This window comes from Allobosea sp. 10L417 (genome assembly GCF_056395485.1).
In genome coordinates this window covers 115,008-172,196 of the sequence record NZ_JBFTJP010000003.1, presented here as the reverse complement: position 1 = coordinate 172,196, position 57,189 = coordinate 115,008, and the positions used below count along the sequence as shown (strand labels likewise).

The following is a 57,189-nucleotide window of genomic DNA, read 5'->3' as shown; positions in this document are numbered from 1 at the left end:
GACGACAAGCGTCGCCGCGGCGAGGCCGAGATACAGGCCCGACAGCTCGGCAGTGTAGAAGATCGCGATGATGATCACCGCGCCGAGGTCGTCGAGGATGGCGAGTGCCGTCAGGAAGACCTTGAGAGAGGCCGGCACGCGCGGCCCGAGCAGCGAGAGCACGCCGAGCGCGAAGGCGATGTCGGTCGCCGTCGGGATCGCCCAGCCCCGCAGGCTTTCCGGTGAGCCGAGGTTGAAGGCGAGGTAGAACAGCGCCGGCGCGATCATGCCGCCGAGCGCGGCGAAGCCGGGCAGCACCCGCCGCCCCCAGCTGGAAAGCTGGCCGTCCAGCATCTCGCGCTTGATTTCGAGGCCGACGAGCAAGAAGAACACCGCCATCAGCGCGTCGTTGATCCAGTGCAGGACGGAGAGGCCGAGCATATAGCTCTTCAGCGCGCCGAAATAGAGCGGCGCCGCTGGCGAGTTGGCGATGACGAGCGCAAGCGCCGCTACCGCCATCAGGATGATGCCGCCGGCGGCCTCGCTGCGCAGGAAGTCCCGCAATGCGGAAAGGGGTCTCGTCCGGGGGGCGGGGCCGGCCATCGGGCTCTCCTCTGTCGATCAGGCAGAAGGAGATACGACAGGCCGGCGCCGAAGGCCAAATTCGCTGTCGTCGCAGCGCGGTTCAGAGCTTCCGGCCGTCCTTGTCGAATTGCTTGAGGAAGACGATCAGATCCTTGATCTCCTTCTCGCTCTTGATGCCCGCGAAGATCATCTTGGTGCCGGGGATCTTGGCCCTGGGATCCTTGATGTAGTCGGTGAAGGTGGCCTCGTCCCAGGTCAGGCCGGAAGTCTTGTTGGCGGTCGAATAGCTGTAGGCTTCGACCGCGCCCGAATGCCGGCCGATGAGGCCGTTGAGCTCGGGGCCGACGAGGTTGCGCGCGCCTTCGCCGATCTGGTGGCAGGCGCGGCATTTGTTGAAGGATCGCTCGCCGGCAGCGGCGTCCTGCGCTGCGGCAGGCTGCGCGAAAAAGGGCAGGATGAGGAGGAGGCTCGGGAGAATCACGCGCATGGGCAGGTCTTTCGACTTGGAGGCGTTCTCATTTAGCCCGAAGCCGCGCGGCGCCGCATGGGCCATTTCGCCGCGCCGTTGCTCCAGGTTCGGCCTCAGAGTTCGCCGATCCACTCCGCCACGGTCGCCGTGAAGGCGTCCGGCCGCGACACCGGGAACAAATGCCCGCCGGTCTCCATGATCGCCCGGCGGCAGCCGGGCAGAGCGGCAGCGAGCGCTTCCTGATGGTAGACGGGGACGACGATGTCGTCGCGCGTGCCGAGGATCAGGATCGGCATCGGCAGCGAGCCGATATCGGCCGAGCCGTCGAAGGCGAGGAGGGCGTTGAGCCGCTCGCGGGTCACGATCTTCGCGTGCTCGCTGACCGGGGCCGCTTCCAGCGCATCGTCATAGACGTGCCAATTCTGCTCGATCCAGCGTGGCTGATAGCCGCTGAGCACCGAAATGGCGGCATAGGCGTAGGGGTCCGCCTCGAGGATTGCGAGGCGCGCCCCGAACAGCGCGCTCAGGAAACGGCTGGGGGCAAGCCAGCTTGCGCTGAGGATGAGTCCGTCCACGCGCTCCGGCGCGAGTTTGGCGATCATCTGGGCGATGCAGCCGCCGGTGGAATGGCCGAGCACCACGGCGCGCCCCACGCCGGCTGCGTCGAGCACGGCAAGGCTGTCGCGGGCCAGGAGTTCCATGTCGCAGGGAGCATCGCCGCGCGTGCTGGCGCCGATGCCGCGCTGATCGAAGCGGATGACCTGAAAGGAGCGCGACAGCGTCGTCGCGATGTCTTTCCAGAACGCGGCTGTGCCGCTGAGGCCGCTGACCAGAAGAAGCGGCTGCCCATGTCCTTCCTTGAAGGCGTGCAGCGTCGCGCCGTCGGGCGTTTCGACCTTGAAATCGGTGATCTCGGTGGTGGCTGTCATGCGTCACCTCGCGAAAGGCGGCATGCGTTGTTGCGCCTGGCGCGCAGGATCCCGGACATGGCCCCATCCTCCCTGAAAGCTTAGGTCGCCCACCCGCCGGTCGTTCGGCCTTGATCTGGCCGATAGGACCGGTTCGTGCGAGGATGGCGCATCAGGGCCGCACCTGCCATGGCTTGAGCGCAGGGGGCGGGATGTTCCTGGCGCAGGTCGAATAGACCAAAGACTAATTGGCCTGCGTCTAGTGCATGGCTTTGTGCCTTATCGCCGCAAGCCATTCTGCCGAGCAGGGAAGAGGCTTGGCGTACAGGTGTCAGCGACGCCGGTTCGCCGCTGCCGGATCCTCGCGCCAGGTCGTCACGGACATGGTCGGCAGGTCGAAATAGTCGCGCGTGGTCGCGTAGCCATGTCCGCCCATGCGGCCGACGGCATCGAGCGCGGCCGGGTCGACATAGAGCTTCTGCGGATCGACCGCGTCGGCGCGGAAATGGGCGTAGACGACCTCGCCGAGAATGATTTCGCGCGAATTGCCGATGCCGAGCGTCGTGTGGTGCCGGCATTCGAAGGCTGCCGGCGCCTGTCCGATCCACGGGCAGGGCACCTTGACGCCGGGCATCGCGGTCAATCCGGCTTCGGCCAGTTCGTCGGCGCCGGGCTCGAAGGGCACCGCGCAGACATTCATGCCTTCCAGGAGCGCGTCCGAGACGATGTTGACGGTGAAGGCCAGGGTCTGCCTGACATTGCGGCCGGTGTCCTTCTGCGCCCCGGTCGGTCGGTATTCGACCCCGAGCGCGAGGATGGCCGGGTCGGCGGACAGGCAGTTGAAGAAGGAGAAGGGGGCAGCATTGACCGTGCCGTGCTCGTCGACCGTGGTCACCAGCGCGATCGGGCGCGGCACGACGGCGCCGATCAGCAGCTTGTAGCGCTCGCGCGGGGTCAGCGCTGCGAAGTCGAAGGTGACGATGCCGGGGGCAGTTTCGGCGCGCGGCTGTCCGGTCGGGTGGGCGGTCACGATGGGGTCAATCCTTCGCTGCGGGCGTAGGGGGCGAGCACGTCGCGGATGTCCCGCTCGACGCGTGGCGTCAGCAAGGCGCGGGTCACGACGGCGCGCAGATGGTGGTCCATGAGATCGGCGGCGCGGGCGGCATCGCCGGAGCGCAGGGCCTCGATCAACTGGCGGTGCTCGGAGACCGCGCATTCGCTGGAGTGCGGGCGGCCGTAGATGGCCAGGATCAGCGAGCAGCGCGACGATGCTTCCTGGACATAGCGCAGCAGCAGCGCATTGCCGGTCATCGTTGCGAGCTTGATGTGGAACTCGCCGGAGAGGCGGATCGATTCCGGCCCGTCCTGTTCATGCGCCTTCTCTTCCTGCTCGACATGGGCTTCGAGCTCGGCCGCCTGGGACGCCGTCAGGCGCCCGGCCAAGTTCTCCGCGACCAGCCGCTCCAGCCCGCGCCGGACCTCGAAGACGTCGCGCGCTTCTTCCAGAGTCGGATAGGCGACGGAGGCGCCGCGATTGGGCTTGAGTTCCACCAGCCCTTCGACGGCGAGGCGCCCGAAGGCCTCGCGCACCAGCGTGCGGCTGACCCCGAGCTGCTCCCCGATCGAATCCTCCGGCAGCTTCACGCCGGGCTTCAATGCCTGCTCGATGATCGCGCGCCGGAGCGCCCTGTATACGGATTCCGCCCGCAGAACCGGCGTACGACGCTCGCCCATCTCCGCTTTCCCTCGTCCTGATCTGACCATTTGCGGGGGCGTCAATGTCACGATCGCGGGCTCCGATCCAGTTTCTGCTTGTGTTCAATAATTGCATACAATACGATATTTTCATCGTATGCAAGTTTGTTCAATAATCGCACACGAGATGGCGATCAAAACGCCACGGTGCCCAAACAGGCGGCAACGACGATCCGGGCCCGCTACGGCGGGGTCGAACACAAAAGGGGAGAGTTGGATGAAGAAGGCCTGGTTACTGGCGGCCGTTGCCGCTTTCGCCCTGACGGGAGCCGCCGAGGCGAGGACGCTGAAATGGGGGTCGGCGCGCGAAATCGCCTCGCTCGATCCCTACTCCTTCGGTGAGACCTTCACCCTGTCGGTGCTGAACCATGTTTATGAGGGGTTGGTGCGCTACACCGGCGACCTCAAGATCGAGCCGGCGCTGGCGGAGTCGTGGGAGACGGTGTCGCCGACGATCTGGCGCTTCAAGCTGCGCCAGGGCGTCAAGTTCCACAACGGCAATCCCTTCACGGCCGATGACGTCATCGCCTCGCTGGCGCGCGTCACCCATCCCGACTCCCCGCTCAAGGGCAATTTGCCGGCCTATAAATCCTCGAAGAAGATCGACGACTACACCGTCGAGATCGAGGTCAACGGCCCCTATCCGCTGCTCCTCAACGACCTCACCAACATCTTCATCTTCGACAAGGAGTGGATGGAGGCCAACAACTCGCTGCTCCCCACCGATTCCGGCAAGGGCGTGAAGGGCTATGCCACCGACAACGCCAACGGCACCGGCCCGTTCTTCGTCGAAAGCCGCCGCGCCGACTCCAAGACCGTCTTCGCAAAGAACCCGAACTGGTGGGACAAGCCGAAGCACAACATCGATAAGATCGAGTTCACGCCGATCACCTCGTCCTCGACGCGGGTCGCGGCCCTGCTGTCCGGCGAGATCGACTTCACCAACGTCGCCCCGCTGCAGGACCTGCCGCGCCTGTCCGCCTCCCCGGATGTCAAGGTGCTGCAGACCAACGAGCTGCGCTCGGTCTTCTTCGCCTTCAACCTGACCGACAAGCTCTTCGAGAGCGACGTGAAGGACAAGAACCCCTTCAAGGACATCAAGGTGCGCGAGGCGCTCTACCGCGCCATCGACATCGATGCCGTCCAGAAGCGGGCGATGCGCGGTCTCTCGCGCAACACCGGCGCGCTCGTCGCCCCCGCAATCCCCGGCTACGAGCCCTCGCAGGACGAACGCCTGCCCTTCGACCTGAACGGCGCCAAGAAACTCCTGGCGGATGCCGGCTATCCCAACGGCTTCTCCTTCCAGCTGAACTGCCAGAGCGACTCCCTCGTCAACGAGGAGGAGTTCTGTCAGGCGGTCGCCTCGATGTGGGCGCGCGCGGGCCTGAAACCCAATCTCAGCATGGCCCCGCGCAGCCAGCAGGCGCCGAAGCGCGTCAAGGGCGATTTCGACGTCATTTCCTTCGGCTGGGCCAACGAGCCGATGATCGACGCCTATTCGCTGCTGGTGCAGGTGATGCGCTCGAAGAGCGGCACGGGCGGCGTCTTCAACTGGGGCAATTGGGGCGATCCGCGCATCGACGCGCTGATCGACAAGGCCGGTGTCGAACTCGACACGCCCAAGCGCATCGAGCTGATGAAGGAAGCGCTCAAGATCGCCAAGGCCGAGCACCTCTTCATCCCGCTGCACCAGCAACCGATGGCCTGGGCGATGCGTTCGACCGTGGCCTCGACCGTGCAGGCCTCGGACAACAAGCCGCGCCTCTGGCTGACCATGATGAAGTGAGGCAGGCGCGACGTCATGGCCGGGCTTGACCCGGCCATCTCGGAAACCAGCGCCCTCTCGTCCTGAGATTCCCGGGGTCTTCGCTCTGCGAAGCCCGGGAATGACGCCGGAACGCAGGAGCTTTCCATGCCGGCCTTTCTCTTCAAGCGACTGCTCAACGCCGCCGGCGTCATGCTGGCGGTGGCCTTCCTCGCCTTCCTGATCTTCCGCTTCGTCGGCGATCCCGTCGAGCTGATGCTGAACGAGCAGGCGAGCCAGCAGCAGCGCGACGAGCTGCGCGTCCGGCTCGGCCTCGACAAGGGCTTCGCGATGCAGTTCGCGACCTTTGTCGGCAATGCCGCGCGCGGCGATTTCGGCATCTCCTACCGCAACCAGCAGGACGTCTTCACGCTGATATCGGAGCGCTTCCCGGCGACCTTCGAGCTCGTCCTCGTCGCGACCTTCCTGTCGCTCGCCATCGGCATCCCGCTCGGCGTCTATACCGCCATCCGGCGAAACAGCATTCTCGCCAGGGCGCTGGAGTTCGTCTCGGTGCTCGGCGTTTCGCTGCCGAGCTTCGCGCTCGGCATCCTCTTCATCCTGGTCTTCTCGGTCTCGCTGCAATGGCTGCCGGCCTTCGGCCGCGGCGAGGTCGTTCAGCTCGGCTGGTGGAGCACCGGCTTCCTCACCGCTTCCGGCCGCAAGGCGCTGATCCTGCCCGGCATCACGCTCTCGCTCTTCCAGATCACGCTGGTGATGCGTCTCGTCCGCGCCGAGATGCTCGAGACCATGCGCACCGATTTCATCCGCTTCGCCCGGGCCCGCGGCCTGCCGTCGCGCGCCATCCATTTCGGCCACGCGCTGCGCAACTGCCTGATGCCGGTGATCACCGTCACCGGCCTGCAGATCGGCAATCTCATCGCCTTCGCGCTGGTGACGGAGACGGTGTTCCAGTGGCCGGGCATGGGCATGCTCTTCGTCCAGGCCGTCACCTTCGTCGATATCCCGGTGATGGCGGCCTATCTGATCGTCGTCTCCCTCATCTTCGTCACGCTCAACACGCTGGTCGACCTCACCTATGCCTGGGTCGATCCGCGCCTGCGCGAAGACGCCCTCACGGGAGGCGCCAATGCTCGTTGAGAAGACCCGGCCCGCTGACACCGCCAGGAAACCCGGCCGCCTGCGCCGCTTCCTCGACAGCGACATCGGTTGGAGCTTCTGCCACACCCCGGTCGCCTGGCTCTCGGCACTGGTGCTGGCGCTGCTCGTGCTCAGCGCGCTCTTCGCGCCGCTGATCGCGCCGCAGAACCCCTACGACCTCACCCAGATCTTCATCGACAAGGCGGAGATTCCGCCGATCTGGCAGGAGGGCGGCGAGTGGCCCTTCCTGCTCGGCACCGATCCGCAGGGCCGCGACGTGCTCTCCGCCATCCTCTACGGCTCGCGCATCTCGCTGATCATCGGTTTCTCCGCCGTCGTCGTCTCGATGCTGATCGGCGTCTCGATCGGGCTTTGCGCCGGCTTCTATGGCGGGCGCGTCGACAACCTGCTGATGCGCCTCGGCGATACCGTACTGTCGATCCCGACGCTGCTGATGGCGATCCTGGTCTCGGCGATCTTCCGCGAGATGCTGCCGCCGGCTTTGCGCGAACCCTTCGCCGCCGTGGTGCTGGTGCTCTCGATCGCGCTGACGAGCTGGGTGCAATACGCCCGCACCGTGCGTGCGCTGACCATGGTCGAGCGTCGCAAGGAATATGTGCTGGCAGCCCGGATCATCCGCGTGCCGGCGGCGCGGATCATGGGCCGCCATATCCTGCCCAACACCATGACCCCGGTGCTCGTCTCGGCCACACTCAATCTCGGCCTCGCCATCCTCTCGGAGGCGACTTTGTCCTTCCTGGGGGTCGGCATGCCGATCACCCAGCCTTCGCTGGGTACGCTGATCCGCATCGGCAACCAGTACCTGTTCTCCGGTTCCTGGTGGCTCGTCGTTTTCCCCTCGCTGCAGCTCGGCCTGATCGTGCTCTCGGTCAACCTGCTCGGCGACTGGCTGCGCGATGCGCTCAACCCGAAACTCCGCTGACAAGAAACCACGAGGATACGCCCGCGATGACTGCCTCCCTCCTGATCCGCAATCTCCGCCCGAACGCCGGAGCGGCGGTCGACATCCTGGTCGAGAACGGCCGCATCAGCCGCCTGGCGAAGGATATCGCCGCGCCCGCAGGTGTGCCGGTCGAGGATGGTCGCGGCGAGATCGTCATTCCCGGCCTCGTCGAGGCGCACACCCATCTCGACAAGAGCCTCTGGGGCCAGTCCTGGTACGTCAACGAAGTCGGCCCCAAGCTCCTCGACAAGATCGACAATGAGCGGGAGAGCAAGAAGCGCCTCGACATCGATCCCGCGCGCCAGTCGGCCCGGCAGGCGATCCAGTCCTCGCTGATGGGCACGACCCATATCCGCAGCCATGTCGACATCGACACCGAGCACGGGCAGTGGGGCGTCGAGGGCGTGATGAAGACCCGCGACGGCTATCGCGACATCGTCGACATCGAGCTCGTCGCCTTCCCGCAATCGGGCCTGCTGCGCCGCCCCGGCACGCTGGAGCTGATGGACCAGGCGATGAAGGCCGGTTGCGAGATCGTCGGCGGACTCGATCCCTGTGGCATCGACCGCGACCCGAAGGGGCATCTCGATGCGGTCTTCGGCCTCTGCCAGACCTATGGCAAGCCGCTCGACATCCACCTGCACGAGCCCGGCGAGATGGGCGCCTTCTCGATGGACCTGATCATCGAGCGCACCCGCGCGCTCGGCATGAAGGGCAAGGTCACGGTCAGCCACGCCTTCTGCCTCGGCTCGCCCGACATGGCCCTGGTCGATCCGCTGATCGAGCAGCTTGCCGAGCTGGACATCGCGATCATGACGACGGCTCCATCCCGCAGCGCCGCGCCGCCGGTCAGGAAGCTGCTCGAGGCCGGCGTGCGCGTCTGCTCCGGCTCGGATGGCATCCGCGACACCTGGGGCCCCTATGGCAATGCAGACATGGTCGAGCGCGCGATGTTCGTCGGCCTGCGCAACAACTTCCGCCGTGACGACGAGCTGAAGCTCGCCTTCGACGTCTGCACGACCGAAGGCGCCAAGGTCATGGAGATCGCCGATTACGGTCTCGCCGAGGGCAAGGCCGCCGATTTCGTCATCATGCCCGGCGAGACGCTGGCGGAGCTGATCGTCACCCGTTCGCCGAAGCGCCGCGTCGTCAAGCGCGGCCGCGTCGTCGCCCGCGACGGCGTATCGGTGAGGGCCGCCCCGTGAGCCTGCAGGCAGCCAAACGGCCGCAGGGCCGCGTCCTGATGACCGCGCGCTGGGTCGTCGGCCACAAGGACGGGCGCCATCGTCTCTACGAGAACGGCGAGGTCGTGTTCGAGAACGGCGCAATCGTCTTCGTCGGCCACGGCTTCCCCGGAGAGATCGGCAGGCGCATCGACTATGGCAATGCCCTGATCGGGCCGGGCTTCGTCGATTGCGACGCACTCTCGGACCTCGATACGACGATCATCGCCTATGACAATCAGCCGGCCTGGAAGAAGGGCCGGGTCTGGCCGCGCAGCTATCTCGAGGCCGGCCCCTACGAGATGTATACCCGCGAGGAGCTGGCCTTCCAAAAGCGCTATGCCTTCGCCTCGCTGATCCGCAACGGCATCACGACCGCCCTGCCGATCGCCTCGCTGTTCTACCGCGCCTGGGGCGAGACGGTGCAGGAGTTCGAGGATGCCGCGCAGGCTGCCGCCGATCTCGGCCTGCGCGCCTATCTCGGCCCGGCCTATCGCACCGGCAACCAGATCGTCGAGACCGATGGGCGCGTCGTCACCCACTATGACGAGGCGCGCGGCCTCGCCGAGCTCGACGCCGCCATCGACTTCGCCAAGCGCCATGAAGGCGCGGCCGGAGGCCTCATCCGCGCCATGTTCGCGCCCGACCGGGTCGAGACCTCGACCGCCGAGCTGCTGCGCCGCACCGCTGCCGCCTCGCGCGAGCTCGACGTGCCCTTGCGGCTGCATTGCTGCCAGTCGAAGATCGAATACGACCTCGTCCTCGCCCAGCACGGCATGAGCCCGCCGGAATGGCTGGAGAGCCTCGGCTTCCTCAGCGAGCGCTGCCTCCTGCCGCACGGCACGGTCGTCTCCGGCAGCAGGCTGATCGATCGGCCCGGCCGCGATCTTGAGATCATCCGGGATTCCGGCGCGAGCATCGTCCACTGCCCCCTGGTCTCTGGCCGGCACGGCAATGCCATCGACCATTTCGGCCGCTACCGCGCCATGGGGCTGAACATCGCCATGGGCACGGATACCAGCCCGCCGGACATGGTGATGAACCTTCAGACCGGCATGATCCTCGCCCGCACCATGGCGGGAAATGTCGCCGCCGTGCGCTCGGAGGACTATTACGACGCAGCGACCATCGGCGGCGCGGATGCGCTGCAGCGCCCCGATCTCGGGCGGCTCAAGCCGGGTGCGCGGGCCGACATCACCGTCTTCGAGCTCGACCGGCCCCATAGCGGCCAGGTCATCGACCCCATCCAGACGATGATGCTCACCGGCCATGGCCGCGATTTCGCGACGGTGGTGATCGACGGGCGCTTCGTCATGGAAAACCGGGCAATCGCTGGCCAGGACGAGGCTGCGGACAACGCCCGCGCCCAGAAGCAGTTCGAGGGCGTCATGGCGCGTTATCCCGAGCGCACGCTCGGCCACCCGCCGATGAGCGAGATCTTCTCGTCGAGCTACGCGATCGAACGCAGCGAGGCCATCGCATGACCGCTTCCGCCGCCGCGCCTCTCCTGTCCGTGCGCGACCTGCGCATCGTCTTCGACGGCCGCCACGGCCCGTTGACGGCGCTGGACGGCATCAGCTTCGACATCGCGCCCGGGGAGATCCTCGGCATGGTCGGCGAGTCCGGTGCGGGCAAGTCGCTGACGGGCACCGCGGTGATCGGTCTGCTCGATCCGCCCGGGCGCGTCGCCGGCGGCGAGATCCATCTCTCGGGCCAGCGCATCGACAACCTGCCGGCAGAAGCGATGCGCAAGCTGCGCGGGCGGCGCATCGGCGCGATCTTCCAGGACCCGCTGACCTCGTTGCATCCGCTGCTCAGGGTCGGCGACCAGATCGTCGAGACGATCATGACCCATCTGCCGGTGAGCCGGGCGCAGGCCCGCAAGCGGGCGCTCGATCTGCTCAAGGAGGTCGGTATCCCCGCCGCCGAGTCGCGTATCGACGCCTACCCACACCAATTCTCGGGCGGCATGCGCCAGCGCGTCGTCATTGCGCTCGCGCTTTGCGCCGAGCCCTCGCTGATCATCGCCGACGAGCCGACGACCGCGCTCGATGTCTCCATTCAGGCGCAGATCACCACGCTGCTGAAGCGGCTCTGCCGCGAGCACGGCACGTCGATCATGCTGGTCACCCACGACATGGGCGTGATCGCCGAGACGGCCGACCGGGTCGCCGTGATGTATGCCGGCCGCATCGTCGAGATGGGGCCGGTCGAGGAGGTCGTGCGCCGCCCGCGCCACCCGTACACCGCCGGGCTGATGGCCTCGATCCCCAGCGTCCACGCCCGCCACGAGCATCTCAACCAGATCKACGGCGCGATGCCGCGCCTCAACGCCATCCCGCCCGGCTGCGCGTTCAATCCGCGCTGCGGCCGGGCCGAGGCCTTCTGCCGGGACCACAAGCCGGGCCTGCCGGTGATGGGCCATGCCGCAGCCTGCCATTTCCCGCTGAAGGAGGCGGCGCATGCGTGAGCATATGGAAGCCCCTATCGCGAGCCCTCATCCTGAGGAGCCGCGCGGCGGCGTCTCGAAGGATGTTCCGGTGCGCTCTGAGGCATCCTTCGAGACGCAAGCTGCGCGTGCGCCTCAGGACGAGGGCTCAGTTGGCCGATCGTCTGGGGGAGGCAGCGATATCATTCTCGACGTCGCCGCGGCGTCCTGCCGCTTCAATGTCTCGGCGCCGGCCCTGTCCCGGCTGTTCTCGAAGGAGCCGCGCCGCATCCTGCGCGCGGTCGAGAACATCTCCTTCACGGTGAGGCGTGGCACCACCTTCAGCATCGTCGGCGAGTCCGGCTGCGGAAAGTCGACGCTGGCGCGCATGGTCGTGGGGCTGCAGCGTCCGACCGAGGGCAAGCTCAGCTTCCGCGACATCCGCCGCGGCGATGGCTCGTTCGGCCCGCCGCGCGTGCAGATGATCTTCCAGGACCCTTATGCCTCGCTCAACCCGCGCTGGCGGGTCGGGGACATCATCGCCGAGCCGATCCGGGAGCTGAAGCTCAGGCCCGACGAGACGGCGGTCCAGCAGCGTGTCGGCGATCTACTGGAGGTCGTTGGCCTCTCCCGCACCGATGCGAGCCGCTACCCGCATGCCTTCTCCGGAGGCCAGCGCCAGCGCATCTCAATCGCACGCGCGCTCGCCACCGAGGCGGATTTCCTCGTCTGCGACGAGCCGACCTCGGCGCTCGACGTTTCCGTGCAGGCGCAGATCCTCAATTTGATGGTCCGGCTGCAGAAGCAGTTCGGGCTGACCTATCTCTTCATCAGCCACAATCTCTCGGTCGTCCGGCACATGTCGGACGATCTCGCCATCATGTATCTCGGCCGCTTCGTCGAGGCGGGGCCGGCTGAGGACGTTTTCACCAACCCGCGCCACCCCTATACGCGGCTGCTGCTCGACACGATTCCCGATGTCGAGCGGCCGAACCGGGAGCGCCGGCCGATGTCCGGCGAGGTGCCGAGCCCAATCGCCCCGCCGCCGGGCTGCAGCTTCAACCCGCGCTGCTCGCGTGTAGCCGAGCGCTGCCGGGCCGAGCGGCCGGAGTTGCGGATGCTGGGCGACGTCCGCGTCGCCTGCCATTATGCCTGACCGGCCAGGCGTTGTTCCCGGGCACCGCGGAACCCATGAACGCAACACCCGTCATGGTCGGGCTTGTCCCGACCATCCACGTCTTCGCTGGTCGAGGGCAGTGTTCAAGACGTGGATGCTCGCCACAAGGGCGAGCATGACAGCACGGCTCGTGAAACTCAGCCGACCAGCGTCGCTTCCAGCGTGATCGGCGCCTTGAACAGCTTCGAGACCGGGCAGCCGGCCTTGGCCTTGCCGGCCAGCGACTCGAACGTCGCCTGGTCGGCACCCGGCACCTTACCCTTGAGCGTCAGGTGGATCGCGGTGATCGCATAGCCGTCGTCGAGCTTGTCCAGCGTCACGCGCGCGCTCGTGTCGAGCGCATCGGCCTTGAGATTGGCTTCGCCCAGAATGAGCGAGAGCGCCATCGTGAAGCAGGCCGCATGCGCTGCGCCGATGATCTCCTCTGGGTTGCTGCCGGGCTTGCCTTCGAAGCGGCTGGAGAAACCGTAAGGGTAGGCGCTGAGCGCGCCGCTCTCGGTCGAGATCGTGCCCTTGCCGTCCTTGATGCCACCTTCCCAATGGGCCGAGCCGGTCCTGTTGATCGCCATGACGCTATCTCCTGTTCTGGTTGGGGTGGATATGCTGCGGCTGGAAAGCTACCCTTCGATAACGGTTTCGGGGCGCCTCGGGTTCACTTGCTGGTGACCGGCACTCGAAGGCGGCGAAAAATGTGTTCGAATGGGATGATCATAGCGGGAAAGGCAGGATAGGTAAGTCGGCTTCCAGCCCATCCCGGACATCGGCCTGGGTCAAATCCGCAAATGCGGCTTCGCAGCGAAACGATTGAACATAGTTCGCAACGGGAGACAGGAAGATGAGAACGATTCAACGGGCATGCCTGTTTATCGCCATCGGGATGTTGCTGTCGGGCTGCGCGGTGACAGAATATCGGAGCCCGGAGCTTGCTTCCGTCTGTGCCGTTCCGGTCAATCGAACCATCCAATCCGCATACTGGCTTGACTGCCAGTCGTTCTATTCGTCCTCAGACCCTTATCTTAGCCACTATTAGGCGCCGATCGGGCGCTGGAACCGGCGCGCGCGTGGATCGTGTCTCCGCGGATGAGCCGCCTGTCATCCAATAGGGAAGCCCGCACCGATCGCTCGATGCGGGCCAGGTGTTTGCGGTGCGCTCAGCGGAACAGAGCCAGCGATTTCGACAGCGTGATCCAGACGCCCCAGGCGATCGGCAGGCCGACCACTGCCCAGGCGAGCAGGGCCGTGCCGTCGAAGCCGCCCTTGCCGATGCCGTAGGAGCCGTAATGCGTGGTCGCGGTGGCATTGGCGGTCTTCGCCTGCAAGGAGGCGACCTCGGCATCCTTCATGAACCACTTCGCCGCGACGGGGCGGATCAGCAGGTTGCATATGAAGCCGAGCACCAGCATGCCGGCGAGGATGTACATGGTGCGGTCATAGACCTGCGCGCGCGGCACGCCGGCATTGATCTGCGCCTCGCGGATATAGTTCACGACGACCGGGCCGATGATGCCGGCGGTCGACCACGCCGTCAGCAGGCGGCCATGGATCGCGCCGACGAACTGCGTGCCGAACATGTCGGCGAGATAGGCCGGCACCGTCGCGAAGCCGCCGCCATACATCGACAGGATGATGCAGAAGAAGCCGACGAAGAGCGCCAGCGACCCGGCATGCGCCGCCCAGGGCGAAAGCGCGTAGAGCAGGATGCCGAGCCCGAAGAAGGTGGCATAGGTCAGCTTGCGGCCGAGCTTGTCCGACAGCGAGGCCCAGAAGAAGCGCCCGACGATGTTGAACAGCGAGAGCAGCCCGACGAAGGCCGCCGCGATTGTGGCGATCTGCGTCTTCTGCCCGGCGTCGAGGGCGGCGAAGCCGATCTCCGGCTTCCCGATGAGTTTGCCCGCGAAGATCTCCTGCAGCATCGGCGAAGCCATGCCGAGCACGCCGATGCCGGCGGAGACGTTGAGGCAGAGCACGGCCCAGATCAGCCAGAACTGCGGCGTCTTATGCGCGTTCTTCAGATGGACATGGCCCGAGGTGATCATGGCGTTCTGGGTCGCGGGCGGCGTCCAGCCTTCCGGGCGCCAGTTCGACGGCGGCACACGGTAGCCGAAGGTGCCGGCCATCATGAAGACGAAGTAGATCGCTGCCATCGCGACGAAGGTCTGCCAGACGCCGACCGAGGCGGGCGTCTTGAAATAATTCATCAGCATGTCCGCCAGCGGCGAGCCGATCATCGCGCCGCCGCCGAAGCCCATGATCGCCATGCCGGTCGCCATGCCGCGCCGGTCCGGGAACCACTTCACCAGCGTCGAGACCGGCGAGATGTAGCCGAGGCCCAGGCCGATGCCGCCGATGACGCCCGAGCCGAGCCACATCATCCAGAGCTGGTGCCAGTAGACGCCGAGCGCCGAGATCATGAGGCCGCCGCACCAGCACAGGGTCGAGACGAAGGCCGCCTTGCGCGGGCCGACGCGCTCGAGCCACCCGCCCCAGATCGCGGCGGAGGAGCCGAGGAAGACGAAGAACAGCGTGTACATCCAGCCGAGATCGGCGACCTTCCAATCGCAGGCCGTGGTGAACAGCGAGGCGACGAGGCCGACATCGGCGGCGCAGGCCACCGGCTTGGTGATGCCGATCGCCTGGCTGAGCGGCAGCCAGAACACCGAGAAGCCATAGGCCATGCCGATGCAAAGATGGATGCACAGGGCGGCCGGCGGCACGAGCCAGCGGTTGAAGCCCGGTTTGGCGATGGTTCGTTCGCGGTCGAGCAGGCCGATGCCGCCCCCGATCTGTCCGATATCCTGTGCGACGCTCATTCCCCGTTTCCTTTCCCCATGGCTTCGCCGTTCGGGCCGGGTAGGTTCCCGGCTCGTTGAATTGCTCCGCGCACCGCTCTGGCGGCGCCTTGCTTGCTAACCGCCGCGCCCCGGCCTGATCCGCGGCAGGGCGCGCCGCAGCAGGGGCGGGAGGTCCTCCGGACAAGTGGCGAAGGCGGCGAGGAAGTCCCCGCGCATGCGCCCGGTCCAGAACTGGTTGATGTGATCGGCGACGGAGGCGGCCGCCTCCTCTTCCGGATAGGCCTTGAAGAAATCCGCGATCTGCCCGGCCATGCGCCGGAGCTTCGCGATGTTCTCGTCGTGATGGTCGCCTGGGGCGTGCCCGGTCGTCAGCGCAGCCTCCATCATTGGGCGATGGTCTCGGGCTCGGGCGCGAGCGCCCCGGTGAAGACGATGCAGCCGTCGCGCCGTGCGACAGCGGCGAGCGTCAGGCCGAGATGCCGGGCACGCTCGATCGCGAGCGAGGTCGGCGCGGAGATCGCGACCAGCGTTGCCGCGCCGAAGATCGCGGCCTTCTCGACCATTTCGAAGGAGGCGCGGCTGGTGACGAGCAGGAAGCCGTCGCTGGCATCCGCCCCGGCGCGCAGCCGCGCGCCGATCAGCTTGTCGAGCGCGTTGTGGCGGCCGACATCCTCGCGAACAGCGAGGATCGCGCCGTGGAGATCGCACCAGGCTGCGGCATGGACGGCGTGGGTGAGCTGGTTCAGCGGCTGACGGCGGTCGAGCGCGGCCAGCGCAGCTTCGACCGCCGAGGCGGGTACGGCGCGCGAGGCTCGCGTCGCGGCATCGGCCATCGGAATCTCCTCGATGGTCTCGACGCCGCAGAGTCCGCAGGAGGTGCGGCCCGAGAGATTGCGCCGCCGCGCCAGATGCTCGCGGAAGCGCCCGGGCGCGAGCTCGACCGTGACGACGACGCCCTCGTCTTTCGCCTCGACGGCGATGCCGCGGATCTCGGAGGCCTCCCGGACGACGCCCTCGGTCAGGCTGAAGCCGGTGACGAAATCCTCGAGATCGGACGGGCTCGCCATCATCACCGCATAGGGCATGTTGCCGTAGACGATGTTGATGGGAGTCTCGACCGCGACCTCGATCTCGCGCCCACACTCCGGCGCCGCGCCGAAGCGCAGCGGCTGCGCCTTCACGGCAGCCGAGGCCGGCGGCTGGGCGGGCGGGTTATCGGGCGGGTTATTCTGCGGCATCGGGCAGGCGCTCCGCGATCCGGCGCAGGGTCACGTCCTCCTCGAAGTTCTTCTCCTGCCAGGCCGACCAGGCGTTGGTGCGGCGCACCTCGACGGCGGTGACCTTGTATTCCGGGCAGTTCGTCGCCCAGTCCGAGAAGTCGGTGGTGATGACGTTGGCGCCGGTCTTGGCGTGGTGGAAGGTGGTATAGACCACGCCCGGCTGCATGCGCTCGGAGATTTCGGCTCTCAGCGCGATGTCGCCCGAGCGGCTGGCGAGCGCGACGAGATCGCCGTCGCGGATGCCGCGGCTCTCGGCGTCGAAGGGGTGGATTTCCAGCACGTCCTCGTCATGCCAGGCGCCGTTCTCGGTGCGCCGCGTCTGCGCGCCGACATTGTATTGCGAGAGGATGCGCCCGGTGGTGAGCAACAGGGGGAAGCGCGGGCCGGTCCGTTCCTCGGTCGGGACATATTCCGTGATCATGAACTTGCCCTTGCCGCGCACGAAGCGGTCGACATGCATCAAGGGCGTGCCGGTCGGCGCCTTGTCGTTACAGGGCCACTGCACCGAGCCGAGTTTCTCCAGCTTGTCATAGGAGACGCCGGCGAAGCTTGGCGTCAGCCGCGCGATCTCGTCCATGATCTCGCTCGGATGGCTGTAGCCCATCTCGTAGCCGAGTGCCCGCGCAAGATCGATCGTGACTTGCCACTCGTCCTTGCCGGAAAGCGGCGCCATCACCTGCCGCACGCGGTTGATGCGCCGCTCGGCATTGGTGAAGGTGCCGTCCTTCTCCAGGAAGGAGGCGCCGGGCAGGAAGACATGGGCGTATTTCGCCGTCTCGTTCAGGAAGATGTCCTGGATGACGACGCACTCCATCGCGGCGAGCCCCGCCGTGACATGCTTGGTGTTGGGGTCGGACTGGGCGATGTCCTCGCCCTGCACATAGAGGCCCTTGAACGTGCCGCCGACCGCCTCGTCCAGCATGTTGGTGATGCGCAGGCCCTGCTCGGGATCGAGCGGCACGCCCCAGAGCATCTCGAAGACCTGGCGGGTCGAATCGTCGGAGACGTGGCGATAGCCCGAGAATTCGTGCGGGAACGAGCCCATGTCGCAGGAACCCTGGACGTTGTTCTGCCCGCGCAGCGGATTGATGCCGACGCCGTCGCGCCCGATATTGCCGGTCGCCATGGCCAAATTCGCCATCGCCATCACCGTGGTCGAGCCCTGGCTGTGCTCGGTGACGCCGAGCCCGTAATAGATCGCGCCATTGCCGCCGGTGGCGTAGAGACGCGCCGCGGCGCGGACATCGGCCGCGGGCACGCCGGTATATTGCTCGCTCGCCTCGGGCGAGTTCTCCTCGCGGGCGACGAAGCGGGCCCAGTGCTCGAAATCGCCGAGGTCGCAGCGCTCGCGCACATAGGCCTCGTCGATCAGCCCCTCGGTGACGACGACATGGCTGAGCGCGTTGAGCAGCGCGACATTGGTGCCGGGGCGCAGGGGCAGGTGATAATCCGCCTTGATGTGGGGCGACTGCACCATGTCGATCCGGCGGGGATCGGCGACGATCAGGCGGGCGCCCTCCCGAATGCGCTTCTTCATCCGCGAGGCGAAGACCGGGTGGCCGTCGGTCGGGTTGGCGCCGATGACGAGGATGACGTCGGATTTGGCGACCGACTTGAAATCCTGCGTGCCGGCCGAGGTGCCGAGCGTCGTCCGCAGACCGTAGCCGGTCGGCGAATGGCAGACGCGGGCGCAGGTATCGACATTATTGTTGCGGAAGGCGGCGCGCACCAGCTTCTGGACGAGGAAGACCTCCTCATTGGTGCAGCGCGACGAGGTGATGGCGCCGACCGATTCACGGCCATACTTCGCCTGGATGCGCTTGAATTCCGAGGCCGCGTAGTTGATCGCCTCTTCCCATGACACTTCGCGCCATGGGTCGGTGATCTCTGCCCGGATCATCGGCTTGGTCATGCGGTCGGTATGGGTCGCATAGCCCCAGGCGAAGCGGCCCTTCACGCAGGAATGGCCCTCGTTAGCCTTGCCGTCCTTGTAGGGCACCATGCGGATGACACGGTCGCCTTGCATCTCCGCCTTGAACGAGCAGCCGACGCCGCAATAGGCGCAGGTCGTGACCACGGAGTGCTCCGGCTGGCCGTGCTCGATGACCTTGTTCTCGATCAGCGTCGCCGTCGGGCAGGCCTGCACGCAGGCGCCGCAAGAAACGCATTCCGAGCCGAGGAAATCAGTCGGTCCCGCCGCGACGCGAGACTCGAAGCCCCGGCCCGTGATCGTCAGCGCGAAGGTGCCCTGCACCTCCTCGCAGGCGCGCACGCAGCGATTGCAGACGATGCATTTCGAGGGGTCGTAGGTGAAATACGGGTTAGAGATGTCCTTCGCGAGCCAGTTCTCGTTGACTGCGCCGTCCTTGCCTTTGGCGAAGATGTGGTTCTCGCCCTCGTAGCCGTAGCGCACCTCGCGCAGGCCGACCGCGCCGGCCATGTCCTGCAATTCGCAATCGCCATTGGCCGAGCAGGTCAGGCAGTCCAGCGGATGGTCGGAGATGTAGAGCTCCATCACGCCTTTGCGCAGGCCGGAGAGGTTCTCCGATTGGGTACGCACGACCATGCCCTCTTCGGCCGGCGTGGTGCAGGAAGCCGGCGTGCCGCGCCGCCCCTCGATCTCGACGAGGCAGAGCCGACAGGAGCCGAAGGGTTCGAGCGAGTCGGTGGCGCAGAGCTTGGGGATCTTGGTGCCGAGGCTCATCGCCGCCGCCATCACCGAGGTGCCGGCCGGCACCGTGACGCTCTGGCCGTCGATGCTCAGCGTCACCGTCTTCTCGGAGAGCCGGATCGGCGTGCCGTAGTCGATTTCCTTGATCAGGCTCATCTCAGCCTCCTCACTCGGCCGCCAAAGGCAGCGGAGGACGGTCGAAATCCTCGGGGAAATGGTTGAGCGCGCTGAGCACCGGCATGGGCGTCAGCCCGCCCATGGCGCAGAGCGAGGCGTCGGTCATCAGCTTCGAGAGATCGCGCAGCACGGCGATGTTCTTCGGCACTTCTGTGCCGGAGATAATGCGGTCCATCGTCTCGACGCCGCGCGTCGCGCCGATGCGGCAGGGCGTGCACTTGCCGCAGGATTCCTTGGCGCAGAATTCGAAGGCGAAGCGCGCCTGCCTGGCCATGTCGACGCTGTCGTCGAAGACGACGATGCCGCCATGGCCGAGCATGGCGCGCATGGAGGCGAGCGCCTCGTAATCCATCTGCACGTCGAGCTGTTCGGCCGTGAGATAGGCGCCGAGCGGCCCGCCGACCTGCACCGCGCGGATCGGCCTGCCCGACAGCGTGCCGCCGCCCATATCCTCGATGATCTCGCGCAGGCTGATGCCGAAGGCGAGCTCGATCAGCCCGCCGCGCTTGACGTTGCCGCCAAGCTGGATCGGCAGCGTGCCGCGCGAGCGGCCCATGCCGTAATCCGCATAGGCCTGCGCGCCATGGTTCATGATCCACGGCACGGCCGCGAAGGACAGCACATTGTTGACGACGGTCGGTTTGCCGAACAGACCCTGTAAGGCCGGCAGTGGGGGCTTGGCGCGGACGATGGCGCGCTTGCCTTCCAGGCTTTCGAGCAGCGAGGTCTCCTCGCCGCAGATATAGGCGCCTGCGCCGAGCCGTACCTCGAGATGGAAGGCGTGCTCCGAACCAAGCACCGAGGCGCCGATCAACCCCGCCGCTTCCGCCTTGAGGATCGCGCGCTGGAGCATGCGATGGGCGTGCGGATATTCCGAGCGCAGATAGATGTAGCCGCGTGTCGCACCGACCGCGATGGCCGCGATCGCCATCCCCTCGATCGTGAGATAGGGGTCGCCTTCGAACAGCATGCGGTCTGCGAAAGTGCCGCTGTCGCCCTCGTCGGCATTGCAGACGATATATTTCTCCTCGGCCTTGGCGTCGTGCACCGTCTTCCACTTGATGCCGGTCGGGAACCCCGCCCCGCCGCGTCCGCGCAGTCCAGAGGCTTTCACGGCCTCGACGATCTCGCCGCCGGTCATGGCGAGCGCCTTCTTCAGCCCGATGAGGCCGCCATGGGCGCGATAATCCGCAATCGACAGCGGGTCGATGACACCGACGCGCTCGAAAGTCAGCCGCTGCTGGCGCTTCATCCAGTCGAGCTCTTCGGTCTTGCCGAGGCGCAGTGCATGCGCCCCGCCGGCGATCAAGCCGGCATCGAAGAGCGAAGGCACATCCTTGGCCGCGACCGGCCCGTAAGCGATACGCCCTTCCGGCGTCTCGACCTCGACCAGCGGCTCCAGCCAGAGCATGCCGCGCGAGCCGTTGCGGATGATCTCGACGGAAAGCCCGCGCGCGGCCGCTTCGCTGGCAGCCGCCTGCGCGACGGCTTCTGCGCCGACCGAAAGGGCGGCGGCGTCGACGGGGATGAAGATGCGAACCGGGGCGGCGCTCATCATTGCGCCTTTCCGTGCTGGCAGAGCCCGGCGATGCGGGCAGCGTCGATGCGCCCGATCAGTTCGCCATCGACCAGGGCCGAAGGCCCGAGCGCGCAATTGCCGAGACAATAGACCGTTTCGACCACGGCGTCGCCGGTGTGGTGGTCGTCGACCGTGATGCCGTGCTCGGCGGCGAGCTCGGCGACGATCTTTTCGCAGCCGAGCGACTGGCAGGCTTCGGCCCGGCAGAGCTTGATCACGCGGGCAGGCTGCAGCGCGGTCTTGAAGTCGTGATAGAAGGAGATCGCGCCATGGACCTCGGCGCGCGACAGGTTCAGCGCCTCGGCGATCAGCGGCACGGCCTGCGGGTCGACATAGCCGAACTCGTCCTGCAGGGCATGCAGCATCGGCAGCGTGGCGCCTTCCAGATGCGCCAGGCCGGCAATGAGCGTGCGCGCGTTGTCCTGATCCCAGGCCGGATAACCCGCCATCTTTCCTCCATCGGCCCGGTTCGCCGGGCGCTCCTTGTCGGAAAAGGTGGGGTATCCTGGAATGATTTCAAATCGTTTGTTTCAACTGCATGATAGTTTTTAGCTATCAAACCTGCGCGATTGCTGGGCCTCGCGGCCAAGCGAGCCGACGCGGCGGTCCAAAAATTTCGCAATCAAGCAATTTTGCGCCGCACAATGCTGCGGTGCTTCTAAGACGATAGGCTAGGTCTATCGCACGATGGGCCGCCGCGGCAGCCGCGCATCGGTCACCGGCTTCGTCATCATCAGCAGGTTGCGGGCGAGTGGCGCGACGGGCTGACGGTCCGCCACGATCAGCCCGATCGTGCGCTGCGCCTCGGGCTCGACCAGCGACAGCGCCCTGGTGCCGAGCGGCACGCCGAAGAATTCCAGCAACTGCAGCGAGACGATGCTGGCGACGCCCTGAATGCCGGCATGGGAGCACAGGTTGAAGATCGAATTGGTCTCGATGACCGGGCGCGGCGCCGTGCCGACCGAGCGGAAGATGCCGTCGATGATGCGCCGGTTCTGCATGTCGCCGGTGAGCAGGCAGAGCTTATGCTCGGCCGCCTCGGCCCAGGTGATGGTGTCGCGCGCGCCCAGCGGCCCGTCCTCGCGCGTCAGCAGCACATATGATTCCTGATAGATCGGCTTGGAGATCACCCGGTCGAGCGGTTCGTTGTCGAGATAGGTCAGCCCGACATCGAGCTCGAAATCGTCGATGCCCTGTTGAATTTCCTGCGAAGTCAGGGAGAGCACCGTGAGCGATACCGCCGGGTAGCGATCCGAGAAGGGCGCGGTGATATGCGCGATCATCGGCAGCGCGGTCGGGATCGCGCCCAGCCGGATGCGGCCGGAGACGCCCTCGCGCAGTTCGGCGATCGAATCCTTCATCACCTCGGCTTCGGCCAGGATGCGCCTGGCATGGGCGAGCACGACCTCGCCTTCCTTGGTGAAGCCCTGGAAGCGCCGGCCGCGCTCGACGATCATCACGCCGAGTTCTTCCTCCAGCTGCACGATCGCGGCCGAAAGCGTCGGCTGCGAGACATGGCAGGCCTCGGCCGCGCGGCGGAAATGCTTCTCGCGGGCGAGCGCATCGAGATAGACTAACTGGCGAATGATCATGGTGTCGTTTCGGAAGCGGCGGAGAGCGCCGCGCGCCCGAGCATCGGCAGCTTGCGCGGGCGATGCAAGCGCGGCGGTTGCATCCGTGCAAACAGCCTGTTGCTGCCGGGGCAACGCCTGGAGAATTGCGCTGCGGCAATCTCGATCCTAACTCCCTCAGGCCGGGATGGCCGGCAGGCAAAGGGTCGCGTCGCGGCCTCGGGATGATCATGGCACAGGACCTGGAATTCGGACTCGACACCTTCGGCGACGTCACCAACGGGGCGGACGGCAAGCCGCTGCCGCATGCGCAGGTGATCCGCAATCTCGTCGAGGAAGCCGTCCTGGCTGACAAGATCGGCATCGATTTCATCGGCGTTGGCGAGCATCATCGCGCCGATTTCGCGGTGTCCTCGCCCGAGACGGTGCTGGCCGGCATGGCCACGCGCACCAGCCGCATCAAGCTCGGTTCCGCCGTCACCGTGCTGAGCTCGGACGATCCGATCCGCGTCTTCCAGCGTTTCTCGACGGTCGATGCGCTCTCGAACGGGCGCGCCGAGGTCATCCTCGGGCGCGGCTCCTTCACCGAGTCTTTTCCGCTCTTCGGTCTCGACCTGCGCGATTACGAGAAGCTCTTCGAGGAGAAGCTCGATCTCTTTGCCGGCCTGCTGCCGCAGGAACCGCTGACCTGGCAGGGCTCGATCCGCCCACCGCTCAAGGATCAGCTCGTCTACCCGCCGGTGGAGCATGGCCCGCTCAAGACCTGGATCGGCGTCGGCGGCAGCCCGGAATCGGTCGCGCGTGCGGCGCGCTACGACCTGCCGATGATGCTCGCCATCATCGGCGGCGATCCGCTGCGCTTCAAACCCTATGTCGATCTCTACCATCGGGCTTATGGCCAGATCGGCAAGCCCGCGAAGCCGGTCGGCGTGCATTCGCCGGGCTATGTCGCAGCGACCGACGAGCAGGCCAGGGAGGAGTTCTTCCCGGCCTTCAAGGCAAACCGCGACCGCATCGGCGCCGAGCGCGGCTGGCCGCCGATGAGCCGGGAGGATTTCGAGCAGGAGGTCGCGCGTGGCTCGCTCTATCTCGGCTCGCCCGAGACGGTGGCGCGCAAGATCGCAGCGACCGCCAAGGGGCTCGGCATCGCCCGATTCCAGCTCAAATACAGCGCCGGGCCGCTGCAACACGAGCGGGCGATGGAGTGCATCCGGCTCTACGGCGAGAAGGTCGTGCCGTTGGTGCGGGAGATGTTGGCGTAAGAGGCCTGTCGGGCTCTGGTACCGCGGCGCTGTTTCCTTCTCCCGGATGGGAGAAGGTGGCCCGGAGGGCCGGATGAGGGCCCGCGCTCACCGCCGAGGGCGAAACGGCACCGCTCCGTTTTAACAAGCAGCGGCAGGCCCTCACCCCTGCCCCTCTCCCATCCGGGAGAGGGGTTCCCCGCGCCTGTCATCGACGACACCGCTCACCCCACAACCTTCAACGGATCGACCGACAGCGTCCGCTTCAGCGCCCTGAGACCGAAGGTCGTCCGTGTCTGGCGCACGCCGGGGATGCGGTAGATCGTTCCGCGCAGGAAGCGCTCGTAATGGTCGGTGCCGCTGACCACGACCTTGGCGAGATAATCGTACTCGCCGGTCACGAGATGCGCCTCGACCACCTCCGGCGCGCGGCTCAGCGCTTCGCCACACTGGTCGAGCACCTTGTCGTCATGCTTGTCGAGCGTGATCTCGACGAAGACGATATTGTTGTAGCCGAGCGCCTTGTGGTCGAGCAGCGCGACATATTTCTCGATCGCGCCGGACTCCTCCAGCCGCTTCACCCGCGTCCAGCAGGGCGAGGGCGAGAGCCCGACCTTCTCGGCCAGTGCCTGCGTCGTCAGCCGTCCGTCATCCCGCAACGCAGCGAGAATCTTGCGATCGATCAGATCCAGAGCAGGACCGTTCTGGCTCTTTTTAATCATCGGCGGATCATTCTGCGTTGGGTAATTCTTACAGAAATATCTTCTGCCGGATTTTGTCGAAGCCGGCAAATTCGGAAGGAACCTCCGGGGCGGCACCGCTAGCGTTGGTTGCAAGGGGAACGATCGCAGCGCCGGCTGCGTTCGCCGCTGCATCACGGCCGGGCGCGAGAGGCGCTTGCGGGATGCGCGCGAAGGCGGAATGCTGGCGGCGACAGGGATGGAGGCGCTCATGAGCAGCGACAAGGCAGGCCAGGCGCCGGCGGCAACCCAGCCACTGCAGTTCCATGTCCCCAAACCGGCGAGCCGTCCCGGCGAGAAGCCGGACTTCTCCCATGTCGTGATCCCGAAGGCGGGCTCCGTCGCCCGCCCGCCTGTTGATGTCGATCCCAAGGACATCCGCGACCTCGCCTATTCGATCATCCGCGTGCTCGACCGCGAAGGCGAGGCGGTTGGCCCCTGGGTGCCCGATCTCTCGCATGAGGACCTGATCCGGGGCCTGCGCCACATGATGACGCTGCGCACCTTCGACGGGCGCATGCAGATGGCGCAGCGCCAGGGCAAGACCTCGTTCTACATGCAGCACACCGGCGAGGAGGCGGTGAGCTGCGCCTTCCGCATCGCGCTCCAGCCCGGCGACATGAATTTTCCGACCTATCGCCAGGCGGGCCTGCTGATCGCGAACGACTACCCGCTCGTCTACATGATGAACCAGATCTACTCGAATGAGCGCGACCCGCTGCGCGGCCGGCAATTGCCGATCATGTATTCCTCGAAGGAGCACGGCTTCTTCTCGATCTCGGGCAATCTTGCCACCCAGTTCGTCCAGGCCGTCGGCTGGGCGATGGCCTCGGCAATCAAGCAGGACACCCGCATCGCCACCGCCTGGATCGGCGACGGCTCGACCGCGGAATCGGATTTCCACGCCGCGCTCGTCTTCGCCTCGACCTACAAGGCGCCCGTGGTGCTCAACGTCGTCAACAACCAGTGGGCGATCTCGACCTTCCAGGGTATCGCCCGCGGCGGCTCCGGCACCTTCGCGGCCCGCGGCCTCGGCTTCGGCATTCCGGCGCTGCGCGTCGACGGTAACGACTACCTTGCGGTCTATGCGGTCGCGCAATGGGCGATCGAGCGCGCCCGCCGCAATCTCGGCCCGACGCTGGTCGAATACGTCACCTACCGCGCCGGCGCCCATTCGACCTCGGACGATCCTTCCGCCTACCGCCCCAAGCATGAATCCGACGATTGGCCGCTGGGCGATCCGCTGATCCGGCTGAAGCAGCACCTGATCGCGGTCGGCGCCTGGACGGAGGAGCGCCACAAGCAGGCGGAGGCCGAGATCCTCGCCACCGTCATCGCCGCGCAGAAGGAGGCCGAGAGCTTCGGCACGCTGCATTCCGGCGGCAAGCCTTCGGCGCGCGACATCTTCGAGGACGTCTATGCCGAGCTGCCGCCGCATCTGCGCCGCCAGCGCCAGCAGATCGGGGTGTGACGATGGTTTGCGACGAATTCCACCGCGTCATTCTCGGGCGAAGCGAAGCGCAGACCCGAGAATCTCAGGACGCGAAGGCTCTGGCTTCCGAGATGCTCGGTTCAAGCCCGAGCATGACGCCCTGCAACGCCCGCAACGTCGTCATCGGAGCCCGCTGAGCATGGCCAGGATGACGATGATCGAGGCGATCCGCTCCGCCATGGACGTCTCCATGGGCCGCGACGACGATGTCGTGGTCTTCGGCGAGGATGTCGGCTTTTTCGGCGGTGTCTTCCGCTGCACGCATGGGCTTCAGCAGAAATACGGGGTGTCGCGCTGCTTCGACGCGCCGATCAGCGAGGCCGGCATCGTCGGTACCGCGATCGGCATGGCGGCCTATGGCCTCAAGCCCTGCGTGGAGATCCAGTTCGCCGACTACATGTACCCGGCCTACGACCAGATCGTCTCGGAAGCCGCTCGCCTCCGTTACCGCTCGGCCGGCGATTTCACCTGCCCGATGGTGATCCGCATGCCGACCGGTGGCGGCATCTTCGGCGGCCAGACCCATAGCCAGAGCCCGGAAGCGCTGTTCACCCATGTCTCCGGCCTGAAGACCATCGTCCCGTCCAATCCCTACGACGCCAAGGGCCTGCTGATCGCCGCGATCGAGGACCCTGATCCGGTGATCTTCCTGGAGCCGAAGCGGCTCTATAACGGCCCCTTCGACGGCCATCATGACCGCCCGATCACGGCCTGGTCGAAGCATGAACTCGCGGAGGTGCCGGAAGGCCACTACATCGTGCCGCTCGGCAAGGCGGTGACGCGGCGCGAGGGCAATGCCGTCACCATCCTCGCCTATGGCACCATGGTCCATGTCGCGCTGGCGGCGGCTGAGGACACCGGTATCGACGCCGAGGTGATCGACCTGCGCACCCTCGTTCCCCTCGATCTCGAAGCGATCGTCGCCTCGGTCGAGAAGACCGGGCGCTGCATCGTGCTGCACGAGGCGACGCTGACCTCAGGCTTCGGCGGCGAACTCGTCGCACTGGTGCAGGAGCACTGCTTCTACCATCTGGAGGCGCCGGTGATGCGCGTCACCGGTTGGGATACGCCCTATCCGCATGCGCAGGAATGGGACTATTTCCCCGGCCCCGCCCGCCTCGGACAGGCGCTGCTAGATATCATGGAGGCACGCTGATGGGCGAGCGCATCATCAAGCTGCCGGATGTCGGCGAAGGCATCGCCGAGGCGGAGCTGGTCGAGTGGCACGTCAAGGTTGGCGACATCGTCCGCGAGGACGATCTGCTCGCTGCCGTGATGACCGACAAGGCGACGGTGGAGATTCCCTCGCCGGTCGAGGGCGAGGTGACCTGGGTCGGAGCCGAGGTCGGCGACACCGTCGCGATCGGCTCGGCCATCGTGAAGCTGAGGGTCGCGGGCGCGGGTGCCGCGGCAGAGGAACCCGCGGAAGAAGCGCCCGCCGAGAAGCCGGCTCCGGCTCCTGTCGCTGCTCCGCCCAAGGCCGAAAAGCCAGCCGCGTCGGCTGTTCCAGCCAAGCCGGCTGCTCCGCCTCCGCCGGCTCCCAAGCCCATGCGCGCCGACGCAGCCCCCGCCCAGCGCCGCGCTCCGGGCGAGAAGCCGCTGGCGTCGCCGGCCGTGCGTCTGAAGGCGCGTGAGGCCGGCGTCGACCTGCGCCAGGTGCCGGGCACCGGCCCAGCCGGCCGCATCACCCATGAGGATATCGACGCCTTCCTGCTGCGCGGGCCGGAGCCGGTCCGGGGCGGCGGGCTCGTCGAGCAGAGCGCCGTCACCGAGGTCAAAATCGTCGGCCTGCGCCGCCRCATCGCCGAGAAGATGGCGCTGTCGAAGGCGCGCATCCCGCACATCACCATTGTCGAGGAGATCAACGTCTCGCCGCTGGAGGATTTGCGCGCGACGCTGAACAAGAAGCCGACGCCCGAGCGGCCGAAGTTGACGCTGCTGCCCTTCCTGATGCGCGCCATGGTCAAGGCGCTCTCCGAGCAGCCGGCGCTGAACGCGCTCTATGACGACGATGCCGGCATCGTGCGCCAGCATGCCGCGATCAATATCGGCATCGCCACGCAGACGCCGACCGGCCTGATCGTGCCGGTGGTGAAGCATGCCGAGGCGCGAGACCTCTGGGGCTGCGGCATCGAGCTCGCCCGCCTCGCCGAGCGCGGCCGGCAGGGCAACGCGACGCGCGACGAACTGACCGGCTCGACCATCACCATCACCTCGCTCGGCGCGCTCGGCGGCATCGCGACGACGCCGGTGATCAACTACCCGGAGGTCGCCATCGTCGGCGTCAACAAGATGGTCGTGCGCCCGGTCTGGGACGGCACTACCTTCGTGCCCCGCAAGATGATGAACCTCTCCTCCAGCTTCGACCATCGCGTGATCGATGGTTGGGACGCCGCCGTCTTCGTGCAGCGGCTGAAGGAGCTGCTGGAGAACCCGGCCACGCTCTTCGTGGACATCTGAGGGGCGTGCCATGACAGAAATCACCTGCAAGCTCCTCGTCATCGGTGCCGGCCCCGGCGGCTATGTCTGCGCCATCCGCGCCGGCCAGCTCGGCGTCGACACCGTCATCGTCGAGAGCACCAAGCTCGGCGGCAGCTGCCTCAATGTCGGCTGCATCCCCTCCAAGGCGATGATCCATGTCGCCGAGGAATTCGAGAAGGCGGCTGACGCCGCCGCCGGCAAGACGCCTTTCGGCCTGACCGCGGCCGAGCCGAAGCTCGACCTGAAACAGGCCGTGGCCTGGAAGGACGGCATCGTCCAGCGCCTCAACAACGGCGTCGCCGCCCTGCTGCGCAAGGCCAAGGTCAAGATCGTCCATGGCAAGGCGCGTTTCCGCGACGGCAAGACCGTCGTGGTCGAGACCGAGACCGGCCCGAAGACGATCCAGGCCGAGGCCATCGTCATCGCGACCGGTTCCGTCCCAGTCGAGCTGCCCTTCCTGCCTTTCGGCGGCAATGTCATCTCTTCGACCGGCGCACTCGCGTTGACCGAAATGCCGAAGCGCTTCGTCGTGGTCGGCGGCGGCTATATCGGGCTGGAGCTGGGAACGGCCTTCGCCAGAATGGGCAGCAAGGTCACGGTGGTCGAGGCGCAGGACAAGATCCTGCCGCTCTACGATGCCGAGTTGACCGGCCCGGTCGCGAAGCGTCTGACCGGGCTCGGCGTCGAGGTGCTCACCGGCGCCAAGGCGCTCGGGCCAACCGCGAAGGGCGATGGCCTGCGCATCGAGACTGCCGATGGCACCGAACGCAGCCTGCCGGCCGACAAGATTCTTGTCACGGTCGGCCGCAAGCCGGTCACCGGCGATCTCGGCCTCGAAAACCTCGTCCTCGACATGGACGGCCGCTTCATCCGCATCGGCGAGCGCTGTGAGACGGCGATGCGTGGCATCTATGCGATCGGCGACGTCACCGGCGAGCCTATGCTGGCCCATCGCGCCATGGCGCAGGGCGAGATGGTGGCGGAGATCATCGCCGGCCTGCCGCGTGCCTGGGACAAGCGCGGCATCGCGGCGATCTGCTTCACCGATCCCGAGATCGTCTCGGTCGGCCTCTCGCCGGAGGAGGCCAAGCGTGCCGGCCATGAGCTCAAGATCGGCCAGTTCCCCTTCGCCGCCAATGGCCGGGCCATGACCCGCCATGGCGAGGCTGGCTTCGTGCGGGTCGTGGCGCAGGGCGGCAGCGAACTGGTGCTCGGTATCCAGGCGGTCGGGCAGGGCGTTTCGGAGCTCTCGGCCGCTTTCGGGCTCGCGATCGAGATGGGGGCGACCCTGCAGGACATCGCCGGCACGATCCACGCCCACCCGACGCTGGGCGAGGCCTTTCCGGAGGCCGCGATGAAGGCGCTGGGACACGCGCTGCATATTTGAGGGGACCGGCGCTCCTCTCCCTAAAAGGGCGCGGGTCATCCCGGCCGGAGCGCAGCCCAGAGCCGGGATCCATTCCGGAGCGCCCCGCCGTCATGCTCGGGCTTGACCCGAGCATCTCCTGCCGGAGGAGGCTTTTGTGCCTCACCTGCCAGAGATTCTCGGGTCAAGCCCGAGAATGACGCTCTGCATTGGTCTCGGCCTTCGGGGCTCTTCGCTAAGGCGAGCGCCGCAATCACTGGTTCTTGGTTCTCACAGACCACGCCATCCCGCGACCGATCCGCGCAGGCAGTCAGCTAAGATGCATACAATCTTGACATTGTCTTCATCGAAGAAGATCTGAAAGGCGACGCCGATCGAACGGCGCCGTCCCGAGGAGACATCCCATGTCCGGCGAGCATTGGCCGCCACTTTCTCCGCTCCAGACCGGCCTGCGCGGCCGCTGCCCGCGCTGCGGACAGGGCAAGATGTTCGAGGGCTTCCTGAAGCTGAAGCCGAAATGCGAGGTCTGCGGCCTGGATTATTCCTTCGCCGACCCGGCCGACGGACCGGCCTTCTTCGTGATGATGTTCGTCTGCATTCCGGCCGCGGCTTTTCCGCTCTGGCTGGAACTGACCTACAACCCGCCGACCTGGGTGCATCTCGTCACGACGCTGCCGCTGATCCTGCTGACCTGCATTCCACCGCTCCAGCCGCTCAAGGGCTGGCTTGTCGCCTCGCAGTTCTTCCACAAGGCCGAGGAAGGCCGGCTCGCCCGCCCGGCTCCGCAGGACAAGCCGGTCGCCTCCAACTGAGCTGATCGGGCGCTCAGCGCCCGGCTTGCCCACCGTCGCGGATCAGGCCGGCGAGAAGGCTCAGTGCCTCCGCCAGCCTCGCCCGCTCCGGTATCGCACCGAGCGCGATCCGGATCGCGTCCGGCGCCGCGCCGTCCGTGCTGAACGCATCGGCGGCCATCACGCCGAGCCCGGCGACGCGGGCGCGCCCAATCAGGCTGTTGCGCTCCCAATGGGCAGGCAAGGTCTGCCAGACATGCAGCGCATGCGGATGGCCCTGCATCGTCTCCGGCAGGATTTCCCGCGCCAGTAATTGTCGCTCGGCTGCCTCGCGCCGGACGCCCTCCAGCAGATCCTTGGCCGCGCCAATCCTGATCCAGTGCGCGGCGAGCGCCGTCATCAGAGGCGGGGGCATCAGCGCCGTCGCGCGCAGGGCGGCGAGGAACGGAGCGCCGTCGGCTCGCTCCGGCATGACGACGAAGGCCGTGCGCAGGCCGGGCGTCAGCACCTTCGACAAGGTTGCGACATGCCATGTCCGCTCGGGTGCCAGCGCGGCCAGCGGCGCGGGCGCATCGCCGGCGAGCAGGCTGTAGGGATCGTCCTCGATCAGGATGAGGTCACGCCGTCGGGCTACCGCGACGAGGTCCCGCCGCCGCCGTTCGGACAGCGTGATGCAGGTCGGATTCTGCAGCGTCGGCGTCAGCGCGAACAGTCGCGCGCCAAGACGGGCGGCAGCTTCGTCCAGTGCGTCCGGCAGCGGTCCATCCGCGTCGCTGGTCACGGGCACCATGGAGAGAGCACGCTGCCGCGCCGCGCCGATCAGGCCGGGATAGGCGAGGGGTTCCATCAGGATCGTTTCGCCGGGCCGGGCCAGCAGCGAGAGCAGCGCGTTGAGCCCGGGCTGGGCGCCCGGCACCACGGCGATCCGCAGCGGCGCGATTGAGCCCATGAGCGGCGCGAGCCAGGCCGCTCCGGCCGCGCGCTCGGCCAGCGATCCCGCGCCGCCATGATAGTTCATCAGTTGGTCGGCATCGCTGCGCGCCAGGATTTCGGCAATGCCGCGTTGCATCAGCTCGCCCAGCCGCAGGCCCTTGGGGGCGGGCGGGATCGTCATGCTGAGGTCGAGCGGCGGCCCTTTCTGCTCCTGCCGCGCGGAGATGAAGGAGCCGCGCCCCGTCACAGCGTCGGTCAGGCCGCGCTCGCGAGCCTCGCCGAAGGCGCGCGTGACCGTGGTGAGATCGACCGCGAGATGTTCGGCCAGCCGGCGCTGCGGTGGCAGACGGTCGCCCGGCCTGAGCAGCCCGTCTGCAACCGCCCGCTCGAGCTGTGCGACGATCTGGAGGTAGCGCGGTCCTGCCGCCGGGTCGAGCCGGCCGACCCAGTGGAGCGCTTCGTCGCTAGCGGCCTTCGCCCGAACCAATTCCATACATTCCCGCGATTGTAGGTATCGCATAGCGCGGACGGCCCATCCGCGCCAGTGGCATGTCGTTGCTGCCGTCTGGCACCGCCGCGATGCAGATGGTAGCCAGCAGCCGCTCCTGTAAGAGAGCCAAGTCAGCCGGGACCGGAGACAGGGAATGGCACGCCTGCGCCTCGATGCGCTCGACCGCAAGATCATCGCGGAACTGCAGATCAATTCGCGCCTTTCGGTGCAGGACCTCGCCCAGCGGATCGGCCTCTCGGCTTCGCCCTGCGCGCGCCGCATCCGCATGCTGGAGGAAGCCGGCGTCATCCAGGGCTACGCGGCGATCATCGACCAGACCAAGGTCGGGCTGCCGATCAGCGTCTTCGTCTCGATCAAGCTGGAGCGCCAGCGCGAGGACGAGCTCGACCGCTTCTCGCAAGCCGTGGCGCGCTGGCCCGAGGTGGTCGACTGCTATCTGATGACCGGCCAGCGTGACTATCTCCTGCGCATCGTGGTGCGCGATCTGCCAGCCTATGAGCGCTTCCTCAAGGACAAGCTTACTCGCCTCGATGGCGTCGCCTCGATCGAATCGAGCTTCGCGCTGGGGCAGGTGAAGCGCTCTAGCGCCCTGCCGATCGCGGCGGTGGCGGAGGAGGATTGAGCCGTGCCGTCATTCTCGGGCGCCGCGCAGCGGCGACCCGAGAATCTCGGGACGCACTGGTCGAAGAGATGCTCGGGTCAAGCCCGAGCATGACGGGCAGCGTCACCGTTCCGCCGAAGCTGCCCAGATATTGACGCCGCCCTCGACGGCGTGCCTGTCGATCGCCGCCAGCTCTTCGGCGGAAAATTCCGGGTTCTTCAGCGCCGCGACGCAGTCCGTCACCTGCTCCGGCCGGCTCGCGCCGATCAGCGCCGAGGTGACGCGCCCGCCGCGTAGCACCCAGGTGATCGCCATCTGGGCGAGGCTCTGGCCGCGCGCCCTCGCGATCTCGTTCAGCGCCGCGATGCTCTTGAGATTGGCCTCGCTGAGGAAGCCCTCGCGGAAGGAGGGCGCCTTCTTGTCGGCGCGGCTGCCGGCTGGCACGCCCTTGAGGTACTTGTCGGTCAGCATGCCCTGCGCCAGCGGCGAGAACACGATCGAGCCGATCCCTTCCGCGTCGAGCGTGTCGAGCAAACCGTCCTGCTCGATCCAGCGATTGAGCATTGAATAGCTCGGCTGATGGATCAGGCAGGGCGTGCCGAGGCGGCGCAGGATCGCGACCGCCTCCTGCGTGCGCTTGGAGTTGTAGGAAGAAAGCCCGACATAGAGCGCCTTGCCCTGGCGCACGATGGCATCGAGCGCGCCCATCGTCTCTTCCAGCGGCGTGTTCGGGTCGAAGCGGTGCGAATAGAAGATATCGACATAGTCGAGCTTCATCCGCTTCAGGCTCTGGTCGAGGCTGGAGATCAGGTATTTGCGGCTGCCCCATTCGCCATAGGGGCCCGGCCACATCCGGTAGCCGGCCTTGGTCGAGATCACCAGCTCGTCGCGAAGCCCGTCGAAATCCTGCTTCAGGATCTCGCCGAAGGCGGTCTCGGCCGAACCGGGCGGCGGCCCGTAATTGTTGGCGAGGTCGAAATGGGTGATGCCGAGATCGAAGGCCGTGCGGCAGATCTCGCGCATATTGGCGTGGGCACCGGTCTCGCCGAAATTCTGCCAGAGGCCGAGCGACAGCGCCGGCAATTGCAGCCCGCTGCGGCCGCAGCGATTGTAGCGCATCGCGTCATAGCGGTTGGAATTGACCATGGCCTCTGCCTCTCAATCGATTGAATCGGTCATAAAATGAAGGCCCGGTGGCGTTTCGTCCACCGGGCGCATCAATGGGAACCACGCCGTCATGCTCGCCCTCGTGGCGAGCATCCACGTCTTGAAAGAGGCTTTCGACCAGCGAAGACGTGGATGGTCGGGACAAGCCCGACCATGACGGGAGCCGCGTGTTCACGGGCTCCGGGCTCGGGCCTGACGGCCCGCCCCGGAAAGACACGCGGTGAACCGATCAGGCCGCGGCGTAACCGACCGTGCCCTTGATCTCGAGGAACTCCTCGAGGCCGAAATCGGCGTATTCGCGGCCGTTGCCGGACTGCTTGTAGCCGCCGAACGGCGCGCCCGCGTCCCAGGCCGGGTAGTTGATGTAGACATTGCCCGCGCGCATCTGCGACGCGACCTTGCGGGCGCGATCCTGCGAGCCGGACTGGACATAGGCCGCAAGGCCGTAGGGCGTGTCGTTGGCGCGCTCCACCACCTCGTCGTCGCTCTTGTAGGGCAGGATCGAGAGCACGGGCCCGAAGATTTCCTCGCGCGCGATGGTCATCTCGTCGGTGACGGCGCCGAACACTGTCGGGCGGACATAATAGCCGCGGTTCAGTCCTTCCGGACGGCCCGGGCCGCCGGTGACGAGCGTCGCGCCTTCCTTGATGCCGGCCTCGATCAGGCGCTGGATCTTCTCGTACTGGACCTCGCTGACGACCGGGCCGAGGAAGACGCCGTCCGCGGAGGGAGCCCCGACCTTGAGCGGCTCGGCGACCTGCTTGGCGATGGCGAGGGCTTCCTCATGCAGCTTCTCCGGCACGAACATCCGGGTCGGCGCGTTGCAGGACTGGCCGGAGTTGCGCATCACGCTCTCGACGCCGAGCTTCACCGATTTCTTCAAATCGGCATCATCCAGGATGATGTTGGCCGACTTGCCGCCGAGCTCCTGATGCACGCGCTTGACCGTATCCGCCGCCGCCTTGGCGACGAGGATGCCGGCGCGGGTCGAGCCGGTGAAGGAAACCATGTCGACGCCGGGATGCCGGGAGATGGCTTCGCCGACCGTCGGGCCGTCGCCGTTGACGAGGTTGAACACGCCCTTCGGCACGCCGGCCTCCTCCATCGCCTCGGCGAAGATCAGCGCGTTGAGCGGCGCGATCTCGGAGGGCTTCAGCACCATCGTGCAGCCGGCGGCCAGCGCCGGCGCGACCTTGCACATGATCTGGTTGAGCGGCCAGTTCCACGGCGTGATCATGCCGACGACGCCGATCGGCTCCTTGGCGATCAGGGTGGTACCGCGCAGCTCCTCGAACTCGAAGTTTTCGAGGGTCTCGATCATCTTGGCGAGATGGGCCGTGCCCATCGCGGCCTGCGCCCGGTGCGCCAGCTCCTTCGGCGCGCCCATCTCGCGCGAAAGGACATTGGCGATGTCGTCGTAGCGCTTCTTGTAGGCCTCGGCGAGGCGGCGCATCAGGGCGAGGCGCTCGGCCTTGGAGGTCTTCGCGAAGGCCGGGAAGGCGGCGCGGGCGGCGGCGACGGCCTTGTCGACATCGGCCTGCTCGCCCAGCGCGATCGTGGCGAAGGCTTCTTCGTTCGAGGGGTCGATCACGCCGAGCGTGCGATTGCCCGACGGCTTCACCCACTGGCCATCGATATAGAATTCGAGTTCATGCGCCATGGTCTGATCTCCCTGAACATGTCTTGGCTCAAAGCGCGAGGAGCCGGCCGGGAAGCGACCGGCGGTCCATGCCCCAAGCAAGGAACTGTCGATGTCGGACGTGAACGGGCGGCCTTGCGCGATCATGCATCGCCGGCCGCCATCGACGCTTTCGTCTGACGGGACGCACGTTAGGGGGGCGGCGCGTGCCTGTCACGGGGCAGCGTGTCGCATTTGCGGATGGCGGCCATGCAGCGGCGCTTCTTGTGGGGCGACCGGTGTCGTTCGGCATCCGCCAAACCCTCCGCGTCATCCCGGACAAGCCGCGCCAGCGGCGCCGATCCGGGATCCATCGTAGAGTGCGGGGGCCCTACGATGGATCCCGGGTCTACGCTTTGCTCCGCCCGGGATGACGGCGTGGTTCGCGCAGATTGACTTCTACAGCCGCGCCTTGACGCTGCGCGGCGTCGCCAGCAGCAGGCTGGTCTCGCTGTTGGTGACGCCGGGGATCAGGCGGATGCGCCGGAGCACTTGGTCGAAGGCGATCAGGTCGGAGGTGCCGAGCTCGACCACGAGGTCCCAGTTGCCGTTGGTGGTGTGAATGCTGGAGACCTCGGTGAAGCCGGAGAGCGCGTCGATCACCGAATCCGCGGCCTGGCCGGCGATCTCGATCATGGTGATGCCGCGCACCGGCAGATCGATCGCGTCCGAGCGCAGGATCACGGTGAAGCCGATGATCTCGCCGGACTGCTCCAGCTTTTCCAGCCGTGCGCGCACGGTCGCCCGCGTCAGGCCGAGATCGGCCGCGAGGTCCGAGATGCTGCGGCGCCCGTCATGACGCAGCAGGGTGATGAGCTTGCGGTCTAGATCGTCCATCGCCCGAAATGGATAATTCTGTTTGCCGTTTCGATCAATATCGGCGCCGATAGGATCATTCTGGCTTCTTTCGGCTGCCGCCGAAAACGAGGACAATGGCCCCTTCAACGAGAACAGCGCGGGGACCCATGATTCAGCAGCTCAACGTCGTGCCTTTCGTCAGCGTCGACCACATGATGAAGCTGGTCCATGCGATCGGCATCGAGCGGATGCTGGCCGACATCGCCGCCTATATCGAGGACGATTTCCGGCGCTGGGAGATCTTCGACAAGACGCCGCGCATCGCCTCCCACAGCCTCGAAGGCGTGATCGAGCTGATGCCGACCAGCGACGGCAAGCTCTACGGCTTCAAATACGTCAACGGCCACCCCAAGAACATGAAGGCTGGTCTCCAGACCGTCACCGCCTTCGGCCTGCTCTCGGATGTCGCGACGGGCTATCCCGTCCTGCTCTCGGAGATGACCTTCCTGACCGCGCTGCGCACGGCGGCGATGTCAGCCGTCGCGGCCAAGCACCTTGCGCCCAAGAACGCGGCGACGATGGCGATCATCGGCAATGGCGCCCAGTCGGAATTCCAGGCCTTCGCCTTCCGCGCCCTGCTCGGCATCGAAAATCTGCGGCTCTATGACGTCGATCCCGCCGCGACCGAGAAATGCGCCCGCAACCTCGCGCGCCACGGTTTCAGGATCACGCGCTGCGCCACGGCGATGGAAGCGGTCGAGGGCGCCGAGATCGTCACCACCGTCACCGCCGACAAGCAATATGCGACGATCCTGACCGACAACATGGTCGGCGCCGGCGTCCACATCAACGCGGTCGGCGGAGACTGCCCCGGCAAGACCGAGATTCACCGCGACGTGCTGCTGCGCTCCTCGATCTTCGTCGAATACCCGCCGCAGACCCGCATCGAGGGCGATATCCAGCAGCTCGACGCCGACCATCCGGTCGAGGAGCTCTGGAAGGTCATCACTGGGGCGGCGGCGGGCCGCACCGATGCCAGCCAGATCACGCTGTTCGACTCGGTCGGCTTCGCCATCGAGGATTTTTCGGCGCTGCGCTATGTCCACGAACGCATCCGCGAGGCCGGCACCTATGTCGATCTCGACCTGATCGCGGACCCCGACGATCCGCGCGATCTCTTCGGCATGCTGATGCGCGCCGCGCCTAGCGCCGTCGCGGCGGCGTGAGGCCATCCGGCTTGGTGGTGGTCGCTGTAACCACGTCGTCATCCCGGGCTTGAACCCGGGATCCATGCCAGAGCGCTTCCACAAGAGGTTCAGGCATGGATCCCGGATCTCCGCTTAGCTCCGTCCGGGATGACAGCGACGTTTGGACTTACGCCGCGTCCCGCTCCCAGCGCGGGAACGGGTCTTCGAGCCCGAGCAGCGCCTGCGTCAGCCCTGTGCTGGGGCTCCCGGTCAGGCAGGAATCGAGTTCGGTGCGGATCGCCGCCTCGTCCATCTCGAGGCCGCCGATGAACACCATCTCCTGGCGCCGGTCGCCCCATGTCGGCGACCAGTGCTTGTTCATCAAGGATTGGAATTCCTCCGAGCGGGGCCAGCGCTCCCTGGGCACTGACGCCCACCAGCGCCCCATGCCCTCTGTGCGGGTGATGCGCCCGGCCAATGAGTATTCGCCAACCCAGTGTGGCCGGCTCGCCAGCCAGAAATGGCCCTTGGCCCGGATCACGCCGGGCAGGCGCCTGCCCATGAAGCCGTGCAGTTTCGCCGGATGGAACGGCCGTCGCGCCCGGTAGACGAAGGAGCGAATGCCATATTCCTCGGTCTCGGGCTCATGGTCGCGGAAGCCGTAGAGCTCCTTGTGCCAGAGCGGATGGGTCTGCGCCTTCTCCTCGCTGTAGAGCTTGGTATCGAGCAGCCGGTCGGGCGGAACGCGGCCGAAATCGGCCTCGACGATGCGGGCGTCGGCATTGAGGCCACGCACCACCTGCCTGACCTTGTCCAGCTCCTCGAGTGAAACCTCGCCGGCCTTGTTGATCACCACGACATCGGCGAACTCGATCTGTTCGACGAGCAGATCGACCAGCGTCCGTTCGTCGCCGTCGCCGGCCGTCTCGCCGCGGTCGCCGAGGAAGTCGCGGCTGTCGTAATCCTCGAGGAGGTTCAGTGCGTCGACCACCGTCGCCATGGTGTCGAGGCGGGCGACATCGTCGAGCGAGCGGTCTTCCTCGTCGCGGAAGGAGAAGGTCGCGGCGATCGGCAGCGGCTCGGCTATGCCGGTTCCCTCGATCAGCAGGTAGTCGAATTTCCGCTCCTCGGCGAGGCGGCGCACTTCGGTCAGCAGGTCGTCGCGCAGCGTGCAGCAGATGCAGCCATTGCTCATCTCGACCAGGCTCTCCTCGGTCTTGGAGAGGTCGGCGCCGCCCTCGCGCACGAGATCGGCGTCGATATTCACCTCGCTCATGTCGTTGACGATGACGGCGACGCGCCGGCCCTCGCGGTTGTTGAGGATGTGGTTGAGCAGCGTGGTCTTGCCGGCGCCGAGAAAGCCGGAGAGGACGGTGACCGGCAGGCGCCGGTCGACGAGGAGGGGAGACGAAGCCATCGGAGGAAGTCCGGTCTGATGAATGAAAATTTGTTACATTATAACATTTCATCATTGTCAACCGCGCCGCGGTGGCGGGGCAGCGCGAGGACGTTCAGTGCTTGTTGTTTTCAGCCAGCGCGAGAAAGGCTGCTGCCGCCTTGGCGAGGTAGCGTTCCTTGTGGCGCAGCGCGAGGAAGCGGCGCTTCGGCAATGGCAGCGCGACCGTGACGAGGCGCCCTGCCGCGATGGCATTGGCGGCGACGAGCCGCGAGATCGCGGTGGTGCCCGCACCGGCGGCGACCGCGGCGCAGATCGCTTCGTTCGACGGCAGTTCGAGCGCGACAGCAAGGTCCGTCGCGACAAGGCCGAGCCCCGGCAGCGCCGCCTCGAACATGGCGCGCGTGCCGGAGCCGGGCTCGCGCAGCACCCAGGCGCCCTGCTTGAGTTCAGCGGGTGAGGGAGGCGTCTGCGCCCAGGGATGACCGGCCGGAACGATGATGACGAGTTCGTCCTCCGCCACCGCGGTCATGGCGAGGGCCGGATCGTCGATCTCGCCTTCGATGAAGCCGAGATCGGCGTCGCCGTTCTGGATGGCGGCGCTCACCGTTTCGGTGTTGCCGATGGCAAGCGAGACCGTGATGCCGGGATGCTCCCGGCGAAAGCGCTGGATCAGCGGCGGCAGCCAGTAATTCGCGACGGTCTGGCTCGCCATCAGTGCGAGCGAGCCACGGGCGAGTCCCGAGAGATCGGAGAGCACCGCTTCGGCTGCTGCTGCCCGTGTCAGCACGGCGCGGGCCTCGGTCAGAAAGAGGCGGCCGGCATCGGTCAGCGCGATGCGCCGGCCGATCCTGTCGAACAGCTTGGTCGCGTAGCGCGCCTCCAGCGTCGCGATCGCGGAACTCACGGCCGATTGCGTGAGGTTGAGGGCGCGGGCGCCTTGCGTCAGATGCTCCCGCTCGGCGACGGCGACGAAGATGCGGAGTTGTTCGAGCGTCATGCCCTGACCTTACAGCTCGGTTGTAAACACTCAGCCCTCATCCTGAGGAAGCCCGAAGGGCTGCATCGAAGGATGATCCAGATGGTTCCGGAGCCTCCCGGACCATCCTTCGAGATGCGCCTGCGGCGCTCCTCAGGATGAGGGCTGCAGGGCGGCGGCCTGGTGATCAATCCGCACCGGTGCGCTCCGACAGGAAGGAAAGATAGGCCGGGTTTTCGCTCTCGCTCCAATAGGGGTAGCCGAGCGCATCGAGCCGCTTGGTCAGTTGGCTGCGCTGGGCCAGAGGTATCTGGACGCCGGCGAGCACGCGGCCGTAATCGGCGCCGTGGTTGCGGTAGTGGAACAGCGAGATGTTCCAGTCGGCCGAGAGGCTGTTCAGGAATTTCAGCAGCGCGCCCGGCCGTTCGGGGAATTGGAACCGGAACAGCAATTCGTCGCCGAGCCCTGGCGCCTTGCCGCCGACCATGTAGCGGATATGCAGCTTGGCGAGTTCGTTGTCGCTCATGTCGAGCACGGGATAGCCGTGCTCGCCCAGCATCGCGATGATCTGGCGCTTCTCGGCCTCGCCCTCGGACAGCTGCACGCCGACGAAGATGCGCGCCGCCTTGGGATCGGAATAGCGGTAGTTGAACTCGGTTATGGCGCGCCTGCCCAGCAACTGAATGAAGGCGCGGTAGCTGCCGGGCTTTTCGGGGATGGTCACCGCCAGCAGCGCTGCGCGATGCTCGCCGATCTCGGCCCGCTCGGCGATATGGCGCAAGCGGTCGAAATTCATGTTGGCGCCGCTATTGATCGCGATCAGCGCGCCGGCGCGTTTGGCCCCACGCGCCGCATAGGCCTTCAGCCCCGCGAGGCTGACGGCACCGGAAGGCTCGGCAATGGCGCGGGTATCCTCGAAGATGTCCTTCACCGCCGCGCAGATCTCGTCGGTCGAGACGGTGACGACCTCGTCGAGCAGTTCGCGGCAGAGCCGGAATGTTTCCTCGCCCGCCTGCCGCACCGCGACGCCGTCGGCGAAGAGCCCGACCTGATCGAGCACGATGCGCTCGCCCGCCGCGATGGCGCCGGCCATGGAGGCGGCATCCTGCGGCTCGACGCCGATCACCTTGATCTCGGGCCGCAGGAACTTGGCGTAGACCGCGACGCCGGCCGCGAGCCCGCCGCCGCCGATCGGCACGAAGATCGCCTCGATCGGATCGGGATGCTGGCGCAGGATTTCCATGCCGACCGTGCCCTGGCCGGCGATGACGTCCGGATCGTCATAGGGGTGGACGAAGGTCCGCCCCTTTTCGGCCTCGAGCTTGCGGGCATGGCCATAGGCTTCGTCGAAATTCTCGCCATGCAGCACGACACGCCCGCCGAGGCTGCGCACCGCCTGCACCTTGATGTCGGGCGTGGTGCGCGGCATCACGATGGTCGCCTTCATGGCGAGCTTGCGCGCCGCCAGCGCCACGCCCTGCGCGTGATTGCCGGCCGAGGCGCAGATCACGCCGCGCTCGGCCTCCTCGGTCGAGAGGCCGGCCATCTTGTTGTAGGCGCCGCGCAGCTTGAACGAGAAGACGGGCTGTAGATCCTCGCGCTTCAGCAGCGCCTGCCCGCCGATCCGGGCCGAAAGCCGCGGCAGCGGGTCGAGCGGGCTCTCGATCGCGACGTCGTAGACGCGCGCTCCGATGATCTTGCGGATGTAGTCTTGCATGGCAGCTCGTCCTCTCGGGCGGCGATAGCCCGCTGTACCGCGATGTCAATCGTCCCGGCCGCGCTGGCGCTGGTGCGGAAGGCGCTCCAGCTGTGCGAGTCCTCATTCTGAGGCGCCGCGCCCGCGGCGTATCGAAGGATGCTCCCGATGGTCCGGAGCCTCCGCGAACATCCTTCGAGACGCGCCTGCGACGCTCCTCAGGATGAGGGCTGCCTGTCTTTGGCGCGGTTATGTCGGCCATGCGCGGGGCGGGATTGCCAAGCCCCCGGCCGGCGCGCCAAAGCCTTGTGCGAAACGAGCGCCCCCGAAACGAAGGCGCGGTAGAGGCGGAGACGACGGATGAGTTGGGGCAAGCGCGATTTCATGGTTCCGGGCCGGCCGGTTGCGGTCGGTGACCGCGGCATGGCGGCGACCTCGCATCCCGCCTCGACACTGGCCGCCGTCGATATCCTGCGCGCCGGCGGCAACGCCATCGACGCTGCCATCGCGGCGGTCGCCGTCCAGGCCGTGGTCGATCCGCACATGACCGGCATCGGCGGCGACTGCTTCGCGATCTATGCGCCGGCCAAAGGCAAGATGGTCGCGCTCAACGGCTCCGGCCGCTCCRCCGCCAAGGCTGAACTCGGCTGGTTCCTCGGCCAGGGCATGACCGCGATCGCCGCGGATTCGCCCCATGCGGTCACCGTGCCCGGCGCCATCGACGCCTGGTGCCGCCTCGTCGCCGACCATGGCAGCAAGAGCCTCGACGAGATCTTCGCGCCGGCGATCCGCGCCGCCGAGGAGGGCTTCGTGGTGACGCCGCGCGTCGCGCTCGACTGGGCGAAGGCCCGCGGTCGCATCGAGAAGCACGGGCTCGGCAACGCCGTCTACCTGCCGGGCGGCAATCCCCCTGCCGTCGGCGACAAGATGGTCCATCCGGCGCTCGGCAGGACGCTGCGCCGCATCGCCCGCGAGGGCCGCTCAGCCTTCTACGAAGGTGAGCTCGCCGAGGACATGGTCGCGGTGCTCAAGGGCGCCGGCAGCCTGATCGGGCTCGATGACTTCGCCGCTGCGAAGTCCGATTATGTCGATCCGATCGGCGCGGATTATCGCGGCCACCGCCTCTGGGAATGCCCGCCGAACGGCCAGGGCATCGCCGCGCTACTGATCGCGCGCATCCTCGAAGGCTTCGACCTCAAGGACGGGGCGCTGAGCGAAGCCGATCGCATCCATCTCCTGGCCGAAGCCAGCAAGGCCGCCTATCGCCAGCGCGACGCGCTGGTGGCCGACCCCACCGTCAGCCCCTTCGACACCGGGGCTTTCCTTTCCGACCAGTTCGTCAGCCGCATCCGCAAGGAGATCAGCCTCGAGAAGGCGGCGGCGGCGGAAGCCTTCGACATGCCCCTGCACAAGGACACGATCTATCTCTGCGTCGTCGACGGCGACGGCAACATGGTGTCCTTCATCAATTCGCTGTTCTCCGCCTTCGGCAGCGGCATCTACGCATCGAAGGCCGGCGTCATGCTGCAGAATCGCGGCTCCGGCTTCCGGCTGATCGAGGGGCACCCCAACGCCATCGCGCCGCGCAAGCGCCCCTTCCACACGATCATTCCGGGCATGCTGGCCAAGGACGGCAAGGCGATCATGCCGATGGGCGTGATGGGCGGCCAGTATCAGTCGACGGGCCATGTCCATTTCCTGTCCGGCATTCTCGACCGCGGCCTCGATCCGCAGCAGGCCTCGGATGCGCCGCGCAGCTTCGCCTATGACGGCAAGCTCTCGCTGGAAACGACGATCCCGGCCGCTGTCGCCGCCGATCTCAAGGCGCGCGGCCATGACGTGGTCTGGGCAGAGGAGCCTCTCGGCGGATGCCAGGCGATCTGGGTCGACCACAAGCGTGGCGTGATGTTCGGCGCCTCCGACCATCGCAAGGACGGCTTCGCGCTGGCGGTGTAAGGCCGCCACGCCCGAGGCGTGAAACGCATTGAAGCACCGTGCGCCCATCGAGGCGCACGGTGTTTTCGTTTTTGGATTCAGGCTGCGCCGATGGCGTTCGACGGCGTCTGCCGGTCGGTGATCTGCTGGCCGAACAGGCTGCCGGCGAGCTCGACGGCGAGGCGGGCCGTCTGGCCGCGATCGTCGAGGAAGGGGTTGAGCTCGACGATGTCCATCGAGCGCACCAGCCCGGAATCGTGCAGCAGCTCCATCACCAGATGCGCCTCGCGATAGGTCGCGCCGCCCGGCACGGTGGTGCCGACGCCGGGCGCCAGCGGCGGGTCGATGAAATCGACGTCGAAGCTGACATGGAGCACGCCATCCGCCGCGCGCACCTTGTCGATCACCTTGCGGATCAGCACGCCGACGCCGTGCTCGTCGATGGCGCGCATGTCGGCGATATCGACGCCGCGTGCCTTCACCGCCGCCTTCTCCAGCGGGTCGATCGAGCGGATGCCGAAGAGGCTGAGCTGCTCCGGCGAGATCGAAGCGCGCGGCTCGGAGCCGAGCAGGTCGTCGAGGCCGGCTTCGCCGCAGAGGAAGGCGGAGGACATGCCGTGCATATTCCCGGAGGGCGAGATCGCCGGCATGTTGAAATCGGCATGGGCGTCGAGCCAGAGCACGAAGAGCTTGCGGCCCTGCTCCTGCCAGTAGCGGGCAACGCCATTGACCGAGCCCATCGACAGGCTGTGATCGCCGCCGAGGAAGATCGGCGTGTCGCCGGTGCGGGCAAGCTCATAGGCGCCGGCGCTCAGCGCGCGCATCCAGGCGGCGATCTCATGGTAGAAGCGGGCATTGTCGGGCGCCGGGCCGTCCACCGGTTTCAGGTCGCGCGCGAGAATGTCGCCATGGTCCGCGACGGCGTAGCCGAGGTCTTCCAGCACGCGCACGAGGCCCGCCGTGCGCAGGCCGGCCGGACCCATCAGCGCGCCGCGACGCGAGGCGCCGACCTCGATCGGGCAGCCCAGCAGGGCGATGCGGCCCTGTGCGGCCGGGTTTTTGGCGGAAATGTCGGTCATGAGAGCAGGCTGTCCATGTCTGCGAAGGGGCGTCTGTCGCCGATGCGCCGTCCATGGCGCATCGGCTCCAGCCTGTCGAGTGCCGCGCTCGCGTGACCGTTCTGTGTCAGGTCGGCTTCCCGAACTGCGGAAGCCGCTTCCCTCGAAGATCCGATGGGGACTCAGCCGAGTCCGAGCACGCCGCGCAGCTTGGAGAGGTCCTCGGCCAGGGTCGTGATCATCGCGGCCAGCGCCTTGCGGTCGGTCTCGCTCAGCTTGTCATAGGTCTCGAAGCCGCCATCCCCGAGCTTGTACTTCGCCAGCGTCTTGTCGACGGTCGCGAAATTCGCGTCGATCTTGGCCGCGAGCGCCTTGTCTTCCTTTGTGACCAGGGGCCGCAGCAGGTCGACGATTGTCTTGGCGCCGTCGACATTGGCCTGGAAGTCCCAGAGGTCGGTGTGGCTGTAGCGGTCTTCCTCGCCGGAGATCTTGGTGGCCGCAACCTCCTCGATCAGCACGGCCGCGCCGCCGACCATCTTGTCCGGCGGGATCGTCAGGCCCTTGATGCGGCCCTGCAACTCGGTGACATCGGCGAGCAGCTTGTCGGCGATGGGGGCGAGCCCGTCCGTGCTGTTCTTGGCGAAGAGCCCGTATTCGATGCGGTGGAAGCCGGTGAACTCCGGATCTTCCTCCTTCTTCTCATGGTCGTCGGCGCGCGAGTCGATCTTGCCGTCGAGGTCGCTGAACAGCTCGGCGACCGGCTCGATCTTTTCGTAGGAGACGCGGGTCGGCGCGTAGAGCGCCCTGGCCTTGGCGAGATCGCCGGCCTTGACCGCGTCGGTGAAGGCCTTGGTGTCCTTCACCAGCTGGTCGACGCCCTTAGAGACATAGATCTTGTACTCGGAGACCGGTGCCACGAGGTCGAGCGGCGAGACGGCGAAGGCCGGCCCTGCCGCGATGATGGCGAACAGGCCGGCCCCGGCCAGCCATGCGAAGCGCAAGCTCATATCAGTCTCCTGTCTTGCGGGGGAAAGTCCTGGCCGAGGCAGGCGCGATGCCGCGCGCGGCCCGGATCAAACCGGCGCCGAGATAGCTTCCGGCATCGGGCACGCCGGGCAGGGCGAAGAAATAGCCGCCGCCGACCGGCTTGATGTATTCCTCCAGCGGTTCGCCATCGAGCCGCTTCTGCACGGCGATGAAGCTGCGCTCGAGGTCCTGCTGGAAGCAGATGAAGAGCAGCCCCATGTCGAGCTGGCCGGCGCGGGTGACGCCGTTGGAATAGTTGAAGGGCCGGCGCAGCATCCGGCTGGCTTCCGTCTCCGGCCGGCGCGGATTGGCGAGCCGGATATGGGCGTCGAGCCTGGTGCGCTTTCCCTCGAGATCGTCGGCATAGACCGGCTCGTCATATTCGCGCTGGCCGCCGAAGGGCGCGCCGCTCGCCTTCTGGCGGCCCATGATCGCTTCCTGCTCGCCGAGTGGCGTGCGATCCCAGCGCTCGACGAAGTTCCGGATGATCCGGACCACCTGATAGCTGCCATTGGCGGCCCATTCCGGCTCGTCCGAGCCGGGCTGAATCCAGACGAGACGGTCCATCGACGCCTTGTCGGCGGCGTCGGGATTGGCGGTGCCGTCGCGGAAGCCGAGCAGGTTGCGGGCGCTCTCGGCCGGCCCGCTGGACTTGGGTTTGAGGACGGGGACAGTACCCTCCTGCTTCCAGCGCAGCAGGATGAGGTCCGGCGCGTTCTTCAGGATATCGCGCAGCGCGTGGATGCTGGTGTCGGCCGTGTTGGCGCAGAATTGCAGCAGCAGGTCGCCATGGCAGAGCGCGCCGTCGAGCGCGTCGTTGCGGAAGCGCTTCATCCGCTGCAGGCGTTTCGGCTTCAGCGGACCTAAGCCGAAGCGCTCGTCGAAGAGCGAGGCGCCGAGCGCGACCGTTATAGTCAGGTTGTCGGGTGCGATGACCGGGCCGAGAATGCCGCTGTCCGGTGGGGGGAAGCCGGGATCGGCGGTGGGGGCCGGCCCGCCCTGCATCAGGAAGGCGATGCGTTCGCTGAGCAGCCGGAAGAGCCGTTCGAGCTCGTCGAGCGAGGTCGCGGTGACGTCGAAGGCGGCCACCAGGCCGGTCGCCGGGCGAGGCGTGACGATGCCGGATTGATGGATGCCGTGAAAGGGCTGGCGCTGGGCGGTCGCGTCGCTCTCCGGCGCAGCCGCAGGATTCTGTGCCGGTTCGCTCGCCGCCCGTGCCAGCGAGGCGCTCCCGATCGCCGCTGCGCCGCCCGTCAGCAGCGACCGCCGCGATGGTGTGAAGCTCTTGCCCGGCCTGGTCATGATTTGCGCTCCGCTTCGGGGAGGGCGAGCGCCTTACGCATGGCCGAAAGATCCTCGACGAGCGACCGGATCGCGCCGCCCGGCTTGGCGTCATTGGGGAGGGCCGCGAGCACGGCTTTCGTCCGCGCCGCCAACTCGGGGTCGATCCGCGCCGTCAACGGCAGTAGCAGCCGCGCGATGCCGCTTGCAGCGGCAACATCCTCCGGCGAGGCCGTCTCTCCGTCCTGAGCGGACAGAAGAGCGATTGCACCTGCCAGCATCGTGTCGGGCAGGACGGTGCGTTGGCCGAGAGCGACGCGGAAGGCTTCGGCATCCAGCTTGACCTCGGACGCTGCGACCGCGGCCTCGCCAGCGAGGGCTATCTGCACCTTGCCGAAGAGGGCTTCGAGTCTGGCATCCCCCATGGTTGCCGGGCGCAAAGTGGGCAGCAGCACGGCGGCATCACGGCGGGCCTCGTCCGCAGCCTCGGCGTTGCCTGCGCCGTGCGCTTGCTCGAGGGCGTAGAGCGCCGCGCCGAGGGCGGCCGAGCGCTCGCTCAGGAAGGCGCGATATTCGGCGGCCGGGCCGACCATGTCCATCAGCGTCAGGGCAGGGCGCGGCTGCGCCGCCGAGGCCTGCACGACGAGCCTGCCGCGCGGCGCGCTGAGCAGCCCGCAGGTGATGGCGTATTCGCCGGGATGGAGCTGCGTCGTCAGCCGCCGGGACTGGCCGGGCGCAATGTTCTCGCGCTCCTCCAGCACCATCACGCCGTCGAGGATTTCCCATTCCAGCACGCGCTCGCCGCGATTTGTCACGACGAAACTGGCCTTGCCGGCAGGAATGGTCAGCGTCGAAGGCTCGCAGGTGCGATCGGTGATGGCGACGGCGATGTCGCTTGTGCTGGCCTCGGCGCCACGGCGCGCGCCGTTTCCGGCCGCGTAGATGAAGGCGCCGACACCGCCGCAGATCAGCAGCAGCGTGCCGATGCCGGCCAGCCTCAGGCGCGGCGAGCGCCTGGCCTCGGGCCGAGGCGTGACTGCGTTGCCCCGCTCTTCGCGCCCGGCAAAGAGAAACAGGGCAAGCGTCGGGAGCAGGAAGCCCAGATAGGCGATGACTTCGCCGAGCGTCGCCCGCTCCTGATAGCCCAAGAAACCCGATAGGACGACGCCGAGCGGGCTATCCGCCGGCAGCGTGGCGCTGAGGTCGTAGACATTCTGCTGGAGATGGTTCCAGAGCCCCGCTTCGTGCAGGGAGCGCACGGCATTGGCCACGAGCCCGGCGGCGACGAACAGGATCAGGATGCCGGTCCAGCGGAAGAAGATGCGCAGGTTGAGCTTCACGCCCAGCGCATAGATTGCGTAACCGGCTGCCGCCGCAAGCAGGATGCCCAGAGTGGCGCCGAGCGCCGGAGCCCAGCCGCCGTTCTGCTGGAAGATAGCGAGCAGGAAGAAGACTGACTCCAACCCCTCGCGCACCACCGCGAGAAAGGCGAGGCCGACCAGCGCGAGACCTTGATGCCCGCCGGCTAGCGCGGCGTCGACGCCAGCCTGCAGCTCGCCCTTGATCGAGCGGGCCGCCTTGCGCATCCAGAACACCATCGAGGTCAACATCGCCGCGGCGATCAGGCCGATGACGGCCTCGAACAATTCCTGCCCGCGCTGCGGCAGTTCACCGACGATGATGTCGAGCGCCGCACCGGCGGCGAGGCTCACCGCGCAGGCGAGTCCGACCCCGAGCCAGAGCGCGGGCAGCCACTCGCGCCGGCCGGTCCGGACCAGATAGCTCGCGACGATGCCGACGATCAGCGCGGCCTCGATGCCTTCGCGGAGCATGATGAGAAACGGAACGATCACGACGAGCCTGGCCCGGTTGCGCGTCGCGATCAGCTATTCGCGGCGCATGTAGCCAGTGCCTAGGCACCCGAGCGGCAAGGGTCAATCAAATCTTATCAGTTTAGAATGGTCGTAAACTGATGATATTGCGTCGGATACTTGCTGAAAACGCAGTCGTTTCCGAGTTTTGTCTTGTGGGGGTACTCTGGATTCTGCCGGTTGGCAGGGCGCGGCGAAGCGTCACGCTCCGCCGCGCCGCGCGTTCAGCGTCGCTTCAACAGGATCATCTTCTCCTGCGTCATGTCGCGCATGGTGTAGGGGATGCCGCCGGTGCCGTAGCCCGAGACGCGCCGGCCGGCGAAGGGCATCCAGTCGGTGCGGAAGGTCGTGGGGTCGTTCACCATCACCGCCGAGGCCTCGAGCCGGTTCGCGGCCCTCATGGCCACGTCGATGTCCTGCGCGAAAATGCTGGCCTGGAAGGAAACGGGCAGAGAGTTCGCCCGCGCGATGGCGTCGTCGAGCTTGCCGTAGCGGTAGATCGCGACGACCGGGCCGAACACCTCTTCGCTCGAGATGCGGGCTTCCGGTGCCGGGTCGATCAGCACTGCGGGCTCCAGCGTCGTCTCCGACAGGCGCTTGCCGCCGGTCGCGAGCTTGGCGCCACCCTTCACCGCTTCGTCGATCCAGGACGCCACGCGGTCGGCCTCCTTGGGGATGATCAGGGGGCCGACCTCGGTATCCCCCAGCGTCGGATCGCCGGTGCGCAGCTTCTTCACCCGCGCGATGAGCCGCTCGGTGAAGTCGTTGACGATGTCGTCATGCACATAGATGCGCTGCGTCGACACGCAGACCTGGCCCGCATGATAGTAGCCGCCCTTCACGAGCGGCTCGATGATCGCGTCGAGATCGGCGCTCTTGTCGACGATCGCCGGCGCGACGCCGCCATGCTCCAGCGCCGAGCGGGCGCCATGGGCGAGCTTGGAGTGCAGATACCAGCCGACCTTGGCCGAGCCGATGAAACTCAGGAAGGCAACGCGCGGATCGGTCGCGAGCTTCTCGGCCAGCGCCGTCTCGGTGGGCACGAAGGTCTGGCACCACGCCTCGGGCAATCCGGCCTCATGCACCAGCTTGACGAAGTCGATGCAGGAGAGCGGCGTCGTGCCGGCCGGCTTGACGATGACCGGGCAGCCGACAGCGATGGCCGGCGCAACCTGATGGACGATCAGGTTGAGCGGGTGGTTGAAGGCCGAGATCGCGGCGACGATGCCGATCGGCTCCTTGGTCGTGAAGGCCCAGCGATCGGCGGCTGCAGCCGTGAGCCCCATCGGGATCTCGCGCCCGGCGAAATTGCGCAGCTCGTCGGCGGCATTATGGATGCCGTCGACGGCCCGGTTCGCCTCGACGATCGCGTCAGGCAGCGGCTTGCCGCCTTCGCGGGCGATCTGCATGGCGAAATGGTCGCGCTTCGCTTCGAGGAGGCCGGCGAGCTTGCGCAGGATCGCGATGCGCTGATGCGGCTTCAGCCAATTGTCACGGTCCCGGAAGACCTCTTGGGCCGCCTGGAGCTTGCGTTCGAGCGCGGCCTCGTCGTCGGTCTCGATCTCCGTGATCGTGGCGCGGTCATAGGCTTGAACAACCCTGAGCATGGTCGTCTCTCCTTTAGAACGTTGATCGTCACGCTCCGGAGCCCTCATCCTGAGGAGCCATTCTCTCGGGAATGGCGTCTCGAAGGATGTTTCAGGAGGCTCCGGAAGCATCTGAACCATCCTTCGAGACGCAAGCTCCGCTTGCTCCTCAGGATGAGGGCTTCGGTGATAGCGACTGCTAAGCCAGATCGACGTCCGGCACCTTGTTGCGCAGTTCCTCGACCAGGACGCGGGTGTTCTCGGAATAGTCGATCGGGCAGTCGACGAGATGGACACCCCCGCCCTTGAAGGCGGCCTCCAGCGTCGGCACCAACGCCTCTGCCGAGGTCACGCGCGAGCCCTTCGCGCCATAGGACTCGGCATAACGCACGAAATCGGGGTTGCCGAAGGTCATGCCGTAATCGGGGAACTTGTCGACGGCCTGCTTCCAGCGGATCATGCCGTAGGCGCCATCGTTCAGCACGAGCACGACGAGGTTGAGGCCGAGCCTGACGGCGGTCTCCATCTCCTGCGAGTTCATCATGAAGCCGCCATCGCCGCAGACGGCCATGACGCGCCGCTCGGGATGGAGCATCGCCGCCATCATCGCCGAGGGCAGGCCGGCGCCCATCGTCGCCAGCGCATTGTCGAGCAGCAGCGTGTTGGCGACATGCGTGCGGTAGTTCCGCGCGAACCAGATCTTGTACATGCCGTTGTCGAGGCAGACGACGCCATCCTCCGGCATCACCGCGCGCACGTCATGGACGAGCCGCTGCGGCGTCACCGGGAAGCGGTCCTCTTCGGCGCGGGCATTGATCTTCGTCAGGATCTTCTGGCGCAGCTCCAGCATCTGCTTCTGCTCGGGCACCTTGCCTTCGAGCCGCTCGGCCAACCCCGTCACCGTCGCGCCGATATCGCCGATCACCTCCGCATCGGGGTGGTAGACCTGTTCGACATTGGCCGACTGGTAGCCGATATGGATCACCTTCGGCCCGCCCGCATTGCGCATCAGGAAGGGTGGCTTCTCGATGGTGTCGTGTCCGACGGCGATGATGAGATCGGCCAGCGCCACCGCCTCATGGACATAATCGCCCTCCGACAGCGCGGCCGTGCCGATATAGAGGTTCGAGCCGCCGGTGACGGCGCCCTTGCCCATCTGCGTGTTGAAGAAGGGCAGGCCGGTGCGGCGCACGAAGGCGGAAAGCGGTTCGACCAGTCGCGGCCGGTTGCCGGCGGCGCCGATCATCACCAGCGGCCGTTTGGCGGCAAGGATCATCTCGGCTGCGCGGTCCAAAGGCGCGTCCGGAGCGATCGGCCGATCCAGCGGATGCACCGGGATCAGCGCGGTATCCTCGATCTCCTCGGCGGCGACGTCCTCGGGCAGTTCGAGATGGACCGGGCCCGGCCGCTCTTCCATCGCGACGCGGAAGGCATCGCGCACCACCGAGGGGATGCTGGCCGGGCTGACGATCTGGCGCGTCATCTTGGTGAGCGGACGCATCGAGGCGACGACGTCGACGATCTGGAAGCGCGCCTGCTTGGCCGTCATGATCGCCTTCTGCCCGGTGATCAGGATCATCGGCATGGCGCCGAGATGGGCGTAGGCCGCGCCGGTCGAGAAGTTCAGCGCGCCCGGGCCGAGCGTCGCGATGCAGACGCCGGGGCGGCCGGTCAGCCGCCCATGCGTCGCGGCCATGAAGGCGGCGGCCTGTTCGTGGCGCGTCAGCACCAGCTCGATTTTCGATTTGCGCAGGGACTCGACGACATCGAGGTTTTCTTCGCCCGGAACGCCGAAGACGCGATCGACGCCTTCATTCTCCAGCGCCTCGACCAGAAGATCCGAACCCTTCTTCATCGCCCGTGCCTTTCGTGGAAGCGGCCTTGCCTGAACGGCCAAGCTAGGCGCTCGACGTAGGAAGGCAACAGGGGATGCGTCAGCGCGCGCGGCGCATGGCAGCCGCGCATTCCAGGGCGTATTCGCCGTTCACGCCCGCCGGCGGCGGCTGGTTCAAGCGGGTAGCGCATGTACTCGGCGAGTTTCGGGCGATACACGTGAAAGTGAGTGAAAGCAGTCAACGAGGAGTATTGGCAGCTACTGCGGGATGGTTACTTGAGCTTGACGGGTGACAAGGACAAGGTGCAGGAGGCTGTCATGCTTTCACGCAAGATCGTTGCCGTCGCCGCCGTGGTGATTCTCTCGGGGGCCGGGTCGGCCGCTTATGCCGCCGAACTCGGTGCGGAGAGCATCGTGCACGAACAGAGCGAGAGCCAGCGGGCCGCGGCGGAACAGGCGCAGTATCTGGCCTATCACAATCACTTCAATGCCCGGTCCGACCAGTCCAATCAATCAGACCAGTCGGGCGGCAATAGCGGCGTGCTGCCCCACCACAACTGAGGCCCGGCACCGCTTTCGGAGAGGGGCCGTGCATAGCGGCCCCTTTCCAACTGCCTCTCGGTGCTGCTGCCGGTTCAAGCCGCCTGCCGCAGCCCGACCAGGAAGGGCGCAAGCGTGACCTTGCCACCCTCGACCCTGGCCAGCGTATTGCAGGGCAGGGCCTGCCAGCATTCGCGGGCGGCGTCGACGGGCTCTGAGGCGACGACGACACTATCTGGCCGCGGGCAGACATAAAGGCTCGGCGGCCTCGTGTCGGAGGACCAGCGGATCGCGTGGATCGTTTCTCCGTCGGCGAGCGCGGCCGCGCAGCGCAGCGGCTCGCGGACGCCCGTCCGTTCCATCAGGGCGAGGGTGTCGGAGAGGGCGGCGGCAAGCGCTTCGCCCGGTGCCATTCCTTCGGCGAGATGGGAGAGGGCGAGCAGGAAGAGGGCCTCGGAATCGGTGGTGCCGGCGCGGGCGCCGTAGAGCGCATCCGGGATCAGCGCCTCGAGTTGCCTGCGGATCAGGCCGTAGCCGCCGATCTGGCCGTTATGCATGAAGAGATAGCGGCCATGAACGAAGGGGTGGCAGTTGGCCCGCGTCGTCGCGGTGCCGGTCGCGGCCCGGACATGGGCGAAGAAGAGATGGGAGCGCACCTGCCGCGCGATCGAGAGCAGGTTCTCGTCGGACCAGGCGGGGCGAACCTCGCGATACTGCCCCGGCTCGGCCCGCTCGCCATACCAGCCGACGCCGAAGCCGTCGCCATTCGTGCCGGTCTTGGCCTCCTCGGCATGGAGCGACTGATGGATCAGCGAATGGCAGGGCGAGGCGACGAAATCCTCGAGAAAGACGGGTGCGCCTGAATAGGCGAGGAAACGACACATCGCGGCCTCGAATCAGCCGGTTGAAGCGGTGATGGAGAATATTGTTCCCCAAAGGTGAACGCGAACATAATAAATCATCTCCGCCGTTTCTGTGGCGGGCCGGCACAGCCGTTGGCGCAAAAATGTGCAGTCCGGGGCGTCGTCCTTTGGTCCAATGGATAAGAACGACACAGTCTTGCGTGGTGCGCATCCCTCCTATACCGATCCTGCCGACAAAGGGGCGGAAACGGCGCAGAATTGCGCCCTCACGGGAGCGGGAATGTGAAGGGTCTCCTCGCCATCAGCCGTGTCATCGACGCGGTCAACGGCTTCATCGGCAGGAAGGTCGCCTGGCTGATCCTCGCGGCGGTGATCGTCGCGACGGTCAACGCGATCGTCCGCAAGATCTTCAACGTCTCGTCGAATGCCTGGCTCGAACTGCAATGGATGCTGTTCGGCGCGGTCTTCCTGATGTGCGCGTCATGGACGATGCAGGTGAAGGAGCATATCCGCATCGACATCGTGAACAGCATGCTGCCGAAGCGCGTGCGCCAGTGGATCGAGCTGTTCGGCCATATCTTCTTCCTGATGCCGTTCTGCCTGCTGATCGTCTACCACTCCTGGCCGTTCTTCCTGCGTTCCTATGCCATCAACGAGCAGTCGCTCTCGGCTGGCGGCCTGCCGCAATGGCCCGCCAAGGGCCTCGTCGTCGTCGGCTTCGTGATGCTGAGCTTCCAGGGCGTCTCCGAGATCATCAAGCAGATCGCGATCATGCGCGGCGACCTTGAGGATCAAGAGGCCGCCGCCGGCCATGCGGCCGCGGCCGAGGCGGAAGCCCAGCGCCTGCTCGATCAAGCCAAGGAACAGGGCCTCGCTTCGTGAGCGGCCCGCAAGAAGTCCGGAACGATCCCATGCACGCTCATCGCCTCCCGCGCGTCGCCGGCCTGCTGCTGGCGCTCACCGTCATCGCCTTCTTCGGCCTCCACACCGGCGACGCTTTCGCTGCCGGCGGCGGCGTCGGCGACTTCCTGCGCGTCAACATGGCGCCGGTGATGTTCGCGACGCTCGTCGTCTTCCTGCTGCTTGGCTATCCCGTCGCCTTCGCGCTCGCCGCCAACGGCCTGCTCTTTGCGCTGATCGGCATCGATCTCGGCATGTTCCAGGAGAATTTCCTCCAGGCCCTGCCGGAACGCATCTACGGCACGATGAACAACGACGTGCTGCTGGCGATCCCGTTCTTCACTTTCATGGGCTTGGTCCTCGAGCGTTCCGGCATGGCGGAGGACCTGCTCGACACCATCGGCCAGCTCTTCGGCCCCGTTCGCGGCGGCCTCGCCTATGCGGTGATCTTCGTCGGCGCGCTCCTGGCGGCAACCACCGGCGTCGTCGCCGCTTCCGTGATCTCGATGGGCCTGATCTCGCTGCCGATCATGCTGCGCTACGGCTATGACAGGCGCCTCGCCTCGGGCGTCATCGCGGCATCCGGAACGCTGGCTCAGATCATCCCGCCCTCGCTCGTCCTGATCGTGCTCGCCGACCAGCTCGGCCGCTCGGTCGGCGATATGTATGAAGGCGCCTTCATCCCCGGCCTCGTCCTGGCGAGCCTCTATGCCGGCTACGTCTTCCTCGTCACCATCGTCTACCCGCAACGTGCGCCGGGACTGCCGCCGGAGGCGCAGACGCTGCGCGATGCCGACGGCAAGACGCGGCGCTTCTCGCTGCTGGTCGTGACGCTCATCGCCTTCGCCCTGTCCTATGCCTACATGAAGCTGTTCACGAAGGTGACGGCAGGCTCGGACTTCGTCGTGCTCACCATGTCGCTGATGGTGGCGGTCTCCTTCGTCATCGCGCTGATCAACAAGTTCCTGAAGCTCAACCTGCTGTCGCGGATGACCGAGCAGGTCATCTTCGTGATGGTGCCGCCGCTGGCACTGATCTTCCTGGTGCTCGGTACGATCTTCATCGGCGTCGCCACGCCGACGGAAGGTGGCGCGATGGGCGCTGCCGGCGCGATCCTGCTCGCCTGGGGCAAGAAGCGGATGACCTTCGAGCTGCTCCGGCAGGCGACGGAATCGACCGCCAAGCTCTCGGCCTTCGTGCTCTTCATTCTGGTTGGCGCGCGCGTCTTCTCGCTGACTTTCTACGGCGTCAACGGCCATCTCTGGGTCGAGCATCTCCTCGTCGGCCTGCCGGGTGGCGCGACGGGCTTCCTGATCGTCGTCAACGTGATGGTCTTCCTGCTCGCCTTCTTCCTCGACTTCTTCGAGCTGGCCTTCATCATCGTGCCGTTGCTCGGACCGGCGGCGGACAAGCTCGGGATCGATCTGATCTGGTTCGGCGTCATCCTCGGCGTGAACATGCAGACGTCGTTCATGCACCCGCCCTTTGGCTTCGCGCTGTTCTTCCTGCGCTCGGTCGCGCCGAAGAACCCCTACAAGGATCGCGTCACCGGCAAGATGATGGCGCCCGTCACCACCGGCCAGATCTATTGGGGCGCGGTGCCCTTCGTGGTGATCCAGTGCATCATGGTCGCGCTCGTCCTGCTCTTCCCGCAAATGGTGATGCACTACAAGGCATCGGCCGTGCAGCTCGACCAGAAGGCGATCGACAAGCAGTTCGATTCGATCCAGATCCCCGGCCTCGGCGGACCGGGCCTGCCCGGCGGCTTCGATTTGAATGCGCCGCCGGTGATCGAGGCGCCGAAGCCTTGACGGCCGGTCTCTGAGATGACGCGGCGCGGGGGAGTCTTGATCGCAGCGGTGCCGGCCGTTCTGGCCGGGGGGCCGGCGCTTGCCGCCGGCGATATCGGCGGGGCGACGATGGGTGCCGGCTGGGCTCTGCCCTTCGCCGGCATGCTGCTCTCGATCGCGCTGGGCCCGGTGGTGTTTCCGCATCTCTGGGAGCGTCACTATGGCAAGTTCGCCGCCTTCTGGGCCGCCCTCATGCTCGTCCCGCTGGTGCTTCTCAGAGGGCTCGACCCGGCGCTCGGTGCACTGCTTCACACGGCGCTTCTCGACTACATCCCTTTCATCATCCTGCTCTTTGCGCTCTTCACCATCGCCGGCGGCATCCTGATCAGCGGCAATTTGCGCGGTACGCCGCTGACCAACACCACCCTGCTGGCGATCGGCACCGTGCTCGCGAGCTTCGTCGGCACGACCGGCGCTTCGATCATCATGATCCGCCCGGTCCTGCGGGCGAATGACGATCGGCGCTTCAACGTCCATGTCGTCGTCTTCTTCATCTTCCTGGTCTCGAATATCGGGGGATCGCTGACGCCGCTCGGCGACCCCCCGCTCTTCCTCGGCTTCCTGCGCGGCGTCGACTTCTTCTGGACCACGACGCATTTGCTGCCGGAGACCGCCTTCGCAGTGATCGTCCTGTTGGCGCTGTTCTACGCATTCGACAGCGTCCTCTTCCGCAAGGAGAAGGGCTATCCGACGCTCAAGGACCCGACGCCGGATCGCGCCATCAAGCTCTGGGGCAAGGTCAACATCCCGCTGCTGGCCGGCGTCATCGCCGCGATCCTGATGTCGGCGAACTGGAAGCCGGGCACCGCCTTCACCGTGCACGGTGTCGCCGTCGAAGGACAGAACCTGCTGCGCGACGTCATTCTGCTCGCTCTCGCAGGTCTCTCGCTCAAGCTCACGCCTGGCCCCGTCCGCGCCGGCAACG

48 protein-coding genes and 1 pseudogene (2 of these 49 running past the window's edge) are annotated in these 57,189 nt (G+C 66.7%); 20 read left to right on the top strand and 29 right to left on the bottom strand.

Going from position 1 to position 57,189, the window contains the following annotated elements:
• The 5 genes from nhaA to AC1DE3_RS11290 form a co-directional block, all read right to left on the bottom strand.
• A protein-coding gene (gene nhaA, locus AC1DE3_RS11310; protein ID WP_441509376.1) for a Na+/H+ antiporter NhaA crosses the window boundary here: on the bottom strand, positions 1-582 show its 5' end (the start). Its footprint begins 615 nt before the window's first position; only the first 582 of its 1,197 coding nucleotides appear in the window; the start codon lies at positions 580-582; the stop codon falls past the left edge of the window.
• An 82-nt stretch (positions 583-664) separates the two neighbouring features.
• Entirely contained in the window at positions 665-1,051 is a 387-nt protein-coding gene (locus AC1DE3_RS11305) for a c-type cytochrome (protein ID WP_441509375.1), read from the bottom strand.
• 95 nt (positions 1,052-1,146) lie between these two features.
• Positions 1,147-1,962 (bottom strand): alpha/beta fold hydrolase, encoded by an 816-nt coding sequence (locus AC1DE3_RS11300; protein ID WP_441509374.1) that lies wholly within the window; start codon positions 1,960-1,962, stop codon positions 1,147-1,149.
• A 310-nt stretch (positions 1,963-2,272) separates the two neighbouring features.
• The gene (locus AC1DE3_RS11295) at positions 2,273-2,971 is read right to left on the bottom strand and encodes a flavin reductase family protein (RefSeq protein ID WP_441509373.1); all 699 of its coding nucleotides are present in this window, start codon (positions 2,969-2,971) and stop codon (positions 2,273-2,275) included.
• Entirely contained in the window at positions 2,968-3,675 is a 708-nt protein-coding gene (locus AC1DE3_RS11290; protein ID WP_441509372.1) for a GntR family transcriptional regulator, read from the bottom strand. The genes AC1DE3_RS11295 and AC1DE3_RS11290 overlap by 4 nt, the downstream gene beginning before the upstream one ends.
• 238 nt (positions 3,676-3,913) lie before the next feature.
• Here AC1DE3_RS11290 and AC1DE3_RS11285 point away from each other — a divergent pair, with 238 nt between their 5' ends.
• The 7 genes from AC1DE3_RS11285 to AC1DE3_RS11255 all read left to right on the top strand — a co-directional run bounded on the left by AC1DE3_RS11285 (position 3,914) and on the right by AC1DE3_RS11255 (position 12,372).
• Positions 3,914-5,482: an ABC transporter substrate-binding protein gene (locus AC1DE3_RS11285; protein ID WP_441509371.1), complete on the top strand. Its 1,569-nt coding sequence runs from the start codon at positions 3,914-3,916 to the stop codon at positions 5,480-5,482.
• A gap of 126 nt (positions 5,483-5,608) precedes the next feature.
• Positions 5,609-6,601: an ABC transporter permease gene (locus tag AC1DE3_RS11280; protein WP_441509370.1), complete on the top strand. Its 993-nt coding sequence runs from the start codon at positions 5,609-5,611 to the stop codon at positions 6,599-6,601.
• On the top strand, positions 6,591-7,544 hold the full coding sequence (locus AC1DE3_RS11275; RefSeq protein ID WP_441509369.1) for an ABC transporter permease: 954 nt from the start codon (positions 6,591-6,593) through the stop codon (positions 7,542-7,544). Before AC1DE3_RS11280 ends, AC1DE3_RS11275 begins: the two co-directional genes overlap by 11 nt.
• Positions 7,545-7,570: 26 nt before the next feature.
• Positions 7,571-8,770, top strand: a complete 1,200-nt coding sequence (locus tag AC1DE3_RS11270) for an amidohydrolase family protein (RefSeq protein ID WP_441509368.1) — start codon at positions 7,571-7,573, stop codon at positions 8,768-8,770.
• A 38-nt stretch (positions 8,771-8,808) separates the two neighbouring features.
• Entirely contained in the window at positions 8,809-10,272 is a 1,464-nt protein-coding gene (locus AC1DE3_RS11265) for an amidohydrolase family protein (protein WP_441510093.1), read from the top strand.
• Positions 10,269-11,258: an ABC transporter ATP-binding protein gene (locus AC1DE3_RS11260; protein ID WP_476852393.1), complete on the top strand. Its 990-nt coding sequence runs from the start codon at positions 10,269-10,271 to the stop codon at positions 11,256-11,258. The genes AC1DE3_RS11265 and AC1DE3_RS11260 overlap by 4 nt, the downstream gene beginning before the upstream one ends.
• Positions 11,251-12,372, top strand: a complete 1,122-nt coding sequence (locus AC1DE3_RS11255) for an ABC transporter ATP-binding protein (RefSeq protein WP_441509366.1) — start codon at positions 11,251-11,253, stop codon at positions 12,370-12,372. The genes AC1DE3_RS11260 and AC1DE3_RS11255 overlap by 8 nt, the downstream gene beginning before the upstream one ends.
• 158 nt (positions 12,373-12,530) lie before the next feature.
• Here the strand turns inward: AC1DE3_RS11255 and AC1DE3_RS11250 are convergent, their stop codons facing one another.
• From AC1DE3_RS11250 to AC1DE3_RS11215, 8 genes are all read right to left on the bottom strand, one after another.
• Positions 12,531-12,962 (bottom strand): OsmC family protein, encoded by a 432-nt coding sequence (locus AC1DE3_RS11250; RefSeq protein WP_441509365.1) that lies wholly within the window; start codon positions 12,960-12,962, stop codon positions 12,531-12,533.
• Between the two features lie 582 nt (positions 12,963-13,544).
• Entirely contained in the window at positions 13,545-15,203 is a 1,659-nt protein-coding gene (locus AC1DE3_RS11245; RefSeq protein ID WP_441509364.1) for an OFA family MFS transporter, read from the bottom strand.
• Between the two features lie 96 nt (positions 15,204-15,299).
• Positions 15,300-15,572, bottom strand: a complete 273-nt coding sequence (locus AC1DE3_RS11240) for a formate dehydrogenase subunit delta (RefSeq protein WP_441509363.1) — start codon at positions 15,570-15,572, stop codon at positions 15,300-15,302.
• Positions 15,569-16,423 (bottom strand): formate dehydrogenase accessory sulfurtransferase FdhD, encoded by an 855-nt coding sequence (fdhD, locus tag AC1DE3_RS11235; protein WP_441509362.1) that lies wholly within the window; start codon positions 16,421-16,423, stop codon positions 15,569-15,571. The genes AC1DE3_RS11240 and fdhD overlap by 4 nt, the downstream gene beginning before the upstream one ends.
• Complete coding sequence (gene fdhF / locus AC1DE3_RS11230) at positions 16,410-19,292, bottom strand: formate dehydrogenase subunit alpha (RefSeq protein WP_441509361.1); 2,883 nt, start codon at positions 19,290-19,292, stop codon at positions 16,410-16,412. Before fdhF ends, fdhD begins: the two co-directional genes overlap by 14 nt.
• Positions 19,293-19,302: 10 nt before the next feature.
• Positions 19,303-20,871 carry a formate dehydrogenase beta subunit gene (locus tag AC1DE3_RS11225; protein ID WP_441509360.1) on the bottom strand — a complete coding sequence of 523 codons (1,569 nt, stop codon included), beginning with the start codon at positions 20,869-20,871 and terminating at the stop codon, positions 19,303-19,305.
• On the bottom strand, positions 20,868-21,341 hold the full coding sequence (locus AC1DE3_RS11220) for an NAD(P)H-dependent oxidoreductase subunit E (protein ID WP_441509359.1): 474 nt from the start codon (positions 21,339-21,341) through the stop codon (positions 20,868-20,870). The genes AC1DE3_RS11225 and AC1DE3_RS11220 overlap by 4 nt, the downstream gene beginning before the upstream one ends.
• A gap of 228 nt (positions 21,342-21,569) precedes the next feature.
• Complete coding sequence (locus AC1DE3_RS11215; protein WP_441509358.1) at positions 21,570-22,484, bottom strand: LysR family transcriptional regulator; 915 nt, start codon at positions 22,482-22,484, stop codon at positions 21,570-21,572.
• A 209-nt stretch (positions 22,485-22,693) separates the two neighbouring features.
• Between AC1DE3_RS11215 and AC1DE3_RS11210 the strand changes: the two genes are divergently transcribed.
• Positions 22,694-23,725 carry an LLM class flavin-dependent oxidoreductase gene (locus AC1DE3_RS11210; RefSeq protein WP_441509357.1) on the top strand — a complete coding sequence of 344 codons (1,032 nt, stop codon included), beginning with the start codon at positions 22,694-22,696 and terminating at the stop codon, positions 23,723-23,725.
• Positions 23,726-23,928: 203 nt separating this feature from the next.
• On the opposite strand, the gene AC1DE3_RS11205 is transcribed toward AC1DE3_RS11210, so the two are convergent.
• The gene (locus AC1DE3_RS11205) at positions 23,929-24,426 is read right to left on the bottom strand and encodes an Lrp/AsnC family transcriptional regulator (protein ID WP_441509356.1); all 498 of its coding nucleotides are present in this window, start codon (positions 24,424-24,426) and stop codon (positions 23,929-23,931) included.
• Positions 24,427-24,655: 229 nt separating this feature from the next.
• On the opposite strand from AC1DE3_RS11205, the gene AC1DE3_RS11200 reads away from it, so the two are divergent.
• The 5 genes from AC1DE3_RS11200 (at position 24,656) to AC1DE3_RS11180 (ending at position 30,595) form a co-directional block, all read left to right on the top strand.
• Positions 24,656-25,915, top strand: coding sequence for a 3-methyl-2-oxobutanoate dehydrogenase (2-methylpropanoyl-transferring) subunit alpha (locus AC1DE3_RS11200; protein ID WP_441509355.1), 1,260 nt, complete (start codon positions 24,656-24,658; stop codon positions 25,913-25,915).
• A gap of 160 nt (positions 25,916-26,075) precedes the next feature.
• The gene (locus AC1DE3_RS11195; protein ID WP_441509354.1) at positions 26,076-27,092 is read left to right on the top strand and encodes an alpha-ketoacid dehydrogenase subunit beta; all 1,017 of its coding nucleotides are present in this window, start codon (positions 26,076-26,078) and stop codon (positions 27,090-27,092) included.
• Positions 27,092-28,396 (top strand): dihydrolipoamide acetyltransferase family protein, encoded by a 1,305-nt coding sequence (locus tag AC1DE3_RS11190; protein WP_476852392.1) that lies wholly within the window; start codon positions 27,092-27,094, stop codon positions 28,394-28,396. Before AC1DE3_RS11195 ends, AC1DE3_RS11190 begins: the two co-directional genes overlap by 1 nt.
• Positions 28,397-28,406: 10 nt before the next feature.
• Positions 28,407-29,804 (top strand): dihydrolipoyl dehydrogenase, encoded by a 1,398-nt coding sequence (gene lpdA / locus AC1DE3_RS11185; protein ID WP_441509352.1) that lies wholly within the window; start codon positions 28,407-28,409, stop codon positions 29,802-29,804.
• A gap of 383 nt (positions 29,805-30,187) precedes the next feature.
• Positions 30,188-30,595, top strand: coding sequence for a DUF983 domain-containing protein (locus AC1DE3_RS11180; protein WP_441509351.1), 408 nt, complete (start codon positions 30,188-30,190; stop codon positions 30,593-30,595).
• Positions 30,596-30,608: 13 nt separating this feature from the next.
• Here AC1DE3_RS11180 and AC1DE3_RS11175 read toward each other — a convergent pair whose 3' ends face one another.
• Positions 30,609-32,000, bottom strand: coding sequence for an aminotransferase-like domain-containing protein (locus AC1DE3_RS11175; RefSeq protein WP_441509350.1), 1,392 nt, complete (start codon positions 31,998-32,000; stop codon positions 30,609-30,611).
• A 151-nt stretch (positions 32,001-32,151) separates the two neighbouring features.
• Here AC1DE3_RS11175 and AC1DE3_RS11170 point away from each other — a divergent pair, with 151 nt between their 5' ends.
• Positions 32,152-32,640 (top strand): Lrp/AsnC family transcriptional regulator, encoded by a 489-nt coding sequence (locus AC1DE3_RS11170; RefSeq protein ID WP_441509349.1) that lies wholly within the window; start codon positions 32,152-32,154, stop codon positions 32,638-32,640.
• A 102-nt stretch (positions 32,641-32,742) separates the two neighbouring features.
• On the opposite strand, the gene mgrA is transcribed toward AC1DE3_RS11170, so the two are convergent.
• The 3 genes from mgrA to AC1DE3_RS11155 all read right to left on the bottom strand — a co-directional run bounded on the left by mgrA (position 32,743) and on the right by AC1DE3_RS11155 (position 36,301).
• On the bottom strand, positions 32,743-33,765 hold the full coding sequence (gene mgrA / locus AC1DE3_RS11165) for an L-glyceraldehyde 3-phosphate reductase (RefSeq protein ID WP_441509348.1): 1,023 nt from the start codon (positions 33,763-33,765) through the stop codon (positions 32,743-32,745).
• Positions 33,766-34,015: 250 nt separating this feature from the next.
• Positions 34,016-35,446 (bottom strand): aldehyde dehydrogenase family protein, encoded by a 1,431-nt coding sequence (locus AC1DE3_RS11160; protein ID WP_441509347.1) that lies wholly within the window; start codon positions 35,444-35,446, stop codon positions 34,016-34,018.
• Positions 35,447-35,863: 417 nt separating this feature from the next.
• Positions 35,864-36,301, bottom strand: coding sequence for an Lrp/AsnC family transcriptional regulator (locus AC1DE3_RS11155; protein WP_441509346.1), 438 nt, complete (start codon positions 36,299-36,301; stop codon positions 35,864-35,866).
• A gap of 128 nt (positions 36,302-36,429) precedes the next feature.
• Between AC1DE3_RS11155 and AC1DE3_RS11150 the strand changes: the two genes are divergently transcribed.
• Complete coding sequence (locus AC1DE3_RS11150; protein ID WP_441509345.1) at positions 36,430-37,488, top strand: ornithine cyclodeaminase; 1,059 nt, start codon at positions 36,430-36,432, stop codon at positions 37,486-37,488.
• A gap of 148 nt (positions 37,489-37,636) precedes the next feature.
• Here AC1DE3_RS11150 and AC1DE3_RS11145 read toward each other — a convergent pair whose 3' ends face one another.
• The 3 genes from AC1DE3_RS11145 to ilvA form a co-directional block, all read right to left on the bottom strand.
• Entirely contained in the window at positions 37,637-38,866 is a 1,230-nt protein-coding gene (locus AC1DE3_RS11145; RefSeq protein WP_441509344.1) for a GTP-binding protein, read from the bottom strand.
• Positions 38,867-38,960: 94 nt separating this feature from the next.
• Positions 38,961-39,845 carry a LysR family transcriptional regulator gene (locus AC1DE3_RS11140; RefSeq protein WP_441509343.1) on the bottom strand — a complete coding sequence of 295 codons (885 nt, stop codon included), beginning with the start codon at positions 39,843-39,845 and terminating at the stop codon, positions 38,961-38,963.
• 166 nt (positions 39,846-40,011) lie between these two features.
• Positions 40,012-41,541 (bottom strand): threonine ammonia-lyase, biosynthetic, encoded by a 1,530-nt coding sequence (ilvA, locus tag AC1DE3_RS11135; protein ID WP_476852391.1) that lies wholly within the window; start codon positions 41,539-41,541, stop codon positions 40,012-40,014.
• Between the two features lie 339 nt (positions 41,542-41,880).
• Here ilvA and ggt point away from each other — a divergent pair, with 339 nt between their 5' ends.
• On the top strand, positions 41,881-43,476 hold the full coding sequence (gene ggt, locus AC1DE3_RS11130) for a gamma-glutamyltransferase (protein WP_476852390.1): 1,596 nt from the start codon (positions 41,881-41,883) through the stop codon (positions 43,474-43,476).
• 77 nt (positions 43,477-43,553) lie between these two features.
• Here the strand turns inward: ggt and rocF are convergent, their stop codons facing one another.
• The 7 genes and pseudogenes from rocF to AC1DE3_RS11095 form a co-directional block, all read right to left on the bottom strand.
• Positions 43,554-44,534 carry an arginase gene (rocF, locus tag AC1DE3_RS11125; protein WP_441509340.1) on the bottom strand — a complete coding sequence of 327 codons (981 nt, stop codon included), beginning with the start codon at positions 44,532-44,534 and terminating at the stop codon, positions 43,554-43,556.
• A gap of 161 nt (positions 44,535-44,695) precedes the next feature.
• The gene (gene efeO, locus AC1DE3_RS11120; protein WP_476779784.1) at positions 44,696-45,520 is read right to left on the bottom strand and encodes an iron uptake system protein EfeO; all 825 of its coding nucleotides are present in this window, start codon (positions 45,518-45,520) and stop codon (positions 44,696-44,698) included.
• Between the two features lies 1 nt (position 45,521).
• Positions 45,522-46,841, bottom strand: a complete 1,320-nt coding sequence (efeB, locus tag AC1DE3_RS11115; protein WP_476779785.1) for an iron uptake transporter deferrochelatase/peroxidase subunit — start codon at positions 46,839-46,841, stop codon at positions 45,522-45,524.
• Positions 46,838-47,764, bottom strand: a complete 927-nt coding sequence (locus AC1DE3_RS11110) for a cupredoxin domain-containing protein (RefSeq protein ID WP_441510092.1) — start codon at positions 47,762-47,764, stop codon at positions 46,838-46,840. The genes efeB and AC1DE3_RS11110 overlap by 4 nt, the downstream gene beginning before the upstream one ends.
• A 123-nt stretch (positions 47,765-47,887) precedes the next feature.
• A pseudogene (efeU, locus tag AC1DE3_RS11105) lies at positions 47,888-48,673 on the bottom strand (iron uptake transporter permease EfeU); the annotation flags it as partial.
• 242 nt (positions 48,674-48,915) lie between these two features.
• Entirely contained in the window at positions 48,916-50,298 is a 1,383-nt protein-coding gene (locus tag AC1DE3_RS11100; RefSeq protein ID WP_441509338.1) for an aldehyde dehydrogenase family protein, read from the bottom strand.
• Positions 50,299-50,476: 178 nt separating this feature from the next.
• Positions 50,477-52,132 carry an acetolactate synthase large subunit gene (locus tag AC1DE3_RS11095; RefSeq protein WP_441509337.1) on the bottom strand — a complete coding sequence of 552 codons (1,656 nt, stop codon included), beginning with the start codon at positions 52,130-52,132 and terminating at the stop codon, positions 50,477-50,479.
• Positions 52,133-52,339: 207 nt separating this feature from the next.
• Between AC1DE3_RS11095 and AC1DE3_RS11090 the strand changes: the two genes are divergently transcribed.
• Positions 52,340-52,672: a hypothetical protein gene (locus AC1DE3_RS11090; RefSeq protein WP_441509336.1), complete on the top strand. Its 333-nt coding sequence runs from the start codon at positions 52,340-52,342 to the stop codon at positions 52,670-52,672.
• Positions 52,673-52,746: 74 nt separating this feature from the next.
• On the opposite strand, the gene AC1DE3_RS11085 is transcribed toward AC1DE3_RS11090, so the two are convergent.
• Positions 52,747-53,535, bottom strand: coding sequence for a class II glutamine amidotransferase (locus tag AC1DE3_RS11085; protein ID WP_441509335.1), 789 nt, complete (start codon positions 53,533-53,535; stop codon positions 52,747-52,749).
• 261 nt (positions 53,536-53,796) lie between these two features.
• On the opposite strand from AC1DE3_RS11085, the gene AC1DE3_RS11080 reads away from it, so the two are divergent.
• The 3 genes from AC1DE3_RS11080 to AC1DE3_RS11070 form a co-directional block, all read left to right on the top strand.
• Positions 53,797-54,396: a TRAP transporter small permease subunit gene (locus tag AC1DE3_RS11080; RefSeq protein ID WP_441509334.1), complete on the top strand. Its 600-nt coding sequence runs from the start codon at positions 53,797-53,799 to the stop codon at positions 54,394-54,396.
• Between the two features lie 158 nt (positions 54,397-54,554).
• Positions 54,555-56,225, top strand: coding sequence for a TRAP transporter large permease (locus tag AC1DE3_RS11075; RefSeq protein ID WP_441510091.1), 1,671 nt, complete (start codon positions 54,555-54,557; stop codon positions 56,223-56,225).
• 15 nt (positions 56,226-56,240) lie between these two features.
• Positions 56,241-57,189: the 5' portion of a sodium:proton antiporter gene (locus AC1DE3_RS11070; RefSeq protein WP_441509333.1), read on the top strand. Its footprint extends 470 nt past the window's final position; the window shows 949 of its 1,419 coding nt (coding positions 1-949); the start codon lies at positions 56,241-56,243; the stop codon falls past the right edge of the window.

Excerpts from the sequence above, each read along its gene's own strand:
- AC1DE3_RS11305 (WP_441509375.1), bottom strand. The coding sequence starts at position 1,051 with ATGCGCGTGATTCTCCCGAGCCTCCTCCTCATCCTGCCCTTTTTCGCG.
- AC1DE3_RS11300 (WP_441509374.1), bottom strand. The coding sequence starts at position 1,962 with ATGACAGCCACCACCGAGATCACCGATTTCAAGGTCGAAACGCCCGAC.
- AC1DE3_RS11290 (WP_441509372.1), bottom strand. The coding sequence starts at position 3,675 with ATGGGCGAGCGTCGTACGCCGGTTCTGCGGGCGGAATCCGTATACAGG.
- AC1DE3_RS11285 (WP_441509371.1), top strand. The coding sequence starts at position 3,914 with ATGAAGAAGGCCTGGTTACTGGCGGCCGTTGCCGCTTTCGCCCTGACG.
- AC1DE3_RS11280 (WP_441509370.1), top strand. The coding sequence starts at position 5,609 with ATGCCGGCCTTTCTCTTCAAGCGACTGCTCAACGCCGCCGGCGTCATG.
- AC1DE3_RS11275 (WP_441509369.1), top strand. The coding sequence starts at position 6,591 with ATGCTCGTTGAGAAGACCCGGCCCGCTGACACCGCCAGGAAACCCGGC.
- AC1DE3_RS11270 (WP_441509368.1), top strand. The coding sequence starts at position 7,571 with ATGACTGCCTCCCTCCTGATCCGCAATCTCCGCCCGAACGCCGGAGCG.
- AC1DE3_RS11265 (WP_441510093.1), top strand. The coding sequence starts at position 8,809 with ATGACCGCGCGCTGGGTCGTCGGCCACAAGGACGGGCGCCATCGTCTC.
- AC1DE3_RS11255 (WP_441509366.1), top strand. The coding sequence starts at position 11,251 with ATGCGTGAGCATATGGAAGCCCCTATCGCGAGCCCTCATCCTGAGGAG.
- AC1DE3_RS11250 (WP_441509365.1), bottom strand. The coding sequence starts at position 12,962 with ATGGCGATCAACAGGACCGGCTCGGCCCATTGGGAAGGTGGCATCAAG.
- AC1DE3_RS11245 (WP_441509364.1), bottom strand. The coding sequence starts at position 15,203 with ATGAGCGTCGCACAGGATATCGGACAGATCGGGGGCGGCATCGGCCTG.
- AC1DE3_RS11240 (WP_441509363.1), bottom strand. The coding sequence starts at position 15,572 with ATGATGGAGGCTGCGCTGACGACCGGGCACGCCCCAGGCGACCATCAC.
- fdhD (WP_441509362.1), bottom strand. The coding sequence starts at position 16,423 with ATGCCGCAGAATAACCCGCCCGATAACCCGCCCGCCCAGCCGCCGGCC.
- fdhF (WP_441509361.1), bottom strand. The coding sequence starts at position 19,292 with ATGAGCCTGATCAAGGAAATCGACTACGGCACGCCGATCCGGCTCTCC.
- AC1DE3_RS11225 (WP_441509360.1), bottom strand. The coding sequence starts at position 20,871 with ATGATGAGCGCCGCCCCGGTTCGCATCTTCATCCCCGTCGACGCCGCC.
- AC1DE3_RS11220 (WP_441509359.1), bottom strand. The coding sequence starts at position 21,341 with ATGGCGGGTTATCCGGCCTGGGATCAGGACAACGCGCGCACGCTCATT.
- AC1DE3_RS11215 (WP_441509358.1), bottom strand. The coding sequence starts at position 22,484 with ATGATCATTCGCCAGTTAGTCTATCTCGATGCGCTCGCCCGCGAGAAG.
- AC1DE3_RS11210 (WP_441509357.1), top strand. The coding sequence starts at position 22,694 with ATGGCACAGGACCTGGAATTCGGACTCGACACCTTCGGCGACGTCACC.
- AC1DE3_RS11205 (WP_441509356.1), bottom strand. The coding sequence starts at position 24,426 with ATGATTAAAAAGAGCCAGAACGGTCCTGCTCTGGATCTGATCGATCGC.
- AC1DE3_RS11200 (WP_441509355.1), top strand. The coding sequence starts at position 24,656 with ATGAGCAGCGACAAGGCAGGCCAGGCGCCGGCGGCAACCCAGCCACTG.
- AC1DE3_RS11195 (WP_441509354.1), top strand. The coding sequence starts at position 26,076 with ATGGCCAGGATGACGATGATCGAGGCGATCCGCTCCGCCATGGACGTC.
- lpdA (WP_441509352.1), top strand. The coding sequence starts at position 28,407 with ATGACAGAAATCACCTGCAAGCTCCTCGTCATCGGTGCCGGCCCCGGC.
- AC1DE3_RS11180 (WP_441509351.1), top strand. The coding sequence starts at position 30,188 with ATGTCCGGCGAGCATTGGCCGCCACTTTCTCCGCTCCAGACCGGCCTG.
- AC1DE3_RS11175 (WP_441509350.1), bottom strand. The coding sequence starts at position 32,000 with ATGGAATTGGTTCGGGCGAAGGCCGCTAGCGACGAAGCGCTCCACTGG.
- AC1DE3_RS11170 (WP_441509349.1), top strand. The coding sequence starts at position 32,152 with ATGGCACGCCTGCGCCTCGATGCGCTCGACCGCAAGATCATCGCGGAA.
- mgrA (WP_441509348.1), bottom strand. The coding sequence starts at position 33,765 with ATGGTCAATTCCAACCGCTATGACGCGATGCGCTACAATCGCTGCGGC.
- AC1DE3_RS11160 (WP_441509347.1), bottom strand. The coding sequence starts at position 35,446 with ATGGCGCATGAACTCGAATTCTATATCGATGGCCAGTGGGTGAAGCCG.
- AC1DE3_RS11155 (WP_441509346.1), bottom strand. The coding sequence starts at position 36,301 with ATGGACGATCTAGACCGCAAGCTCATCACCCTGCTGCGTCATGACGGG.
- AC1DE3_RS11150 (WP_441509345.1), top strand. The coding sequence starts at position 36,430 with ATGATTCAGCAGCTCAACGTCGTGCCTTTCGTCAGCGTCGACCACATG.
- AC1DE3_RS11145 (WP_441509344.1), bottom strand. The coding sequence starts at position 38,866 with ATGGCTTCGTCTCCCCTCCTCGTCGACCGGCGCCTGCCGGTCACCGTC.
- AC1DE3_RS11140 (WP_441509343.1), bottom strand. The coding sequence starts at position 39,845 with ATGACGCTCGAACAACTCCGCATCTTCGTCGCCGTCGCCGAGCGGGAG.
- ilvA (WP_476852391.1), bottom strand. The coding sequence starts at position 41,541 with ATGCAAGACTACATCCGCAAGATCATCGGAGCGCGCGTCTACGACGTC.
- rocF (WP_441509340.1), bottom strand. The coding sequence starts at position 44,534 with ATGACCGACATTTCCGCCAAAAACCCGGCCGCACAGGGCCGCATCGCC.
- efeO (WP_476779784.1), bottom strand. The coding sequence starts at position 45,520 with ATGAGCTTGCGCTTCGCATGGCTGGCCGGGGCCGGCCTGTTCGCCATC.
- efeB (WP_476779785.1), bottom strand. The coding sequence starts at position 46,841 with ATGACCAGGCCGGGCAAGAGCTTCACACCATCGCGGCGGTCGCTGCTG.
- AC1DE3_RS11100 (WP_441509338.1), bottom strand. The coding sequence starts at position 50,298 with ATGCTCAGGGTTGTTCAAGCCTATGACCGCGCCACGATCACGGAGATC.
- AC1DE3_RS11095 (WP_441509337.1), bottom strand. The coding sequence starts at position 52,132 with ATGAAGAAGGGTTCGGATCTTCTGGTCGAGGCGCTGGAGAATGAAGGC.
- AC1DE3_RS11085 (WP_441509335.1), bottom strand. The coding sequence starts at position 53,535 with ATGTGTCGTTTCCTCGCCTATTCAGGCGCACCCGTCTTTCTCGAGGAT.
- AC1DE3_RS11075 (WP_441510091.1), top strand. The coding sequence starts at position 54,555 with ATGGCGCCGGTGATGTTCGCGACGCTCGTCGTCTTCCTGCTGCTTGGC.